The following is a 54,470-nucleotide window of genomic DNA, read 5'->3' as shown; positions in this document are numbered from 1 at the left end:
CGGTTGCAAAGGGCGCAATTAGCGAATTCTGGCCGCTGTTGCCAGTTCGCTACAGCGAAGTTTTTGGCAAGCTAATATAACATTCGTCAGCACTGGGGCGCCGGGTTGTTGGCTGGGGCAACGGGTTGTTGGGGGGCCAATCCTTGGAACCCTAGCGTAGTACGAGGGAAGATGGCCCGCTGACTTTGGTCGGCGGGTTTTTCTTTTCGTAGCGGCGAAACTAGGAAGTACCCCCCTTCCCGTCGGCCGAACCAGGACGCTTGATGGGAATTGGCCCGCGCGTTCGGTCAAGGCGCGGTGCGCCGACCAGGATGGTGACATCTGGTCTTCGGAGCGTGCGAGGGAGCACAGGCCGAGTTTGCCAAAACAGTCTCTGCGGAAAGAAGTTGTCAATCGAAAGAAAGCCCACTCGGACCTTGAGGGTAGACGGTAGCGGGCTCCAATCGTCCACAGAGGTCCGATCTACAGTTTTGCGTTCGCGCTCAACCGGCGCGATGCTGTCCGTCGGACTGGGGAGGAGCGGAACTCTTTCCATGCCTTGGCCCGGCTACTTTGGCCTTCCCCTGTGTTCGGCAGTCGGGCCGCGTCATCTCCATGACTTCAATGAGGTGAGAGTGCCGCAAAGGACAGCGACAGCACCAGAGCCGCGATGACAAGCGTTGCCAGAATCCCCGCACGGTGGCGGATGAGGCCGATCGCTGATATTGATCTGATCCACTCCATCAAGGCGCGCATATGACATCCGATTCAGAGAAGGCCGAGGCCGTCGAGCAACTGCTCGATACGCCTGACCTCGCGACCGCCCTGGAAAGCGAACAATTCAAGAAGTTCCTGGACCAGGTGCCGATCGCGATCGCCGTTTCTGATATGAACGCGGAGGAGCGGATCGTTTATGTCAATCCGGAATTTGAGAAGCTCTCGGGTTTGAAAGCCGCCAGCTTGGCACGCAAAAACTGGGCAGCGCTTTCCGGGTTTGGCCTCCATGAACAGCAGGACAGTGTGCTGGCTGACAGCATTGTAACAGAAACCGATTTCGTGGGAACTTTTCGCCTGGAGCGCGGCGTCGACGAACCGACCGTGGTTGATGCATACTCAAATGTGATCGTAGACGACAACGGCAAGGCTTGCTTTCGACTTGTTGCCCTTGTGGACGTTACGATCCATGGTGGAGCAGCGCCCACGGTTGATGAGCTTGTCCGCGAAAAGGATACTCTGCTGCGCGAGCTCCAGCATCGGGTGAAAAACAATCTTCAGATGATCACGGCACTCATCCGGCTGGAAACCCGCAACGCAGAGGAGCCTGATCAGAAACGTTTCGAGCGGCTGGCGGGGCGCGTTGATGCGCTGGCAATCCTCTATCAGACGCTATCGGCCGACGAGCAGAAGGACGAGGTCGATCTGGGTATCTATCTAAGCCAGATAGCCTCAGCAGTCATGGCCTCGCATGCCGTTGAGGGCATACGGCTAGACATGAAGGTGGACACCTATCCGGTGTCGATCAATGTAGCCATGCCAACCGGGCTGGTTGTGAACGAACTGCTGACGAACGCACTCAAACATGGCTTTAAGGGACGAGAAGGCGGAACTATAACACTTCATAGCATTGTCGATGGTGACGGTTGCCGGATAATAATCGCGGACGACGGGGTTGGTTTACCTGATGGAGAGACCTGGCCCAAGCCGGGCAAACTCGGCGCACTGATCGCGCGTTCATTGACTGAGAACGCCAAGGCCTCTTTTGACGTCGTGTCAAGTTCTACTGAAGGCACGAAAGTTACGATTATGTTCAAACGATCGGCCGCAACGGGCTAAGGAATGCCGCTACGTCCTTTAGCCATTGCATAAAGTTTGCCAGATGTAGCCACCGTCTCTTCAAGTACCACCTTGATGGACGGTCCGCGCCGGTTAAGGCGCGGGCCACTTCCAACTATTGACTGATAACAATCCGCTGTTTGTCACGATTCTGGGCATACGTGCCCTTGTCGTAAGCGGTCTGCGCTTCCAGCTGGGCCTTGGTGAAATTGGTGTAGAGATAGCGATTGCCGTCCTTGTCGGCCATGAACTTCAGCTTCTCGAGGCCCACGGCCACCTGTTTTTCTCCCATACCGAGAAAGCCGCCGACGTCGACGATCACGGCATCAACCTTCTTGTCGGTGCTTAGAACCACGTCGCCAATCTCGCCGACCTTTGCATCATCAGCGCCATAGACGGTGGTGCCGACAAAGTCATTGGTGCTGATCTTGTCCACCGGCAGCTCGGTCAGCGACGCCTTGTCGATGGCAGCTGTTGCTGTGTTGTCGGTCGTTGTAGCTGCAGGTTCGTTGTTGGCCGGCGCGGCGGCATTCGAAGCCGTCGTGTCGTAGGCCTTCAGGTCGAAGTCGGGCTGCGCGGTGAGGTCTTCCTTGCTGGTCTTGGCGACCAGCCAGCGTTCACCCTTCTTCTCGACCCATTGGGCCTTGCTGAAATCGTAAGCGACGTTCTTTTCCCCAATGCCCAGGAACCCACCGACGCCGATGACAATATATTTGGCTTTTCCGTCATTGGAGATGACGATGTCTTTCACATCCCCGATCTTCGCGGCGTCGTCAGCGGCACTGTCGTAGACGTCGGCGCCAATGATCTTGGTGACCAAGGATCCTTCCGCCGTTGTCGCAGGCGCAGCAGTTGTAGTGGTCGCTGCTGCGGGCTTTGTAGCATCTTCGGCTGTGGCTCCCGTGGCCCACACACCGGCAGTGAGGAGCGTGGCAATTGCTGTGGTAGCCAAAAGTTTGCGGAGCATGTTACGTTTCCTTCGTGCGTTAAGTGTTGATGCACGCCGCGTTCGGCTTAACTAATTGCAACCGTTGGCCGAACGCGGCACCGTTTGCCAATTCACAACGGGCTTGGTGACACACAGTTCCTTTCGCCGGCCGAATGCATTCCCATTTCGTCGGAAAGCCGCAAACTCCCCAGCATCTTAAGGAGCAGCAACCTTCTGGGAGCGGAGAATGGCGCACCCTTCCACCCTCGCCTTGATCATCGTGAGGTGCATAGTGAGGCGACCGACTCCATCGGGCGCCTAGAGGCGCTATGTTCAACCCCAGAGGCTAGGATCAACTGTTCGCAGCCATGAATGCCCTGAGGATCAATTTGTCCTGTTGATCGACGTAACCGCTAGGTTCGTCAGCTTGTTGTTGGTTGCTTTTTCCTGGTCGAGGATCTCGCTGAGCAACTTGTGCGCCTCATCATGCCCAAGATCCTTTGCCCATTCCCGCAGCGAGCCGTACCGGGATATCTCATAGTGCTCGACTGCCTGACAAGCTGCCAGCAGGCCGGAATCGAGGGCCGTTCCTGACGCTTCCTCCATCAGTCCGTCAGCTTCCTTGATGAGCCCCTCTATCGCATCGCACTTCTCGCCAGACGCCTTCTTGCCGATCGACTTAAACACCTGCTCGAGTTTCTTGATCTGTCCCTTCGTCTCCTCGAGATGGTCCTCGGCCGCTCTCTTTAGCTTGGCGTCCTTCACGGCCGCAGCCACCTTGGGCAAGGCCTTGGTAATCGCGTTCTCCGCGTAATACATGTCTTGCAGGGTATGCTCGAAAATATCGGCTAGAGTTTTCATTACAATGCTCCTTGCCCGAATTGGCTTCGGGTGAAAGAGCGGGCGAGGCTAAAGGTTCCGTGCCTTTCACGCGGCCGTGGCACGTCCTGCCCAAGTGTCACACTGGCTTATAGGGGAATTGCGACAGCTTGCTGCGTGGTCAGAGGCGAAGACCCAGCATTAATGCGGTCAGCGCTGCGCTCGCGGTGTACCGCAACCAGCACAACAACTCCACCAAGGTTAGATTCGCCCTGCGCGAGCGAGCTACAGGAGAGGGCTTCAAAAGCTGGCTCGGACAGCAGACCTGAACCCGAGGGATTGAGCGTCGAAAGAAGGTTGTGAAAGACGCGTGATCCCTAGGACCACGCGCCTCAATCACGAGTAAGAACGTGCAAGCTCGATTCAGCGTCTAATCATTCGAGCTACGGCAATCAAAATGCATGCACCGATAAAGCCGGCGACAAGATAGCCAAGCCAGCCGCTCAAAGATACGCCCAGCAGCCCGAGAAGGACGTTGGCAACGATGGCGCCAACGATCCCCAAAATGATGTTCATGAGCACTCCCATATTGCTTTTCATGAACATCTCGGCGAGCCAGCCGGCGATACCGCCGATGACGATAGCAGCTATCCAACCAACACCTGGATTTTCCATATTTTCCCCTTTCCTTGAACCTAAATTGGTTCGGCGGAAAACGTGCCATAAGCCAATAAAGTTCCGCGGGTGAATACTGAGCTACACTCAGAAAGGTCGCGTTACCGGGCAAGTGCCAGAGTCCGCCTACCTCTGGAGGTGACGACGAAGCAGTCGGATGTTGCGGTTGTTGGCCTTAAAATAGATATCGAAGATTGAACCGAGAATAGGAACGCTTCCCCTACCGTATCAAGCAGCACGTTCCCCAGCATGCGGGCGACCAACCCATTTCCAGCACCGCAGTGTCGGGCTCGCATCACGATATATGCCGAGACCAGGCCCGTCGCCACATCTCCGAGTACGGGCACCAGACCCACCAGGGCATCCAGTCCAAAACGAATTGATGTTCCTGGAATGCGCCAGCGGGCATCAAGCAACGCGGCCAACAAATCCAACTCGACAATTGCTCTTGCCACCTCAGAATCGCGATGGCCCTCCGGGCTCGTCTCAGCGGCCGGGCGTGTGCGATTTATCAAATCGCCCCGGTCCAGCGCTGTTGCTCTAGACATCGTCCTGGCCGGTTGAATTCTTAGCTTGTGGCCTATGCGTCGGCACGTCATCAAGCAGGGTCGTCTCACCCAAGTCTCGCGTCGGCTCAGCGGGCAATTTACCATCTGGCGTCATCTTGTTGACTGCTTCGGGCAAATCTCGCGTGATCCTGCTGATGAGGTCCTCGCGTGAAAGACCCGTCTGCATCGAGAGCGAAGTGAGTGTGTCTTCGTCTATGGCCGCCTCGACGTCGCTTGGCTGGAGAGGCTGGTTCGGCCCGGTGCCAACCCAAGAGTCGACCTTCGATCCTGCCCCTGCCCCTCTGAATCGGTCGAGGATGTCACCTAGGGCTGTCCCCGACACGCCTTTCGATAACTGATCCAGAATCCCGCCTTGCGGGTCGTTTGGATTACGATCTCCCGCCCCACGGATCATGTCGCCGATCTTGTCGCGATTCTGGTACGCCAGGACGCCAAGCATCGCGATCGCCAATCTTCCAAGATTTGCCATTTTGGTCTCCTCCACGCTTCAATGGAGGAAGGACTCAGCTTCACAAAAGTTCCGCGAACGACGATCTAATATTGGGTATCGTTACGTCGCTGTCCGGGCATCGTCCGACCGAGGTGAGAGAGCCGCTACGAGGCTACGCTTGCGCTAAAGCCTTGAACCCAATGCCTTGGGCCGAGTCACGGAACCTACCAGGCCGAGCCGCGTCATATAGGCAGGTCACCATCCGAGTGAATTCGATGATCAGGCTCCTTGTTGTCGCGGCAGCGTTCCTCCTAGCTTGTGGGGGAGCCGATTCATTCGGCGTGCGGCGGTTCGCCAACGCGGTACCATCTCGTTCAATGCTATCAGCTCTCGCGGGCTCGATCGGGGTCGATGCCGGTTTCCCTCGACAGGCAGAAGACACGAAAGGACTTCTCTTCAGATGAACAGGCGCAACAACCCCGATCTTTAGCCAGACGCTTGGCACGCTTCCAAGGTGCGCGTTTCCTCTGGGCAGATGCCGTGACGGGGTCGACCGATATGACCACGTCGTCTGCTGGGCCAGAGACGCTCATGATCCCTGTCCTCGGTTTGCCGCTTCTTCTTCGAGCACGATAAGCTTTTCCCGGATCTCCTCCGGCTCAGCGTGCTCCAATCCGACGACATCGTTTCTGGTTTCATTCAGTGAAACGATGATCTCATCGAGTTGGCGTGGATTGCGGCTGTGTCTCGATAGCCCTGAATAAGGACGATGCCCGTGATCACGATGGCCGCTACTGAAAGCGCATAGGTAACTACATTTGTCATGCCAAAGGGCACCAGGGCGGTGCATGCCACCATGGCTATCATGATGACGTAGAAGCCCGGTGGCCGCGAAAGAAAATCGGCAGCCGCGAAAAGGATGCGGTTCATGTCGTAGCCACGGTCAACCAGGCAATCAGGGCAGCGAGAGCGACGCACATTGGTACTGCCGCGAGCAAGCCTGCTTCCAGGAAGCGTACTTCTTTGGCTCGAAACATTAGTTCACCCCACGCTCACCAGTCAGGAAAGAGGGTTCGATCGCCACTTTCCGCTGCAGGAGAATCCTCTCAGCGCAGCAAAGGCCAAGGAGACGTTGGGATTGTCAGCCAAGGGATATTCCAATCATCAGGAACGTGATGGCCACCGCAAAAATCGGCGCGAGCAGCCAGCGCGGTTGGCCAACACTTCTATCCAAGCTTCCTCCTGCAATCTGCATCAAACAACGAGCGCAGGCAGTGGCTGTTCCGAGCAGCATTGTCCGCAAGACCATGCGCTTTGCGGTCAGACCTTAGTCATGAGCCGGCCCACCGAAGCCTGTGTCTGTGAAGGTTTGCAATCCTAGAAGTTCGGTTGGCCTAGCCGATGACGAAGTTCATATGCCGACGTTGCGAAGGAGAAAATGAAAGTAGCAACGTCCGATACCGCTACGTCGTGATCGACAACCGCACGGTTCTCGTGGATCCGCGCACCCGCAAAAATCGTCAAGGGCTACGACTGAGCACGTTGCTAATCCAGCCCGTCGCCTCCAGAAAAGGTGACTGGCGAACAGAAATCGGGTCGTTCGCTGTCAACCGCCGGTGCTATCCCGCCTTGATCTTCCGGGGCTCTGCATTGGCAACAGCGAGGAAGATGCTGTCGAGCAGATCCTTGTCGCGGAAGGGCTTGCCAAGCAACGGCACGTCCGCTGGTCGATCGGCGATGTCCTCCTGATCGGCATAGCCCGTGATGATAACCGCCGGCCAATCGGAGCGCAGGTTGCGCGCAAAGCGGATGACATCCACGCCGGTTACCAGGGGCATGGCGAAGTCGGTAACGATGACATCGAACTGATCGGGAGCCCGTTCGATCATGGCCAACGCTTCTGCTCCTCCTCCCGCGCACGTAACCTCGAACCCACGTTGGCGAAGCGACTCGGCTGTCAGCTGCCGCAACACGTTGCTGTCATCAATCAGAAGGATCGACGGGCGGTCTGTGGAGGCGTCTAGCAGCGTGTGTCCAATGTCGGCCTCGAGCGAAGGATTGGCCGGCTCTTCGACCGATCGCGGCAGCCAAAGCTGCATGGCCGTTCCACGATCTACGGCGCTCTCGATGCGCAGCGTCCCGCCCGACTGCTTCATGAAGCCGTAGACGGTGCTGAGACCGAGCCCTGTTCCCTTCCCCACCGGCTTTGTGGTGAAGAACGGTTCGATGACCTTCGCAAGGATGTCAGGCGCGATACCCGAGCCCGTGTCCTTGACCGTCAGAACGACATAGTCTCCGGCCAGCACGTCTTCCGATCGATTTTCCACTGATCGGTTTTGCGCATGGACCGTTATTGTGCCGCCAGAAGACATGGCGTCTCGCGCATTGAAAACCAGGTTCATCAAGGCAAGCTCCAGCTGTCCGGCGTCGACGTGCACGGGCCACACCGCGTCATCGACCTGCCAGTCGAAGCGTATCAGCCCTCCCAAAACCGGTGCGACCAAGCCGTTCATGGTGTCGCCAAGGGCAGCAAGGCGCATCGCTTCCGGCTTCAGGGTCTGACGCCGCGAGAAGGCGAGCATTCGCGTGACCAAGTCGGCACCTTGTTTGGCAGAACGCCGCATTAGATCGACAATCTGTCGTGCCTGATCGTCCAGTGTCCCGCGGCGTTCAAGCAATCCCAATCCGCTGAGAATGGCGGCGAGTAGATTGTTGAAATCATGGGCCAAGCCACCCGTCAGCTTGCCGATTGCGTCCAGACGCTGTGATTGGAGCAGCTGATCCTCGAGGCCGCGCCGCTCGGTAACGTCAAGCAGTGTCCCCAGTATCTCTGGTTTTTCGCCATCAGACCCGTCCGACATCACACCCTGGTCGAGAAAGATGCGATACTCCCCGTCGGCGCACAGCCAGCGGAATTCGCAGGTGTAGAAGCCGGTGTTTTTTGTTTCCAGCAGTGCTTGCTCCAGCCTTGAACGGTCTTCAGGGTGGACCCGGCTAAGGCCGAAGGCCGGATCCGAAATCAAATCGTCGGGCGAAAACCCGGTCAGACGCTCGACGCCCTTGGTCACAAAGCGAGCCGCGAAGGGCGGTTCGGCGGCCCGTGCATGGAAACATACCGGCAACGACCTCAAAATGGCGTCCTGCCGTTCCTCTGAGCTGCGCAGGGCCCGTTCCGCCTGAAGTTTGTCCTTCTGCGCCTGGAGTGCCTGCGCCAGCAATCCCTGCTCGGCCGCGGCCTTTCGCTGGATTTCCAGCCTCTTCTCGTGAAGCTCGACGAACACCGCGACTTTCGAGCGCAGCATGATCGGATCGAATGGCTTGAAAACATAATCGACCGCGCCGGCGTCATAGCCGCGCAGCATGTGGGCTTCCTCCTTGTTGATGGCGGTGAGGAAGATGATCGGCGTGCGCTTGGATTGTTCACGCTGGCGGATGAGCGCGGCCGTTTCATAGCCGTCTATTCCCGGCATAAGGACATCCAGCAGAATGACGGCGAAATCCTCCTTCAGCAGATAGCGCAGAGCCTCTTCGCCCGATTGCGCGCAGATGACATCGCCGGTTGCGGCGAGCACTTCGCTGATCGCCAACAGATTGCGCTCATCATCGTCAACGGCGAGGATGCGTGACCTTGCCGGTGCTTCGGCCGATTGCACGGCCTCAAGTTTTCTTACCCTGTTTCGCGGCGGTTTTTGCATTGGGGCCGGCCGTCAGTTCACTGCCACGAGCATCTCTTCCGGATTCTCGGCGCGTGTTCGAGAACGGCCGATCCAGACACGAAGCAACGCCAGCAGCAGATCAAGATCGACCGGCTTAGCGATATAGTCGGAAGCACCGGCGTCCAGGCATTTCTGACGATCGCCCTTCATTGCCTTGGCGGTCACCGAAATCAGTGGGATGTGAGCGATCTCGGCGGTGCCGCGAATGCGCCGCATCGTCTCGTAGCCGTCCATCTCCGGCATCATGATATCGATCAAGGCCGCGTCAACATCGGGCGTCTGTTCCAGGAGCGCGATGCCATCACGGCCTCGCTCAGCATGCAGAACCTGTATGTCGTAAGTCTCCAGGACGCTGGTGAGCGAGTAGATGTTGCGGATATCATCGTCGACGATGAGAACCTTGGCTCCCGCCAGATCCGACCTGCCGGTCTGTTCGGTTTCGGTCTCGCGCGCTTCGCGTCCTTCGCCCGGCAGCGTCGCCGAGATATGAAGCGCCAATTGAGCAAAATTCTCCGCACGCGGCGCACTCGCAAGTGCTGGATTTAGCGCCAGCACCTGCTCAAGCGCATCCGGATGGGGGGCAAAAAACAGCAGTTGCGGCAACGCTTCCCCGAACTGGCCAATGAGTTCGTCCAGCACTTGCGCGTTCTCCTTCGCTGAGCGGCCGAAGCCGAGCACGACGGCATCATAAGAGGCCATGCCGACGTCGTCGGCGTTTGCCGCAAACCGACCGACCGCTGTCACCGAGGTGACGCCGTCGCGGATCGCTTCGACGAGCGATAGCCGGCGCTCCGGATCGGGGTCGGCGACCAGAACGCGGCGTTGGGTACGCAGTTTCTTGGAATGGATGTCCTGAAACACCTGCATCAGTTCGTCGGAGGACACTGGCTTGGTGGAAATGCTGGACGCGCCCTTGCGGGCAAGGCTTCCGATATCTTCCGCACCCGAGATGACATGTATGGGAATTCCCCTTGTCTTCTGGTCGTGTCGCAACAGGTCGAAAAGCACCCAGCCATCGATGTCCGAAAGCCCGAGATCAAGCGTGATAGCGTCGGGCACCAGTTTGCGAGCCAATGCCAAAGTGCCGGACCCCGCATTCGACAAGACGCCTTTCAGCCCTGCCGAACGTGCGAGGCCGAGCAATAGCCCGCCAAATGTCGGGTCGTCCTCGACGATCAGCACGACCCGATCGGTCGGCGATATGGAATCGCGGTCGTCGATAAGCTCTGCCGAAGGCGGGCTGCCCAGCGATGGCCCAGCAACGGCGTCCGTCGGCGCAGGCATGGCGGCTGACTGCGCGGCGGCCACGCGCGGGCCGGCGAACGGGATGACCAGCGTAAATGTCGAGCCCTTTCCCGGGACACTTTCGACGCGAAGTTCACCACCAAGCAAGCGAGCAATCTCTCGGCTGATGGACAGCCCCAGCCCGGTGCCGCCATATTTGCGGCTGGTGGTGCCGTCGGCCTGCTGAAAGGCTTCAAATATCAGCTTCTGCTTGTCTTCGGGAATGCCGATGCCGGTGTCAGTGACTGCGATCGCCAGTCCCTTCGTCGGGTGTGAGGAGCCATTGCGGCGCCCGGTCTTCTCGACCCGGAAATTCAGACTGACCTCGCCTTGCGAGGTAAACTTGAAAGCATTCGAAAGCAGGTTGAGGACGATCTGCTGCAAGCGCTTCTCATCGGTGCGGACAGTCTCGGGAAGCGCGGGATCGACATTGATGGTGAAGCCAAGACCCTTGTCTGCGGCCAGCTGACGGAAGGTGCGTTCCATGTGCTGCCGCAGATGCGTGACCGGCATATCGTTGATATCGATCGAGACAGTGCCGGACTCGATCTTCGACAGGTCGAGGATATCGTTGATCAGGCTGAGAAGGTCGGTTCCGGCGGAGTTGATGGTGCGTGCGAATTCGACCTGCTTTTCGTTGAGATTGCCCTGCTGGTTGGTCGCGAGCAGGTTTGACAGAATAAGGAGCGAGTTGAGCGGCGTGCGCAACTCATGGCTCATATTGGCCAGGAACTCGGACTTGTATTTCGACGTCAGCGCAAGCTGCTCGGCTTTCTCCTCCAGCGCGCGCCGGGCCATCTCGATTTCGAGATTCTTGTTTTCCACCTGCTTCTTTTCGTTTTCGAGCAGCTGCGCCTTTTCCTGCAGCTCCTCGTTCGTCGTATGCAACTCTTCCTGTTTCTTGGTCAGTTCGGTCTGACGCGCCTGCAACTCCGACGTCAGCAACTGCGACTGCTTGAGCAGGCCCTCTGTGCGCATCGTTGCGGCAATGGTGTTCAGGACGATGCCGACAAACTCCATCAGCTGGTTGAGGAACGACTGGTGGGTGTCCCGAAACTCACTGAACGAGGCAAGCTCGATGACGGCCTTGACCTCATCCTCGAACAAGGCCGGAAGGATGATGACGTTGGCCGGCGAGGCACTGCCGAGGCCGGACGTTACACGCAGGAATTCCGGCGGCACGTTGTCCAGCATGATGGCGCGCTTGTCGGCGGCACTTTGCCCGACCAAGCCTTCCCTGAGATCGAGGCGCTGCTTGATGGAAGCCTTGCTCTCGGCGCCGTAGGACGCCGCCAGCTCGAGATAGGATTCCTCTTCGTCGCGATTGGTGACGTAGAACACTCCGTATTGCGCATTCACCAGAGGCGCGAGTTCGGACATGATGAGACGCGACACGGTGGCGAGATCGCGCTCTCCCTGCAGCATGCGCGAAAACCGGGCGAGATTAGTCTTCAACCAGTCCTGCTCGGCATTCTTCAACGTCTGATCCTTCAGATTGCGGATCATTTCGTTGATGTTGTCCTTGAGCGCCGCGACCTCGCCTGAGGCCTCGACGCTGATCGAGCGCGTCAGATCCCCCTTGGTGACTGCCGTCGAGACCTCAGCGATGGCGCGGACCTGGGTGGTCAGATTGGCGGCGAGTTGGTTGACATTGTCGGTCAGGTCGCGCCACAGGCCTGCCGCACCCGGCACACGCGCCTGTCCCCCAAGCTTGCCCTCGATGCCGACTTCGCGGGCGACATTGGTCACCTGGTCGGCAAAGGTCGCAAGCGTCTCGATCATGCCGTTGATGGTGTCGGCCAGAGAGGCGATTTCGCCCTTCGCGTCGACTGTCAGTTTGCGCTTCAGATTGCCTTGCGCGACCGCTGTCACCACGTCGGCGATGCCACGCACCTGATTGGTCAGGTTTGTCGCCATCAGGTTGACGTTATCGGTCAGATCCTTCCAGGTGCCTGCGACGCCTTCGACCCGCGCCTGACCGCCAAGTTTGCCCTCTGTGCCGACCTCGCGTGCCACGCGGGTCACCTCGCCGGCAAAGGAGTTGAGCTGGTCCACCATGGTGTTGATGGTCGATTTGAGCTCAAGGATTTCGCCCTTGACGTCAACCGTGATCTTCTTCGACAGGTCACCGCGCGCAACGGCGGTCGTCACTTCGGCGATGTTGCGCACCTGGCCGGTCAGGTTCTCGGCCATGGAGTTCACATTGTCGGTCAGGTCTTTCCAAGTGCCGGCGACGCCGCGCACCTGTGCCTGGCCGCCAAGCTTGCCTTCCGTGCCGACCTCGCGTGCCACACGCGTCACTTCCGACGCGAAGGAATTCAGCTGGTCGACCATCGTGTTGATCGTGTCCTTGAGCTCGAGGATCTCGCCGCGGACATCGACCGTGATTTTTTTCGACAGGTCGCCGAGCGCCACGGCCGTGGTCACTTCGGCGATGTTGCGCACCTGGCCGGTCAGATTGGCGGCCATGGCATTTACGTTGTCGGTCAGGTCTTTCCACGTGCCGGCGACACCACGCACCTGCGCCTGGCCGCCCAACTTGCCGTCGGAGCCGACCTCACGCGCCACGCGTGTCACTTCCGACGCGAAGGAATTCAGCTGGTCGACCATCGTGTTGATGACGTCCTTGATCTGCAAGATCTCGCCCAGGGCATCGACCGTGATCTTCTGCGTCAGGTCACCGGTCGCAATGGCCGTTGCAACCTTGGACACGTCGCGCAATTGCACCGTCAGGTTGCCCGCCATGGCGTTGACGTTGTCGGTCAAATCCTTCCACGTACCGCCGACGCCTTCGACATGAGCCTGTCCGCCAAGCTTGCCTTCCGAGCCCACTTCGCGGGCCACGCGCGTGACTTCCGAGGCGAACGAATTCAGCTGATCGACCATCGTGTTGACGGTGTCTTTGAGCTCCAGAATTTCGCCTTTGACGTCGACGGTGATCTTCTTCGACAGATCGCCGCGCGCCACGGCCGTCGTCACCTCGGCGATGTTGCGCACTTGCCCGGTCAAATTGGCGGCCATCAGATTGACGTTGTCAGTCAGATCCTTCCAGGTGCCGCCGACACCTCTCACCTCGGCCTGGCCCCCGAGCTTGCCTTCGGTGCCGACCTCGCGCGCCACGCGCGTCACTTCGGAGGCAAAGGAGTTCAGCTGATCGACCATGGTGTTGATGGTATCCTTCAGCTCAAGGATTTCGCCTTGCACGGCAACCGTAATCTTCTTTGACAGGTCGCCCGACGCGACCGCCGTCGTCACCTCGGCAATGTTGCGCACCTGCCCGGTCAGATTCTCTGCCATGGAGTTGACGTTGTCGGTGAGGTCCTTCCACGTGCCGGCGACACCGCGCACCTGCGCCTGGCCGCCGAGCTTGCCTTCCGTGCCAACCTCGCGCGCCACACGGGTCACCTCGCCGGCGAAGGAATTGAGCTGATCGACCATGGTGTTGATGGTCGATTTCAGCTCGAGAATTTCGCCCTTCACGTCGACCGTAATCTTCTTGGACAGGTCGCCCAAAGCCACTGCTGTCGTCACCTCCGCGATGTTTCGCACCTGTCCCGTGAGGTTCTCGGCCATCGAATTCACGTTGTCGGTCAAATCCTTCCATGTGCCGCCGACACCCTCGACGCGCGCCTGGCCGCCAAGCTTGCCCTCGGTGCCGACCTCGCGTGCCACGCGGGTCACTTCCGAAGCGAAGGAATTGAGCTGATCGACCATCGTGTTGATGGTGTTCTTCAGTTCGAGGATTTCGCCTTTGACGTCGACGGTGATCTTCTTCGACAGATCGCCCGACGCGACTGCCGTTGTAACCTCCGCGATGTTGCGCACCTGCCCGGTCAGGTTGGTCGCCATGGCGTTGACGTTGTCGGTCAGGTCTTTCCACGTGCCGGCAACGCCCTTCACCCGAGCCTGGCCGCCGAGCTTGCCTTCGGTGCCGACCTCGCGCGCCACGCGGGTCACTTCAGAGGCGAACGAGGCCAACTGCCCGACCATGGTGTTGACGATCTTGCCGATACGCAGGAACTCGCCGCGCAGTGGTCGGCCGTCGATCTCGACCATCATGGTTTGCGACAGGTCACCCTTGGCGACGGCGCCGATAACGCGGGCCACCTCGGCTGTCGGCTGGACCATGTCTTCAATCAGGTCGTTGACGGATCGGACACTGGATTCCCAGCTGCCGGTGGCGTTTCGAACGCGGCCGCGTTCGCCAATCCGCCCTTCCTTGCCGACAACTCTGCTCAGGCGCTCGAATTCACGCGTCACCTGAGCGTTGAGATCGACGATCTCATTGAATGTATCGGCGATCTCGGAATCGACCCCTTCGTAGATATTGTCGATACGGACGGAAAAATCACCGCGCCGAAAGGCTTTTAGAGAATTGAGAATGCTTCGACGGTCCAACTGCTTCTTGGATGCCTGCACGGTCAAAGCGCCCCTCCCACCGTAATGGAATGCTTGAAACTGCCCCTGCGGGCCGAATGGTACATTCCCCCGCAACCCCGAAACGCCGCATTTGAAATTTCGTTCCATAGGACGCTGCGCCCAGAGCAGACCCAATCAAGGAGATCAAACCTGGTTCTGAAGCAGAGCGAAGATTTACTCTGGCGCGGGTTCCGTGGCGGATCTGACCGCAGAGGGCTCTCATGCCGAATTGAGGAATATGCGCTGAAGGTTATCGGCCAACGGGCTAGCGCAAAGCCCACAATCGCCGCCATTGCGCGATTACAGCCACCGACCCCGCGCATGGCCAGCGCTCAGTCCCGCCGCAACTGCCGGTTTGCGTCAAAGCGGCGTGTTGTCATTGGCCTGCCGGGCAGCTTCGGCCTCCGCGACGTCGATCGAGCAAAGCTCGTTGCCGGCATAGTCGCACACGCGTATCAGCCATCCGGTGAGATCGTCAGCGCCGGGCTGCAGACCGACCAACATGTCGATCGCGCAATAAAAGCGTCTTTGCACATTCTCAAGGGCATGGGCTATCTGGTTTCAACGCTGAGCGTTGTTCAATCGTAAGTTGGTCGAGTGCTTCCGATAGCCCGCTGTTGGTTGCCTGCCTGCTTACGCCGCTGCATCAATCGCCGGCATGTTCTGTCGCTTGCTGACCTACGATGTCGAGAAGCGTAAGGAAGGCAAGTAGGAGGATCCTGCTTACGCTGGAGCTTACTGACGCCCTACCAATTTTCCTCCGTTGTGCGGTAGCTGACTCTCGGCGCCATAGTGGTACTGGGGTGCGGGTGCCAGTTCTGCGCGTTGATCGAGCGCCGCGGTGTGTATGCCGATCTCGTCTCCCGCGTCATACGCCAAGGCGATGGCCGAGCCGCATTTGCCGCAGAAACTCCTGACTGCGATCGGCGACGATCTATATTCCAGCGGTTTGGCTTCTCCCGTCCACAACAGGCTCTGGCGAACAACCCACGCAAGAACGGCTGCTGGCGCGCCGGTCGATTTCTGGCACATTGTGCAATGACAATAATGGACCAGACGAGGTCCGGTCAGCCGAAAACGGACTGCACCACACAGGCAATTTCCAACGATTTCTGCCATTCAAACGAACTCGCGGAAGGGCGGCAGCTGGTCATTGTCGTTGCCCGACAGGAATGCCAAGGCAACCGGCATCTGCGTTGCGGGCTCCCGTCATGCCACAGGCTAACGCACGGCGTGGCCTTCGTTGTGCTTCCTTGTAGCGGCCGCTTTTTTTGCAGAGGCGGATTTGGCGGGCGCCGAGCGCGACGCCGATGCCTTGCCGCCGAGTTCGCCGCCCCTGTGCGCTACGGGATGACCCGTGTGCTTGCCACGACCCGATCCACCCTCCTTTTTGCCGCCTCCGTCATCCTTGTTGACAGTCGCCCAGGCGCGACGCTCGGCTTCCTTTTCCGATACGCCACGTTTTAAATCAGGAACCTGTGAAAGGCAAGAGTCTCTTGCAGATTCAGTATCTTATGCGATTACAGGATTAGTGTCCTGGCACCCAAGCGGTAGGTTCGCTTCCTGCTAGCGGGCGGAGTGTCGGAGGTCTTGAGCGGCCCCGTCGCCAGTGATCTACTTCGGACCCGCACGCTATCGGTTATCCAGGAGACAGGCGAATGGACATTCGATCGACACTGACGGAGCTATGCGATGCCTTCAACGCGCACGACCTCGATCGCATCATGGCGTTCTTTGCTGACGACTGCGTCCTGGAGATGCCGAGGGGAAGCAACCCCTGGGGCTCTCGCTTCGAGGGTAAGCGCAGCGTACGTGACGCGCTGGCGACACGCTCCGAAGGCCTGCCCGATGTCCACTACGGCGACGGCGAGCATTTCGTCGATGCAGCCGCCGATACCGGCATGTCCAGATGGATCCTCACCGGCACCACCACCCGCGAGGGCGTGAAAAAGGAGCTGCGCGGTAGCGACTTTTACACGTTCCGCAACGGCAAGGTGATCCGCAAGGATTCGTATTGGAAGATCGTGGAGTAAAAGCTGGCTCTGTAGCGCCAATTCGCGAGATGGCGGCAAGACTGGCAGCCATGTTCTGAGATCGCACAGGGTGCAGGGGAAGCTCTGGCAGCAACAGTAATGAGCCCCTGCTGAAGTCGATCGAGACCATCACCGACAAGAGGGCGCCGTTCGTCCAGCCGAACGGGACCGGACCGGTAAGGCCACTAACGGGGCTAGTCCATACGGCTTAATTGCGCGATCGCTAATATGCCCGTAGGGTTCTCCGCGCGGGGACCAAACTCACCCGTAGTGGCCGGCATCACATTAGCCCGCAAGGCAACCCAACCCTGCCGGCCACTCATCTATAGCGTTTTGGGGTCGAACTCATCTTGACCGGTCATTGATCATCGGTATGGCTCGGGGCAATATCAAGGTAAGCGATGAAGTCGCCGTCACTGCAGTTGTGCGCGGTCGGGTGACACCACGCTGCTTTTGGCGCTCTCGCTCCAGCCGCTAACGGTCTATTAGACGGCCCGATCAGAACTCTTCTTCTTCCGTTCGAAAAGCGCAACTTTGGCAGGGTAACCAATCCGCACCCTTGTCTCGCACTGGGTGCAGGTGAAAGCGGAAATAACTTTAAGCCAAGAGCCCTTCTTGACGATGAGACAGCCGCAGTTTGGACATTCAAATTCCAAATCCTCGTCTCGCATGTCATCTGAAATGGGCATTGCAACTCCCCAATACCAAACAGTGCCGATGCGGAGGCTTCGGTCCGCGGTCTCATTAACTTCGGGGTCCTCGTGCGGTTCCTGGAGCACACAAAAAATCTCGCGCCTAGGATGTGGCAGCGGGCCAGTCGGGGGGTAGTTCTGTCCGCTCATACAATAAGCCCGCTGCCGGACCTTGAGGGGTTAGACGGCAGCGGGCCTCGATCGTCCACGGAGGGCGATCTGCAGTGGACAAGAAAGCCGTTCAGCCCACCGCAAGAAACCAACTACAAGAGCGCGTGGGATGTTCCAACCTGACCTAAAAAAGCCCCCGTCGAGACCCGGGCGGGCATGTCTAGCGCCTTTGTTCGAGGCATGGCATCGACAAGCGGTGGAACTCTTCAAAATGACCCGGAAAGTTCCGGGCGAGATATCGCACCACTCTGGCATTATCCATCATCCGGTCGAAAAAACGGTTGGCTACGACAAGCTCCAGGCCCACTTGGCCATGATTTTCCACGGCGCTTAGAACCTCAAGGCTCAGCGTGCCGACCTCGAACACCATCGCGCCGCGCTGCTCTTCCGCCTGTGTGGTGATCGTTGAGAGATTAAAATCTTTGGCCAGCAGGGCTTGTGGTGTCAGAGCGACGAGTAGCCTCGCGTAGGTGATCCTGACCCGGTCCATCGCCACCATCAGCCGGGCAATCTCCAATTGCCTGACTGGCAGAACCTTCTGGAGAAACCCGAAGATTTTCGTTTTCACCGGCGCGTCCCGAAGCAGGTCGATGACATCGGGGCAGATTCCGTTAACGGGTTTCCGGTTTTCGCCGTTCTCGGAAGCGGGTTTCCCGGGAGGGCAGAACATTTGCGGCTCACGGGTCGCGCCACGCAACCTACGTGCCAGTAGCCTTGGCATTGTCCCGAAGCCCTCAGACACCAACATGGTGCAAAATTCCTTGTCGCGCATCATCAGGTGGAGCGCCGCGACGATCCGGTCCAGGCTCTGTTCAGACTTTGCCGCTTCGGTGACGAAATCGCGCATGCGTTTGCATTCCGTATCGTAGGTCGCCAAAAATTCGTGCGAACGAAGCCTCTTCTTGGACCCTATTGCGCCAGCGACAATATTCCTCGCATGTCTGTCGCCACCGTTTTCCAGTGCGCGGTAGGCGGCGTCCTTCGGCAAGCGCTTGGCTACCAAGTCGCGCCCCCGACAGGCTCTCGCTCTGCCAGCCTGATAATTGGGTTGAGCGCGGGAAAAATATAGGTGTCCAGCAGTGCCCCATTGATGGCGTGCAGTTCCGATTTGCCCGCGATCTCATGCGCAGGAGCAATCAAATAGTCCCGAATGGTCAGGTCGCCGGGATTCATACGGATCAGGACGAAAATATCCGGTGGCGGCCGTTGACCGGCCTTCGAAAACCAGCGTGGATAGCCGAAGCCGGAAACCCTGCATCGTCCAATCGTGATCGCCACGGTGATCTCCTCGTTTATCCGCAGGAGGTCTGTCGCCATGTCATGGGCAGCAGCCCCGCCCTGCCTTTCCATCGCGCCCACGAGATCCCCGATAACCCGCAGCCTCATTGTTTCCAGGCGCCGGTTCACGCCGATGTAGCGGTAGTTGTTGGATGGCTGGTATCCGATCAGTTCATAGGCTTTGACAATGGTTCCAAAACGCCACTGGTAGCGTTGCGACGGCGGGCATTCGGAATCGGCGTCGATCATGGCTAACGACAAGGCGCCCCGGCGAGCCAAAAGTGCCCTAAGGGCGGCCAGCATCTCGTCATTGGTCATGTGGCGATAGATGGTCTTGAGGACGATCTGCGCCCGGTCGAACAGTTTGCGGTCGACGATAGGCTCCAGGATGTTTTCCACCCGCACCCACTGTTCCGGGGGATTGTGGACTTGATGGCTTCTAAGCCGGGCCGAATGCTTGTTGTTGAGCAGTCTTGCCATCTCCAGCTCTGTCTTGTGTGTTCTGACAAAGTGACTGAAGATCCACCTCACTGTCGCAATCTCGGCGGGCGGTCCGAGCACCAGAACTACCCGATCCGTTTGCTGGCTCTTGTATTCGTAGGATGAAAGGATGCCCTTTGAGCGGCCGTGTTGACTGACAAGCAAGCGCCGCAGGCCAAAGCCGGCCTTGCCGCCTTGCCGGAAGCCCAGCCGGACCAACCTCGCCTGGCCGATGAAGACTTTTTGCGAGAGCATTCTGCTCTGCTCGGCAGCCATGCTGCGTTTGATTGCTTTGAGTACATCTGAGCCGATGCTGCCGTCGTTTGCGAATTGCTCGGCGCAAAATTCGATCCGGACGCCGGCCATCTGGCACCGATACTCATAGACGGCGCTCTCATCGATATTCTGGAACCGTCCCCAGCGGCTGACATCGTACACCACCACCGTTTCGAAATCGGCTCTTCCGTTTTCTACATCGGCCAGCAACCGCTGAAGGCCGGGACGGCCTCCGAGGTTGAGACCGCTACGACCGGCGTCCTCGTAGGTTGCGACAATGTCGTAGCCCATGATCTCGGCGTAGTCTCGTATGGCATCTCGCTGGTTGTCTATCGAATAGGTCTGGTGGTCTGTCGACATGCGCAGATACTGGGCCGCACGCACCATGCGCCTGCCTGAGGGGGCTTTTAGGGCCGCTGCAACCTCGTCCATCGCTTGTGCTGTCCCGCCGAGATTACATGCTAGCAATTGGTGACCTGTCCTTTGGTTGATAACTCCCGTCCAGTTTGTGTCGAATGCTACCCTTCTGCGTTTGGAAACCAACGTCATCAACGACCGGGAAACCGTGACACACTTCGTGTGCCGGCACGCCGCCGTTTAGCCGCAATGCGCCAGCAACTGGCAACCATTCGCCCCGGTCCGCGTTTGGGGCTTCAAAGGAGTTCCAAGATGATCATCAGACAAGCCATTGCCGCCGTGCTCATGACTGCCGCTCTGGCAGGCTGCGCGACCCAGACCGAACAGCAGCAGAGGGCAACCACCGGCGCGCTGATCGGCGGCGGCGCCGGCGCCCTCGCCGGCCAGGCGCTGGGCGGCAACACCGAAAGCACGGTCGTCGGTGCCGCCGGCGGCGCCCTGCTTGGCGCCGTCATCGGCCAGGCCACCACGCCGCAGCGTCGCGGCGAACAGCTCTGCCGCTACCGGGATCGCTACGGCCGGATTTACACCGCGCCCTGCGACGACCGGTATTACAACGGCGATTATTGAGCGAAGTGCCTTCGCTAACACCTTCTTCCCTTGTGAGAACAGGTGTTAGCGAGGGCGACGAATGAGGGGGCCCCAAGAAAGGCCAACACCCCACTTTGCCGGTACACCCCTCATCCGTCTCGGCGCCGCTCGTCGATCCACCTTCTCCCGCAAGAGGAGAAGGAAGGAGCCACTCCTCCGCCCGCGCCGCTTTCCGGCAGCACCAGTTGCGTCTCGTCCAGCGTCAGAAATCCCATCATACACTGCACCACCTCGGCCCTCGTAAAATGCTCAAGGCACTGTGCGGCGCGAAGCCGTTGGGCGTTCTTGTCCTCGCCATCCACTCGCCATAGGACGGGCGGCGGTAGTAGCCGACGGTTGTTGTGAGATCGGTCAGCACCAGTTCGCCCTCCTCGCCTGGCGATAGTCAGCCCATGCCATTTTCCCGACTGCGGGACGATCAGGCTTTCCAGTCCCGCGGCCAGTCGGCTGAGTGTGCGCCGCAAAACTTTCTTGTGCATCGCAGCAATCAGTGCGTAGATAGGCAAAGTAAAACTGACGGAAACGGGATGACCGAGACGCGGGATTCAAGGACGGCCCACTTCGACGCGCTGCATGGACTTAGGGGCATTGCTGCTGTCCTGGTGATGCTCGGCCACTTCAGCGAATACACGGGCCGGCGATATGATCTGGCGCCTTCAGGGTTCCTCGCCGTGGACCTGTTTTTTCTGCTGAGCGGCTTCGTGATCGCCCACGCCTACGACGACAAGTTCCGAAAAGGCATGTCATTCTGGGGCTTCGCGGAGACCCGTCTTCTCAGGCTCTACCCGCTCTACTTCGCCGCACTCGGCCTGGCCATGATCGGCGTCGGTGCAACCATCGCGACACAAGGGATCGGTGCGTATTCGCGGCTGGATTTGCTTGCAACCCTTGGGTTTTCCGTTCTTTTCCTACCCACGCCGCCGGCGCTCTCGACGGCTCCCGACCTGCTTTTCCCGCTTGATGGTCCGGCATGGTCGCTGTTTTATGAACTCGTCGCCAATGCCTTTTTTGCCGCGTTGGCCACAAGGCTGGTTGCGCGTTCGCTGGCTGTCATTGTCGGCGTCGGCTTGCTGGCCCTGGTGCTGATGGCCTGGCATGGTGTCGTGCTTGGCGGCGGCGCCTACTGGGACAACACGATCGCGGCTCCCGCCCGGATCGCCTTCTCGTTCTTTCTCGGGGTCTTTCTCAACCGGTATGCGACCGGGGACAGCCGGGACGGCAATCTCTATATGCTGTTGCTGCTGGCGCTATGCGGAGCGCTGATGTGTTTCGATCCGGCCGAACATGTCCAGTTATACAGCCTGGTGGTTATCGTCCTGATCTGGCCCTGGCTCGTTCTCGTGGCGTCGCGCTTGCGGCTTTCCGGTTTCTGGCGCTGGATTGCGCTCTTCTCCGGCAACATCTCCTACGCCATCTATGTCCTTCACACGCCGCTCATCCGCCTTTCGAACGCCGCGGTCGAAGCCGTGACCGATATTTCATGGAACGAGCACGGCCTGCCGTTCATCCTGGCGACATCCACCCTGATCATCGCGGTCTCGGCATTCGCGCATTATGTCTACGACAAGAATATCCGCGCCCTGCTGCGGTATTGGCTTTCACTTCGCCGCGCACGCGAGGGCGTGACCCAGTTCTAGGGTGAACTCAGTTCGAGGAGACCGGGCTGGCTTCGCGCCCTACTCCGCCGGCGTCCTCTCCAGCGCCGCCGCGCCGCCCTTTCGGCCAAAGCGCTGGACGACGAAGCGACCGGCCTTCTGGCCGGGGACCTCGATCAGGTTGTAGGTGAACCAGGACAGCAGGGTCACGGTCGGCAGCACCACGGCAACGACGATCGCGAAGCGCAACGGCGCCGCCAGCTCGTTTCCGTATTCGCTGATGACAAACGCCGCGACGGGCTGCAGCACCAGCAGATGGATCAGGTAGATGCTGAACGAAAGCTCTCCCATCAGATGGAAGAACCGGTTGCTGAGCGTCACGGCGATGGCCCGCGCCAGCGTTCCCGCCTTTCCCGGCAGCATGCGGTAGAGAACCAGCGCAAAGAAGCCCGCCACCAGCGCTTCACGCACCAGAAGCTTGCCCAGCCCGTAGTCGCCGCCAAAGGGCAGCGCCGCCAAAAGCAGCGCCAGTGCCAGGTAGAGGATCGGCCGGGGCTGGGTCTGATGCACGATACCGGCCAGCAGCATCCCGCACAGGAAAATCTGCATCTTCAGCGCCAGAAAGGACGGCATCGGAAAATGGATGGACAGCAGCCGCATCGCAAACACAATGGCGCAGCCGACGGCCGCGACCAGGATGGCGCTCCTGATCCAGTCCAACCTGCGCACCAGCAACATGACGGCCGGGAACACCGCGTAAAACTGCATCTCCAGCCCCAGGCTCCAGTCAGGCAGCGGCGTGCGGTAGGCGAGGTTCGGCACCAGCCCGAACAGGAAGGTGAGATGGGCGACGATGTTTTTCAGGCCGCCGTCGAGGTAGCGCTCGGGCGCCTGGTGCGATCGCGACAGGAAATCGTCGATGATGATCCGGCAATCGTAGAGATAGGGGCCAAGCGCCAAAGCCGCGAAAAGCATGACGTAGAACAGCGGCGCGATCCGGAAATAGCGGCGCGTCCAGAATTTCAGCCAGGTTTCCGGCCTTTGCCAGGGCTCCTTGTCCTGGCGCAGCTGATAGTGGAACACCATCAGGAAGCCGGACAGCATGATGAACAGGTCGACGCCAAGATCCGGCTCGCCGACGACCGGAATCTGCCAGCCGGTTAAAAGCAGGCAGTGCCCGACAAGCACCCAGATCGCCGCAAGCGCGCGAAGCCCGTCCAGGCATTCGATGCGCGATGACCTGATGATGCTGGTTTCGTAGCTAGCCATGTTGCACTGCAGCATGGCGCTTGAGGCGTGATTGTCAACCCGTTTAAGATCGCCGGCGCTATTCACCCTCCCCACAAGGGGGAGGGTAAGAGGCGTCATCGCCTTCTCAGCAGCCTTGCATGCCGTCGCCAATATCACCACGCCAGCACGCGCTTTCGGCAACTGCGTTTCATCGCGGTCATGGTCATACCCCCAAAAGCACGCGGCGCTGGCCGGTGAGGTCGCCGGGCGCCAGGTCGGTTTTCACCGTGCTCAACGTGCCCTGGCGCTGTTCGACTTCAGCCCGCAAGGCTGCCTCTCGCGCCTGCACGTCCTTGTCGGCGATGGTCGGCGTCGGCGGCAGCGGCTTCAGCGCCGGCGGCTTTGAAAGAGACACATGGTTCCAGCCTTCTCTTGTCCAGTCGTAGAGGAAAAAGTCTTCGCCATTGCGGCCGTAGGCCGGCAGCAGGCAGCGTTGCGTGGCGCCGAGCCGGCCGAGCCAGCGCAGCGCCAATTCATTGCGCCCTCGCCTCGACCCGCCACGCGCCGCCACCTCCGGCCCGAGCACGGCATGAAAATGTGCGGTAATGCCAGGCACGCAGCGCTTCATACGGCGCGTGCCCCAGCTCCAGGCGATCCACAGCCCGCTGCGTTGCTCGGCGGCGCCAAAGCCAGCCTCCGGGTTGCCGTCGAGTTCGACGACAAAGGCAAAGCCCTGCAGCGCGGTGAGCGCCAGCAGTGCCGGCGACTAATGGTCAAGCTGGCAGTCGATCTCGGCCCGGTCCTGCGGACGCAGATTGGCGGCGATATAGGAGAGATCGCGCAGCGTGGCGGGGACGGCCATGAGGGCACCAGAGCGGTGGAAACCACCCAGCAAAATTGCCGGCGGTTTCAAAGGGTTGATACCGGGATGGCCTCTAGTCCGGTTGGCGCCTAGGCTTGTTCTCCTGGTGGTCGATACCTAATCGACGATGCCTTTTGCAGCGCTGCAAGCGTGTCCTCAACAGTCAGGAGGACGGTCGTCTGGACGGAACTCAGCGCTCCACCCGCGCCGATCGCGAGCGCAGTGGCCGCCATCGACACGTTATCGGGAGCCTCCCACAGATTATATCCGTCATGCTCACCAAAGGCGTACCAGAAGCCGTGCAACTTTCCGCCAACCGATTCAATGTACTGCTTCGCCGCTTCTCGGCGGTCCTCCGGGCTCTTGATGAGCTTCGCCCATGTTGCCGGCGTGTAACTGAACCGAGTCAGGTATAACGGCATGGTCTTATCCTCCCTGTTTCCCGGCTCAGTATACAGGAGTTCGAGCCCGACTGCGACGGCGGCGCCAAGGCCGGCGACTCGACCTGACAATCGGCCTCGGCGCGTGCCCAGTGCGCAGGTTGGCAGCGATGTAGCTGTCTGGCTGTTGACTGGCGCACGCATAGCCAATCCTGTCAGCATCTTCTCATACGCTCACCGAGTTTCTAAGGGGAGGAATGGCAGCGATCAGGTGTCAGCTTGTGGCCGCTAACCCCGCAGCTATCCTGCGCTCATGACGTCACGTTAGGAAACAGCAATCGATCGGGCCGCCGGCAGGCATGGCTCTGCCTGGCGGGCGCCAGTCGGTCAGCCTCCAAAGCGGCGCCGGCCTTTTCTACTCTCTGAAATAGCAAGCACGCCCTTCGGAAAGCCGGCTGGCGTGCGGCATGTCTTTAGCATTTGGCCGGACAACTATGATGGTGGCCTGCGGTTTTCAAAGATTGCCATTTTGTACGAATAAGTCAGGCGGATCTCATTCCCACAACCCTCACATGTCAGAGACTTGGAGCTTTTTATCAGGCGACCTTTGCGGATCATCATTCGCTTGCAGTTAGGGCATTGGACGACCATATCGTCTTCATCCCGATCTCGTGAAAGTATCATAGTTACCTCCTGCCAGTTCCCAGGAAGCAAGCTGCATGCCGCATTAGCGTCTCTTTTCGAAACACTGCGCACGCGAGACGGTGCGTTCACGAAATTGAGAAAGATGGCGAGCCGCTACAACCTCATCGACCATAACACCACCAGTGCCACCACGATGCCGACCAAACAGAACGCGACCCAGACGCCGGCCATGGATGGCTTACTCAGCCAAGCCGGCATCGTGGTGCCCGATGGCGTCCAGGAGAGCCTCGTTCACGCTGCCGGTTTCTTCCTCGATCTCAACGCTGGTGATGCCGATCGCTTTGGCATCGGCGAACAGCTTTTGAGTGAGCTCGACAACAGAGATGATGTCGGCGCCGGCGGTCTCGGGGACGTTGGCCGAAATCCACTTTTACAAAAAGTCGGTGCCGCGGGTGCTCGTCCAGGATTAAGCGGAGCGACTCTATTAGGTTCCGCTGATGAGCTTCCCCCGCGTCAGAATGACGTTCGTACCCTTCCTGAACGAAGTGGGAATGCGGCCGCCCGCGTAACAAATGATGCTGCGATCACCTGTTAGGGGTGTAAAGTCGCTCGTCCGCTTCCACCGGAATGTGGACGCTAGGGAGCCAACTCAGGTGCTTTCGCCCCGCAAGGATAGAAAGCCATGGTTGAAGTTAGTCCGGACCCCAGTTCCTAATTCCGTTGAGATCACCGAATGCCTTGGCGAGCGGTTTGTCCGCGTGCGAAACGGCAAGGCAAGCATCAGCAGCTTTGAGAGCGAATTCTACGCTCGCTCTTTCGCCGAGGTTCAGCGGATCGGCTTAGATCTCCAAGAAAGAAGTCCCAATGAGTAAGCCCCAAAGCCCTGCCTCAACGAACTACCTGTACGACACGGCGGATTTTGCCGAGAAGCACGGTCTTTCACTACGGCCAGCAGACGTCATTCTTTGCGCAAACGGTCCTTCGAGGGGTGGCCTGCGATGCAGCCGCCCCTGTTTCGCCGAAGCGGTGGCGCAACGAGCTGACCGAGGAACATTTCGATACGACACGGAAAGACCAATCTGTACGGCTATTTTCATATGGCTCAGGAAGCAGTGCCGCACACGAGGCCCGGTTCGCGATCACCAACACCGGTTCGGTAACCGGCATCGACGGTTCAAAACAGCTGGTGGATTATTCGATGACCAAGGGCGGCATTCATGCGTTCACGCGCGCCCTTTCAGGTAATCTCATGAGCAAGGGCATCCGGGTGAACGCCGTTGCACCAGGCCCGGTGTGGACGCCGCTCAATCCGTCGGACATGGAAGCCGACGACGTATCGAAATTCGGTGCTGACACGCCAATGAAACGGCCTGCACAAACCGGAGGAACTCGCACCCGCCTATGTGTTCCTCGCCTCGCCACAGTGCTCGAGCTACATCTCCGGCGAGATCTTGCCGGTGGTCGGCGGCTATTGACGTCAGGACAGCCGACACGGACGTACGGTGAAGGGAGTGGGAAGGATGGTCCGTCTGCTTTTCACAATGACTCTGGGATATGTGGCTTATCGCATCTGGAGGGAAGATAACGGAGTCGATCCGGCGCGCTGACGGTTCCCTCCGGCAAGAGGCGGAGCGAAAATTCACTACCCGCTCCATCGGCCGCAGGGATGTCCCCCTCGGCCGGCTAGCCAACGCGCCTGCCGACCGAAACGAATCTTCCTATTCTGCTGCATGCAGGTTGATCTTGCTTTCCGCCATTTCGGTGAGCTTGCGATCGGTCACCTGTTCTTCCTTGAGGTTCTTGGCCAGCACATTGGCGCAGTCGCTGCGGCCAAGCTGTTTGGCCCAGGCGATCAGGGTGCCATAGCGGGTCATCTCGTAGTGCTCGACCGCCTGTGCCGACGCAATCAGGGCCGCATCCAGAACCTCCTTGTCGTCGACGTCGCCGCTGACATCGTCGGCTTCCTCGAGAATGCCGTCGATCGCCGGGCAGTTCACCTCCTTGGCCTTGACGCCATGCAACTCGAACACTTGCTCGACACGTTCGATGTGGCCCTTCGTCTGGTCGAGGTGTTTTTCGAAACCAGCTTTCAGTTGCGGGTCGGTTGCCTTGTCGATCATCTTCGGCAGCGCTTTCTCGATCTGCTTTTCGGCGTAGTAGATGTCGCGCAGCGTGTGCACGAAGAGATTGTCGAGTGTCTTGATGTCCTTCGAAAAGAAGCCCATGGCCTTCCCTTTCATTGCTCTCGGGGTGAATTTCGACAGCGGTTGGCCGCCGCCAACTGCCGCCAGGACGTGTCCCGGCTTGTCTGGTCAACGTCCGGGTAGGGCAGCAGTTCCCCATCTCCGGTGCCAGGCCTGCAGCCTCGTGCGATGCCAGCCGACTTATGACGGAGCTGCTCCATTGGAGCCTTTGTCGGGGTCCTTCGTTCTAGCTGGAGCTCAATCGGCAACTTGAAAGGTCCGCGGAATGTATTTCATTGCACTGGCGAGCGACTATGACGGCACGCTTGCCCATGACGGGATCGTTTCCGGGAAGACCCTTGCTGCCCTCGAGCGGTTCAAGAAAACCGGTCGCAAGCTGATTCTCGTCACCGGCCGCGAGCTGCCAGACCTCAAGCGTGTCTTTCCCGAAGTCGCCCTGTTCGACAAGGTGGTCGCCGAAAACGGTGCGCTTATCTATACGCCGGCAAGCGAGGAAGAGCGGACGATTTCGCCGGTGCCGGATCCCAAATTCGTTTCCAGGCTGAAAAAGCAGGGCGTCAAGCCGCTGTCGGTCGGACGCTCGATCGTCGCTACCTGGGAACCTCACCAGACGGCCGTGCTCGAAGTGATCAAGAAGATGGGGTTAGGGCTGGAAATCATCTTCAACAAGGGCGCGGTGATGATCCTGCCGAGTGGCGTCAACAAGGCCACCGGACTGGGCGCCGCGCTTCAGGACCTTCGGCTGTCGCCACACAATGTCGTTGGTGTCGGTGACGCTGAAAACGACCACGCTTTCCTTAAGGTCTGCGGCTGCAGCGTCGCCGTGGACAATGCAATTCCCGCCGTCAAGGAGACCGCCGATCTGGTCATGCGCGGCGCACGCGGAAAGGGTGTCGAGCAACTGATCGACAGACTGGTCAAGCGCGATCATGGAATCGTGTCGAGGCGCCATGACGGCGTCGTTCTGGGCTCGGCCGGCGGCGATGACGTCTATCTGTCGCCGACCGACACCGTGCTTATCGCCGGCAGTTCGGGCATCGGCAAGTCCACCTTGGCCACGGCGCTCACGGAACGCTTTGTCGAAGGCCAGTTTCAGTTCTGTGTCTTCGATCCTGAAGGCGACTACGATGGCCTTGAAGGCGCCGTCAGACTGGGTGACGGCTCCAGCGCACCGACGAAGGCGCAAGTGCTGGATCTGATTGAGAAGGCGGACAGCAATGTCGTCATCAATGGGCTGGCGCTGCGTGTCAATGAGCGGCCGGATTTCTTCGCCGACCTACTACCGGGCCTCGGCAGTTTCCGCCGCCGTACGGCAAGACCGCATTGGCTGATCATCGACGAAGCGCATCATCTTCTCCCCAAACGGCGCGATGATACGCGGGCAATTCTGTCACTGGAATTGCCGGGCACCATTCTTATCACCGTTCACCCTGAGGCAATATCGACCGACGCCTTGAGGCTGGTGACGGCGATCATCGCGCTTGGGCCCAAAGCCAAGGACGTCGTCAAGGCGTTCTGCCATCAAACCGGTATCGAGCCGCCCAAGAATCTACCCACGCCCAAGGGCGCGCGGGTGCTGCTCTGGCGGCCGCATGCGGGCAAGAAACTTAAAACCGTCAAAGTCATCGAGCCACGTCAGTCGCTCAAACGACACAGCCGCAAATATGCCGAGGGCCAACTCGATGAAGCCGGCAGCTTCTATTTCCGTGGCCCCGACAATGCGATGAACCTCAGGGCGCACAATCTGATGATCTTCGCCCAGATCGCCGAAGGCATAGACGACAAGACCTGGGCGTTCCATTTGCGGGCAGGCGACTACTCGGAATGGTTTCGCCATCAGATTCGAGACAAGGATCTCGCCCGCGAAACTGCTGAGGCGGAAAAAGATAAAAAGCTTTCGGCCGAGGAGAGCCGCAAGCATGTGCTCGACGCTGTGCGCCGCCGCTATACGGCTCCCGCGACGGCGCCGGAGGAATAGCGCGCGATAGAGGTCCGCTATCGTTGATCCGGTTCGCCTCGGCTCCTTACTGTCGATCTCAACGGCGCTCGGCCAGGTGGAGTTTGCTTCTGACGTCCGGCTGGAACTCAGGCCCCGCCTTTTCGTTCAAACCCTGTCCAACAGGAGAAACGGCCATAGGAGAAACAGCCATGCCACGTGGAGAAAAATCGAAATACACCGACAAGCAGGAACGCAAAGCCGATCATATCGCCGAAGGCTATGAGAAGCGCGGGGTTTCCGAAAAGGAAGCCGAACGCCGGGCATGGGCGACCGTCAACAAGGACGATGGCGGCGGCAAGAAGGAAGGCGGCTCCGGTCGCGGCAAACATACCGGCCATCCCGCGGCGCACAAGGGCGGCAAAAGCGGCGGAAAGGCTTCGGCCTCGCGCTCTGCAGCCAGCCGGTCTGAATCGGCCAAGAAAGCTGCGGCAACCCGTAAGCGAAACGCCGAACACCATGCCCACTGACGGGCCAAACTGATGTTCGGAGGGCAGGCATGAAATCCCGGCTCGTCAACGAGGTCGGCGGTCAACGTACATTTGTCATCGTGCTCGACCCCGGCGAAGAGGCGTTTGCCACACTGATCGGTTTCGCAACCGAGCAAGGCGTCGACGGTGCTTCCTTGACTGCCATCGGCGCATTCGAAAGAGCCACCGTTGGCTGGTTCGACCTCGATGCGAAAACCTACCGCAAAATCCCGGTTCACGAACAGTGCGAGGTGCTGAGCGCGATCGGCGATGTTGCGCTGGGGGATGATGGCAAACCAAGCCTTTCTCGATGAGGAATTCTCTGAGCGCTAGCAAATGCCTGCCAGAGGTCCAACGATACTATTCCATGACATGTGGCGTGTGCCGTTTGTCCTCCAACGGGTCGACGTCGATGCGCGCCTTTTCCGGATCAAAAGCGCCATGACGGGCAATGGCCCGCGCTGCCGTATCCGGCGTCTCGTATGCCCACATAAAGTCATCAGCCGCGCCACCAACTGCATGGACACGCCAATAGGTAGCGGTTCCCTTCAGCGGTGAACTGCTGGTCGTGTTTGTCTTTTCGAAAAGCTCGAAATAGATGTCCTCGAACGGAATATAGAACACCGGCTCATGTCCCTCTTCCCTGAGTACCTTCGCGCGCTCCGTGGCCGCGACTATGGCGTCTGAGAATCGCACCGTTACCGTGCCGGCAAACGGTTCTATGGTTAATGGGCGGTGGTGTTCTGAAGTTGCGACTGAAGTTTGCATCCGAATTCTCCGTGGCTACCGATTGATCGCGACGGCGTGCCGGCTCGCCATCCATGGAGACGAAATGCGCGGCGATGCATCAGGTTCCAGCTTGTCTGATGAAGCCGAATGACTGCCGAGCCAGGCGCTTTATAGCCTGCCGTAACTGTCGAGAAAGCTCGCCAACAATCGCGAAACCTCTTGTGGGGCCTCACGTGTTGGGAAGTGCCCAACCGCATCCAGGACCACTCGTTTGTAGGGCGCGGTGAAATGCTCCTCCAGCCCTTCCGACGATGCGGTCAACACAACACGGTCATCGCCACCATGAAGCGTCAAGGTCGGCACTGTGATGATCTTGACCGATATTTGCCGGGCGGCCAGCTCCGCGTAGCGGGGATCGGGCTCCGCCTCACCCCAGCGAACCCGATAGGAATGCAATGTCACATCCGGCCAATCCGGATTTTCGAAGGATGCAGCCACTTCGTCGAAAATGGCATCGTCGAACCAGCCCAACGGGCTCCAGCTGTCCCATTGGAATCTGGCGAATTCCTTGCGGTTCTTTCGCACGAACTCGGCGCCACGCGCTGTTGCCATGAACCATTGATACCAAAATGCTTTCGCCTGCTCAGGCGCTGGCGTTGCCGGCTTGCCGGGTTGCCAGCCAAGCGATAGCGCAGCACAGCAATTGATGCGAGGGAAAACCGACGCCAGGAGGTAGGAGATCCGTGCACCCCAGTCGTGCCCGACGACCGCAAAGCGGCTGAGGCCAAGGGCATCGGCAAAATCCAGTACGTCCTGCGCCATTGCGGCAATCTCGCCTGACCGCATGGTTTCTTTCGACAGGAACGATGTCCGTCCAAAACCTCGCAGCCACGGCGAAAACGTCCGAAAGCCGGCCTCATGAAGGACCGGCGAAATACGCGCGTAAGTGGTCGCATCGTCCGGCCAACCGTGGAGCAAGACAACGGGCGGACCGTTTTCTGGCCCGGCTTCGAGATAGGCGATGCGCAGCAGTGGCGTATCGCAAGATGAGACGGGGTTCATTTGCTCTCCGGTGCTGTAACCGGCTGGTCGCCGCCAATCGTCGAGCCGCCAGTCGTCGACTTGGGTCTGGCATCCTGGTCAACCTGCGGGTTCTTGTTGATGGTGTCGGTGTTGGCTTTCGTCGGTTCGGCGCTGTTATCACAGGCGCCGAGCGCAAGAGCAGCGGCCAACACCAAAAGCGACAAGGATCTCTTCATCGAAACCTCCTCTGACTGATATTCGACAAACCTGGCTCCGCGAATTTGGTTGCCTTGCTGGATGCTCGGGCCAGCCTTCAATCCTTCGAGCTTTTTTGGCCGGCGCTGACTGTCGGGTCGGGCACGACAGGGCCGCGTTCGGGCTGGACCTTCTCCCTCGATCTCCTGCACGGTTTGATCCCAGTGCTCCTGCTCGCGTCCAGTCGGATGGCCCTTCCGTTCCCAGATTTCATAGGCTCTGGTTATCAAGCCCCGCCCGAGGAGGTGAGCAGCCGCGATTTTGGCGCCCTCACCCCACCGGAAGCATTAGCGTTCAGCGCTCTCTCCTTCGCTGTTGTCATACATCAGGCCATTAAAGCCCGCCGCTCGCCCTGAAGCGACGAGCCGAGCATTCGCGTCATGTGGCGCTAAATGCGCCCGAGCACGACCAGGATGATCACAATAAGCAGCAACAGACCGAGGCCGCCGCCACCATAATAGCCGGTGCCGTAGAATGGCCCGCCGCCAAGTCCACTAAAGCCGCCAAGCAATGCAATAATCAGAATGATGATGAGAATGGTCCCGAGACTCATGGCGTTCTCCTTTCCGCGGCTCCCCTCCGTTTCGAACGCAGCCGCGCCGCCTGCTGAGACTATGAACTCGCCACAAGCCTTCCTGTTCCCAGGCGAATTCCACTGGTTCTGACATGTTTGGTCCTTGGCAGTTTCAACATGGCTGAACAAGGTCATTCCGTAACGCCTGGATAGCCTTGGCTTTTCAACAATCCAGCGAGATGAGCGGCGTTGGAAGCAGCCATTTCGATCGTGCCAGAGACCTTCTCGGGTGTTCTCGGGTCGACATAATTGACATCCCCCATGGCTTCGCCAACCCAATACATCCCGCTATTGGCGGGAATGGTGAAGCCAACATCGTTCAGTGCTTGAAAACATTCGGCGTGGCAGTGGGCGCGCCATCCTCGTTGCCGACGATGGCCACCAAAGCCACCTTTCCTGCCGCCGGCATGCGCCCTTTGTCGTCGGTCTCCTCTAGAAACGCAGCTCCAAGCCAGATCGGAAGTCCGAGCACGAAGATGTCGCCCGCCAGTATTTTCTTCCTGAGTTTCGGCCAATCGTCGCCCTTGCCGATATCGGAAAGCAGACTTGGCTTGATTGCGATCGACCGAACGCACGATCTCGCCTTCGACACCGTATGGCACCAGCGCCGCCAGAACATCGGCAAGCAACCGGTCCGTGGAGGATCTTTCCCTGTCGTTCGAAGCTTTGAGCGAGCAATTGAGGGCAAAAGCTGTAAGTGGCATGTGAAATCTCCTGCGTTACCCCAGCCAAACCGCAATCGCCGCGACTGCCATGCGGCGGCGCGTTTATGCAACTTGTTGCGGGAATTGCTTGGCATTTAACGCCAAGGGTAAATCCTAGTTCCGAGGACGGCCACAGCAGGCCAGACCGTTAGCCGGCTGCGGAGCCACGTCCTTTCCCGTCGACCTGGTACAAGAATTCCTCTTTTTTCCATCCTTTGCGGAACCTGAAAGCAACGAGATCGGTTCTTGAGCAGCCGCTTCGCACTGGGCGGCGAGAACTGACTCCCTCCACTTCGTTACGGGCCCGCCGGCGCGGAGCCGGCGGGATTTTGAGCACCGACGCTTGATGGAAACAGGCGGCGACGTCGAGCAACACCGGCTGACGTCGCTTCCCGGGAGTTCTTGAGAATGGATAGACAATGCTCGTCCAGGGCCCAGAAGTAAGCGGCGTGCAGCTGGCGGTGTCCGTGGCCGGCGATCCGGATCGACCGGCCCTGATCCTTCTCCATGGCTGGCCCCACTCCAGAGAAATCTACGATGGAGTGCTCGAAGAACTCGGCAAGCGATACTTCACTTTGGCTTTCGACCTTCCGGAGATTGGCGGATCGCGAGGTGCCCCGCCATCGGCAGAGAAGAAAGCCCTGGCAGATATCTTGATTTCAGCCGCCGAGGCAATTGGCGCCAGGTCCATGGTGGTTGCCGGCTTTGACGTCGGCGGCATGATCGCCTTCGCCGCCGCGCGCTATTACGGTGGTCGTATCGTCGGCGCGGTGCCGATGAATACGGTCATCCCCGGCCTTCATCCCTGGGCTGACGTAATCGCAAACCCGGCCATCTGGCATTTTGCGTTCCATGCGGTGCCGGAGTTGCCGGAATTATTGGTGGCTGGCCATCAGCGTGCATATTTCGACTTCTTCTTCGATCTGCTCGCGGGCCGTCGTGGTGCCGTGACAAATGAAATGCGGCAGATCTTCACCGCGGCGTATTCGAGGCCGGAGGCACTCAAGGCCGGTTTTGACTGGTATCGCGCATTTGAAGCGGATGCCAAGGCCAACGCCCTTCCGGCAAGCATCGAGGTTCCACTTCTCTATATCCGCGGCGACGCCGACTTAAGATCGATTGACGACTATCTCGAAGGTTTGAGGCTATCGGGTGCGAAGAACCTGCAAGGCCGCGTGATCGCCAATTGCGGCGAGTTTCTGCCTATCGAGGCACCGGAGGCATTCGTCAAGGCGCTGGCGGAATTCGCACCGAGATAGCACACGCGAATGCCGCTTAGCGCGCCGCGGTGCGAAGCGCCGATATGAAAACCAGCAGCAGCGCCAAGGCATTGAGACCTGCGGCGATGGCATGCGAATATTCCCATTGGCGCCGGAGCAACTCCAGTTTTCAGGCAGAATGGTCCAATTCCGCGTTGCCCGATTGACCGGATAAGTCAGCGTCCAGAAAGCAAATTGCGTGGCGCCGATGCTGAGAAAGGCGACCACGATAAAACCAAACGATCCGCCTGATCGGTAAAGCAAAACCGCCAGGGCAGCCGTCGAGAGCAACGCCCCCAGCACCACGATGCCAAACAGGCTCCAGCCATCATAGGCGCGTTGCGCGGCGAGATAACTCGTCCCGTCGAGTTTCATCTTGTTGAACATCGCGAAGAAGTGCGCGCCCGCCGGGATGAAAGCCAATGCAACGAAAATGAAGCTGATCACCCTCAGACCATAGATCGCCATATCCAGTCTCCTCTCGAGGAGAACAGCTAGGGCAATCGACACCGTTGAAAAGATCGTTCGAATTGTGCGGCCAAGCCCGATTTACCCGCAACCCCTATGAGCATGAGCGCCGCAATCACCCAAGGCACACCGACCACCACATCATTTCCGCAGTCCGCCAGTAGGTCGTCGGCCAGCAAGGCGCTGACGAAGGGGCCGCGCGCGCCCCGAGTGAAACCTCCGGCGCCGACGATCCGGGCGTGACGAGAAGTAGCGCTGCCCTTCAGCTTGATGTAGCCGGTTTGACTGCAAGTGTTTGTCTCGCCGTCACAGTACCGGTCCAGCAACCCGGCAAATGATTTGTCATTCGCGGGGCCGCCCGCGTAGCCACGGCCCTGCGATGGCCAATGTCCTCATTACTCAAAAGAAACTGGGCCTGTTCCGACTCTAGCGCTAGGAACGGGCCATAGAGCCACAGTCACTAGCTAGAATCGCAAGACGACTGCAGGACGCCGTCTGCGATAGCACCGACGCGACGCCGGCCATGTCGCCAGTAGCTACGGCAGACCCGTCTCCAGCCGCGCCGGCGATAGTGTCGGCGGCGATGCCAGTACCGATGGTAACCTGCTGCACTTCTGCCTGTGCATCGTCGTCAAAGGCCTCGGCCTGAGGCAATCCTTCTTGACTGCACTATTCGGCATTGCCGGGGCAGCGGCCCGTCTCGAGTTCATCGAGAATGCCGGCGCCTGGAACACCGGCCATCGCGTTGACAGGGCGGAGAGTGCTTGCAACGATCCATCGTAAACCTCCCAAGGTTGCGTGAGCTAAAAAGCGCCCCCGTCTAAGCAGGTACAGCGAGCTTTGAAAAAAAGGATCGCCAGACGCCCAAGCACCTCGCGAATCCTATCAAGGCTGGAAGGGACGTAGCTGCGGCGATTCACGACATGTCATCCAAGCGCCATGGCCATCACCAGAAAGGTAACGGCTGTCGCGAAAATTGGCGCGAGCAGCCAGCGTGCTTGGCCAACGCTTTTATCCATCTGTCTTCTCCGAATTTGGGGAAATAACACCCCTGGCCCTAAGCCGTTCCGTCTAGTCCCCGCGTGGTACGACCATCGAGTTTTGGCGAGGGCAATTGGTCCGATCCGGCTTCGGACTGAAGTCCGGTGCAGGAACATTCGACCTGAGTTCGAGTTCGTTGGGCAGGCGAACAGGCGTGGTGCCGTCGCCAGGTTACCAGAGGAGAAATAGATGCGAATGCATTTCACAAGCGCCGCTGCGGCGCTCTTACTGTTGGCCGGCGTCGGCGCCGTGGCAGCACAGGATGTCGTCATCACACCGGAACAGGACACGGTCGTTCGCGAATACGTGAAGAAGCAGCCGCTCGCGTCGATTAAGCTTCCGGGTGTGGAGCTGAACGTTGGCACCGCTCTTCCTGACACGGTGGAACTTCATGAGGTTCCCGACGTCAAATACCGCTATGTCGTGGTCGACAATCGAACGGTTCTGGTCGACCCAGGCACCCGCAAAATTATCAAGGTCTACGACTGATCGAATAACTGTTGCCCGCCGCCAGTTGTGGCGGCGGGCTGCGAATTCACCACGCTAGGACGATGGAAATGAAGAATGACGTCGAGATTTCGCCAGCCCTCGAAACCCGCGTGGCTGATCTCAAAGCCAGAATGCGCGACGCCCGCATAACAGAGACAGATATGAAGGCCTTCAAAAAAGTTGCATCGATCATGGGCGACATCAGCGGCCGGATTGACTGCGATGACCTCATCGCAGCTTCGTTCCTGCTGGACGGCCAGCAACGAGATCCCTAACCCAATCCGACATCAACGAGATCACCATCTGCGATCGGTAGCCGTCCAACTTGACCTCGTGAATCCAGTCGCTCCCCTCTGGTGGTTTCTCCACAAGGTCGGCATCAATGGATCGACAAACTTCAAACGCATGAACTGACCCACGCCCGGCGGATTCAATTAGCACACGCTTAATTCAGGCGCCTCATGGACGACTGGAATCAAGCAATAGGGACACTCGAACTAAAGATACAGGTCACGCATTTCGTCTGACATGGGCATTTGGACCGGACTCGCCTGTGCTTGAGGAAATTCAGCCGATAGGGTTGGTTGCCCGTCCAGGCACAAAGCGTGGGCGAGTCAGACTTTTGCCGCTTTGCGGCGGCCTGCGCCACCTATGTCAGTGTGCAGCCTGCGATGCAGGCCCGCGACCAAAGGCAGGACGCAGGCCCCGGCCAAGTCTTGCGGACCTTGGCCAGCAGCAGTGCTGCTGCGTAGTCAACCGATGGCCTTATATGCTGTTCTGCTAACAGCCCGCCACCGTCATGCGGCAGCGGGCAATCGGTCGGGAGTAGCTGGAACGGGCCAGCGCATGTCAACGAGCGGCGAAGGGGTTTTCAGATTCCCAACGCAAACGGGGATCTCGTCGAGCGGCAGTTGAAATCACGCGGAGCTGGTGTCGGCTCGCGTTAACACAAAGCTCAATGTTCGTTCGACTTGGAGGATCAGATGAACGATCGGATGTTTCAGAACGCCGTCTTCGTCAAAAGCGGTAACGACCTTGTTCAGGAAATTGCGTGTCTCGAGGACGCTCTGGAATTTCTCTATGAATGGCCGAAGGACAGGCGCGGCCCCATTCACCAGATTGCATTGCGCGCCTGCCAGCGGGCTTTCGACAGCGACTATCCGCTGTCCGCAGCCAGAGACGCGTTCAGCGGTTTTGCCAAAGCAGCCAGAATCCGTGAGGAAGTGTCCGTGACAATGCCGTGGATGACAGGCAAGGGTCGCCAAGGCGGAGGAGTGACGGCCTGATAGGAGGTCATGATGCTATCGGAACCTTTCGAAAAGCCAGTCCGGGTGTGGGTAGGATTAGGCTTTCCGCGCCAACTCAACACGGTCGCAGACGCTTATCAATTCGCAGCGGAATGGTGTGGCAACAGCCCGGAGCAGAAAGCTGCTATTCGCGCTTGCAAAGCCGCGCTGATTGGCGATGTCGACCCGGAGACTGCACGAGGCGTCTTCATAGCGTTCGCTCGCAAGAAGGACATTCTCATGGAGGACGGCATTGAGCCCGCGCCTTCCAGGAGGTTGAGGACGCACCACGTCTAAAAATCGAGGCGGCTGCCATGACCGCGGCCGCCTTCCCAGCTAGGGCAGGAATCAGTGATCCAGAAGATGAAAGCTGCAACGAAGACGATCGCCGACAGGAAGGTGGAGTACATCGGTCGTATCTGGTGTGGATGCGTCGCCAGTCTTTGAGGCGTGCGAATATGTTCTCAATCCTGCAGCCTTCGAGTGAACCCCGCACTCCGGCCGGCGGTCTTTTTTGCGATCTGATCATGCCGGGCGACTTTCCTTACGGTCAAAGCGAACGGTTAGCCCATGCCGGATGGCGTATTTCGCAATCATATTATCAAGGGCCTCAGCCCCGATCGGCGGCGAAATAATCTGCCGGATCGCCTTGGAGGCAAACTCCGTAGACACGAAGTCATGGTTCTTTTTCCGTGCTTCGACGTACTGCTCCACGAGCATTTTCAGTCGCCGTTCCGCAATATCCCCTGCGAGCATTAAACAGGCTCCTTTTTTCGAAGGTACGCAGTCAGTTAGCGATTTCCGAGCGTGTTGCCTTCCTGCTCCAATGTCTCGCGGCTGTTGCCATGCTTCTTGATAAGTTCCGGCAATTGATCGGTTGAAAGACCCAACTTCCTGGCGAGATAGCCAACTTCACACTCCGCATCGCCATACTCCGCATCGCCGCTAACGCGAGCGCAGTCCTGATAGCCAAGCTTTTTTATCGGTCATGTCAAGGCTCCTCCGTTGACAGGTGAGTGACGACCCCAACGTCGCTCGCCGCACTTTGTTTCAAACCGGCATCGGGTTCCGGGAACTATTTCAGCGCAAGCTAATTGAATCGTGGATTTACGAGTCAGTTCATGCGTTTGAAGTTCGTGGAGCCTTCGTTGCCGACCCTTGTCGAGGATCCTCCCGAAGGCAACGAATAAATTCACGAGGTCAAGTTCGACGATCGCTCCCAGATCATTATCGATCAAACCTCCGCATTTTCACGCGCAATGGTCATGGATGGCGAAATATCGCGAATTGGCCGGCGCGGCGAAACGGCTCGGTGTCGAGAACGCCATCATCGACGTAAAATTGTGCTTAATGAAGCGGCCTTTCGACTACCAGGCGTTGGGGAAGGCAATCACCCGCCGCCAGCACGACCTCTATTCGTCGTCTTCGATTTGCTCCACCTCTCCGGCCACGAAATCAAGAGCTACATGAGGAATACGGCCTCCTCGGCGCAGAGCGAGCCGGGCAAGCCAGCCTTTGCTCTGATGGCCGATCGGAAGACCGGCAGTATGTCGGCTCCGCCTTTATCAATTCGCGCGGTGCAATCCGAGACCGCCTGTGGAAGCGCGTTCAGGAGCGCGCTAGGCCCGCGCCAAAGGCATCAGCCTGGAAGAGATCGGCGAAGAAGTCGGCAGCGTGTTCGACGTCTTCTTCGATGCGATGCAGGATCGCGAGGGTGATGACCGTGCCGAAATTGAAAAGGTTCTGGATCGCTACACACATTCTGGCAACGCCGGACATCGTTGCTCTGGTGCTGCCGTTGTCCTTTGCGGCTCTCTCAGCTCATTGACGTGAGAGCGGCCCGACTGCCGAACACCAAGGGAAGGGCAAAGCAGCCGGCCAAGGCATGGAAAGAGTTCCGCCCCTTCCCCAGCCCCACGGATAGCAGCGCGCCGGTAGAGTGCGAGCGCAAGGCGGCACCCGTGAGTCCAGACGGGACATTAGTGTTCATGCCGCTATGAAAGAAAAACCCGCCGACCAAAGTCGGCGGGCCATCTTCCCTCATACTACGCTTAGGGTTTCAAGATTGGCCCCCGCCAACAACCCGGCGCCCCAGCCAACAACCCGGCGCCCCAGCGCTGTCGAAGGTTATATTAGCTTGCCAAAAACTTCGCTGTAGCGAGCTGGCAACAGTGGCCAGAATTCGCTGATTGCGCCGTTTTGCGACCGCTTAATCGCTTCCTCCCGGGGACATGATGCGCGACAGCGAGGTTATCCAGCAACTGGAAAACGCCCCATTCTGAACGCCGGCATTGATATTGCACTGGAAGCTTTTGCCGGCTGATCCCCCGTCCTGATCGCGTACTATGATCAGGTGTAGGCTCGCCGGGCTTGAGGTCGTGGGGGTTCTTCGCTCGGCGAGTTTTAAGCTTTTTCCTTCTTCCCTGGAACATCGGTTCGAACGCGTCGTTGCTTTTCCAGGTTTCACTGGATGACGGATGCGTCCCATGTTCCTCCTTAGATCGATGCACGAACTTGCAGCGGCGCGCGGGGATGGCTTGCACCCATCTTTATTGAAGATGGCGGCCCAGCCTGAGGCTTGGGCTGATATTGAAAGCGCGCTACAATCCGCGTCGGCGGACCGGCAAATCGGCTTCCCAGACAACAATGCTCCTCTCAGGCGTTTAATGCGTTTCGAGGAGGGCTTTGATTGAGCGGCCGCGGTACCAACTTCCTCCCCAAGTGGATTTCGGCCAACGTCCCCGAGACCATCGGCGCGGATATCATTTCGGTAAGCGAATTGGCCGACAGGCTTTTTGCTGAAGCGAAAGCGATCGGCATAAGCAGTTCGAGATCGAGGAAGAAACCGGAAGCGTCTATGAAACTATCCTCGACGCGATTGAGCATCACAACGCCGCCTTGGCTGATTAAAGCCATGCCATGCAATCCATGACCAGCGTCTGGGTCGCATACTGTTTCGTCGGCATCGTGGTAGCGCTGGTGGTGATATGGTCGATGAGATTGTAGTGGCCGATGCTTGCACGGCGAAGAAGATTTGCGCAATGCCTCGCTGCAGGACTTTCGCGAGGAGACGTAACGGTTTTGTACGTTTTCGTACCATCTTTTTTTATTGAATTCCCGATTTCGGCGGCCTTATAAAAATGGACGTTTCCCATTGCTCTTGGAGGAGAATTGCAATGGACAGCGTACACCTGAATGACAACGTCCGACCTTGCGTTGAAGTGGTCGAAGCCTGCGGCGAATGGTTCGTCCGCGTGGTCGAGGAACACCAAGAACTTACCCGATCATTCGAGCTTGAATCGTTCGCACTAGCCTTTGCGGAAGGCCAGCGGATTCGCCTGAGGCTAGATAAGATCACCCGGCTATAGCGCTGGCGTGTTGCGCTACGATACACCCCAAAGAAGTCAGATTGGATCCTGAAGACTTCATTTGGGGGTCAAACATCAATTCATTGGAGTTGGTGGCGATGTTGAACAACGATAGAGACGACCATCTTTGGGCTCTTGACCTTGACGCTCTGCGCAAGGCTTTCCGTAAGTTCGCTCAGGAACACGACATCGCGGCTTCCGAGTGGAGCGAACAAGCCCAGCGGTTTCTAGAAAAACAAAGAGACCGGACGCGCGAAGCGACCGCTATCCCAACAGTAGGGAATAGCCGACCGGTGCGGGCCGGGGCTGTCATTGGGGGTGCAGGCCGCACCGGTCAATGCGGGTTGATTAAATCTCCATATTAGAAATTGCGCAACTAACCTTTTCGGCGCTACCCAGCCTTAGGACGCTGCGCCCCTGCCCGTTCGGGTGGATGAACGGCGCCCTTTTGCCGGTGATGGTCTCAATAGACTTCAACAACGGTCCGTGGACCTCACGAAGCGCTTGGTAGTGCTGGCTGTGGTACGCCAGGAGGGGACCGACGATGCTCTTGTGCAGCGCTGTCCTGCGAAAGCTGCTTGGAAGGTTTGGTTCTGGCCATTGGCGATCTCCGTGGAAGGGGTTCGCCGCAACGAGGACAATATTCCTATATCTCGGGCCGGCTGGCAAGCGCCTACCTCGGGAGCAATAGGACCATGGCGCCTAGGACGGCCATCAGGAGGCAGGCGGCGATGCCTACCAAACGCGCTGCCGGTAGCGCCAAACCGCGCTGGCGAGCATTAGGTTGGCGATCGCGGCGATGTAGATCGGAACCATCAAGCGGACCTAGGGTGCGATAGCGCGGAACACGGCCATCGCACTGCTCGTCCGTCGGAATTTCGAAGGTTCGACACCGTCTCTAAAAATACTCAATCAATCCAAGACGGCCAAGATTGCCAAGGACCGCATCCTTATCCGCGACAGGACCGTGCGGGAGGAAATGCCACGCATGCAGTCCGTCAGTTGTTAGCTGTCAGCAATCTGCGGCACCTGTGGAGTGGCTGGCGTGTTTGCCAGCATTAGAAAAATTGGCGCGCGGGCAGAAAGTTCCCCGCCGCCCACCTCGCGCATGGGAAGGCAGGGTGAGGCAACTCCGGCCGATGGAGTCCCGATTTCAATCGCCCGGATAATCACTCGCACGCCGGAACAAAGCCGACCGATGCTTGTTAGCTCGACAGCACATCCGTGCCCAAAGAAGGATACCCATTATGAAAACTCGTCTTATTCTGGCTTCACTGGCTACGGCCACAGCCCTGACCTTCGCCCTCCCGGCTTTCGCCGCCGACAGCGCGCAGGACTTCGTCGACAAGGCCGCCGTCGGCGGATTGTTCGAAGTGGATTCCAGCAAGATCTTCGAAGGCAAGGCCCAGGACCAGAGCGTCAAGGACTTCGCCCACAAGATGATCGAAGATCATGGCGCCGCCAACGCCAAGCTCGAGTCTATCGCCGGCGAGCAGAAGCAGACGGTGCCCAAGGAGCTGGATGCCAAGCACAAGGCCGATCTCGACTCCCTGCAGAATGCCAAGGACGACAAGCCGTATGTCCAGATGCAGCGCGATGCGCATTCCGAAGCGGTCACCCTGTTCGAAAGCTATGCTAAGGACGGCGATAATGCGCAGTTGAAGACCTTTGCCTCGGAGACCCTGCCGACGCTCAAGATGCATCAGGAAATGATCGAGAAGATCGTTTCCGCAACGGACAATGCTTCGTCGACCACCAGCTCGACCACCCCGGCCGTGACCACCACCGACACCGCCAATCCGGCGGCGCCGGTCCCCGGCGCCAATAGCTTCACCGAGGACCAGGCCAAGAGCCGCATTCAGGATGCCGGCTTCTCCGACGTATCCGCACTGACGAAAGACGACAAGGGCATCTGGCGCGGCCAGGCGACCAAGGGTGGCAAGACCACCAACGTGGCGCTCGACTACCAGGGCAACGTCGTTGCCGACGCCAATTGACCCACTGAAACCAGATCGAGGAGATCAGGACAATGAGAACCGTAAGTGGACTTTTCGACAATTACGATGACGCTTCCGACGCCGTTGGTGAACTGGAAGCGAGCGGCGTGCCGCATGCCGACATCAGCATCGTCGCCAACAATTCTAACGATTGGTACGAGGGCGGCGAAACCTCCAACGCCGCCGAGGATGCAGCCAGCGGCGCTGGTCTCGGGGCCGTCATTGGCGGCGCCGGCGGGCTGCTGACCGGGCTTGGCATCATGGCCATTCCGGGCGTCGGTCCGGTCGTGGCGGCAGGTTGGCTGGCCGCCACCGCGGTCGGCGCCGTGGGCGGCGCGGTCGTTGGTGGTGCTGCCGGCGGCATTGTTGGGGCGCTCACCGATTCCGGCGTCCCGGAGAGGGATGCGCATGTCTATGCCGAGGGCGTTCGCCGTGGCGGCACTTTGGTGACGGCCAGGGTCAGCGACGAACTCGCCGGTGAGGCCGAGCGTATTCTCGGCCAGGCCAACTCGGTCGATCTGGAAGACCGTCGACGCGCCTACGAAGCAGATGGCTGGACCGCCTTCGATCCCGATGCCGAGCCCTATGGTGATATCGAGAACGAGCGCGACAGAGTGCGCAATGCCAGCCCGATCAGATGATCGTTCCCCGCCGCCGAAAAAGGCGGCGGGCATTCGATACTTATTAGTCAATTGAATGGCCTTACATGATCAAGACAGCGCGGGTCGCGACCATCGCGGACGTCTCCCGCGCTGTACGCGATTGGCTCATCGCAAACGCCGTTCTACTGTGCCTACGCGGTCGATAATAGAGTTGGGTTAGGAGTTGCGCGGGGCCTAACCCCGCATTGGCCGGCGCTGCCCACCATTAACCCCACCCACGGCGCCGGCCATGCCCCGCTTGGCCGCGCTCGCGTTGCACTCCGATGATGACCATCTGTTTTTCCTCGAAGCATTTGATTTTTGCGCCAGGCGATCGTTTTCCAACTTTGATAAGCACTGCCCTTGAGCTTCGAGACCATGCCCTCGAGCCCGCTTGGTCGACCAGGTGGCAAACAGCGTCACCAGTGCCGGAGCATGGCTCCGCTGAATTGGATGTTCCCGCCGGTCGAAATCATTTTCTGAAGGATCTCGCGGCGGTCTTCCAGAGGCATCCGGCGCAGATCATGGCCGGAGAAATAGAAGGTCGAACGATACCAGGTAGAATTTTGGCGATGGCCCGCGAAGGCCTATTATGGCTTGCAGTGCGTGGAAGTCTGAAAGGCCTCATTGATCATTATGGTTTCACCTTCGAGGATGACGTTTTTCGGCGTCGATCGCCGCGGCCTCTGCAGGCGATAGCCGAGACGTTGGTGCGTATCGTGACGCCGGATATGAAACTCTCAAGCAGCTGATGAAATTTGTCCAGAGCGTCCACCCAAAAGCCTCGCCGGAGAATGGACTGCACCGCTAGTTGGATTGATTATTTACCTTTACGTGACCGGTCATCCGAACTTTCGGCTTCCGCATTATGCGTTGTTCGGCCAGGCAACACACGCGGTTTGACGCTCATCACACCATCGTTTTCGCGACCCTGGCCGCGCCGGATATATTGCCCCTTGGCATCCTCTTCGACGTCCTTGCGCCGCGCGTCCTTCGCCTTCGCCATGATTGTCACCATCGTGTGCTTCCAGATCCAACAATTCTTTCCTTCAGGAAGGAATGTTCAAGCCAAAATGTTGCCTATAGCTTTACGCTCGTTTCTCGTGCCCACAACCGCAGTTTGCGGCACGCCTCGATATACTTTCCGATGGCCTTGCGATCGGTCAGAGGAACGAGACCTTCGTCGGCCGCGGGGTCGACGCCCGCCTTTGTCAGGAGAGGAACCGTCCCAGGCGTAAAACTGATGAATTTGCAGTGCGCATAAGCGTCTGCCACAAAATCGCGGGCCGCAGCCTCGCGTGCCAGAAGTTCCGCAGCTTCTTCTGTGAGCAGGAGGGCTACCGCGTCAAATAGGACCGACGGGCCGCCGTCAATCATGTGCTTGGCAATGATCTTCGTACCATCGTCGGCTTGCACCCCGCCAACTTTCAGCGCAATCACCTCCATTGTCGCTCCCTCATCTTCGATGGCGGTTTGAAGGGCTTTAAATAGAGCGGCCTCGGTTCCATTACCGACGAGCACGCCGACCTTGCGGCCCTCGAAACGTTCAGGCCCGTTCTCGAGAATGCTCAAGGCAGGAGAGGTAGCCAAATCCTTTCGCGGTGGTACGGCTGCGTCTGCGGGCTTCGGTAAATCGACAATGCCGAGCTTGTCAGCAACCGTCTCGGCCAGCCCTTCGTCGACGTTGAGGAGATGAGCGATCATTCGCTCGCGAATGACAGGTGTTTCAACCTTGCTCAACTCAAACGTCAATGCCATGGCGATATGGCGCTGCTCGGTTTCCGTCTGGCTCTTGAAAAACTGGCTTGCCTGACTGTAATGGTCAGCGAAGCTCTCCGGGCGCAGCCTTACTTTCTGATCATTCTCTCCTTCAGCGAACGAGCGAAAGCCGCGTTGCAGAGACTCCCTTGGTCCTGCCCCAAATGAATTCGGCTGGTAGTTGGCGCGTCCCGCTGGATTGTGCATCGCCATGTGCCCATCCTGCTGGAAATGGTGGAACGGGCACTTTGGCGCATTAATCGGCAGATGGGAAAAATTGGGGCTGCCAAGACGCTTCAACTGGGTGTCAAGATAGGAGAAATTCCTTCCCTGCAGCAGCGGATCGTTGCTGAAGTCGATGCCAGGGGGCACGTTTTGCGTCATGAACGCCACCTGTTCGGTCTCAGCGAAGAAGTTGTCGGGCATACGGTCGAGGACCAGCCGGCCCACCGGGATCGGGGGTAGCAGCTCTTCCGGAATTAGCTTGGTGGGATCGAGCACATCGAAATCGAAACCATCGGCGAATTCCTGGTCGAAAAGCTGTAGGCATAGCTCCCATTCCGGGAAAGCGCCCGACTGGATTGCGTTCCATAGATCCCGGCGATGAAAGTCGGGATCGGCGCCATTGATTTTGACGGCCTCGTTCCAGACTACCGACTGCATGCCTAGTTTCGGCTTCCAGATGAACTTGACGAATGTAGATTCGTCAGCGGCGTTAAGCATTCGGAAGGTGTGCACCCCGAACCCCTGCATGAAACGGAATGAACGCGGGATCGCGCGGTCCGACATTACCCACATGATCATGTGCATGGATTCTGGCGTCAGGCTGATGAAATCCCAGAACGTGTCGTGCGCAGATTGAGCTTGGGGAAAATCGCGATCGGGCTCAGGTTTCACGGAGTGGACGACGTCGGGAAATTTGATGGCATCCTGGATGAAGAAAACCGGGATATTGTTGCCCACAATGTCCCAGTTGCCTTCCTGGGTATAGAGCTTGACCGCGAACCCACGCACGTCGCGCGCCAGATCGAACGAGCCCTTGCTGCCTGCAACGGTCGAGAAACGAACAAAGGCTGGTGTCTTCTCACCTGCACGTTGGAAGATGTCGGCGCGGGTATACTTGGCCAGCGATTCATACGTCTCGAAAAAGCCATGAGCGCCGTAACCGCGTGCATGGACGACGCGCTCAGGAATGCGCTCGTGGTCGAAGTGGAAAATCTTTTCGCGAAAGTGGAAGTCTTCAATCAGGGTCGGCCCTCGCGGCCCGATCTTAAGGCTGTTCTGGTCATCAGCGACCGGGCCGCCCTGGGCGGTGGTCAGAATGTCGGTTTTGCCATCCGACACCTGATGCAGCTCTCCACCCTCCCCCCGTACAAGGGTCTGGTCGTGTATCCTAGCGACGCTGGGATCGGTTGCTACCTTGCGCGCCATGCGGCTCTCCTTTCGGGCTTGTTTTGGAATAAGATGATCAGCAACCTGCGGGGCAGCTACTTGTTCCCGCGCCCGATGAAAACCGGCTGTCTTCTTTGATAGAAGTTCACACCGGATTGAGCGCGGTAATGTCGCAACGACACAGAAATTGGCCGACCGCCCCGACGGGCGGCACGCTCCGAATAAGGAGGATTGTGGCCGCTCCGCGTCAAGCAATGCGCTGGCTAAATGAAGGTTGCTAAAGGCGGCCCGCGCCACCCCGCGCGGGCCCGATCAGCTTGCGGCCGGTCGGCAGCGGGAACCCAAACGCTGCAATTACTCAACCTCGCGGTTTGGGCCAAGTTCCTCGCACAAATGAAAAACCTGGTCGCCGTCTTCCTACCCCCGCCGAGGCGGCTCTTGGCGGCCTTGCTGTGGTCCGCAGCAAGCGTTCCGCAAACTCTGCCCGATAACGCTCAAGTGCCTGTTGTCGCACTGGCTCGCGCTCAAGAGGGTACTCTTCCGGCATAGTCATGCCATCGATCTTCGGGAGCATCTCTTCAAGGACCGCTTTATGGAATGCACTAGTAGGATTTCCCCTCGGCAGCTTCCGCCGCCGCGCGGCTGTGCGCCGCCGCTATACGGCTCCCGCGACGGCGCCGGAGGAATAGCGCGCGATAGAGGTCCGCTATCGTTGATCCGGTTCGCCTCGGCTCCTTCCTGTCGATCTCAACGGCGCTCGGCCAGGTGGAGTTTGCTTTCTGACGTCCGGTTGGAACTCAGGCCCCGCCTTTTCGTTCAAACCCTGTCCAACAGGAGAAACGGCCACAGGAGAAACAGCCATGCCACGTGGAGAAAAATCGAAATACACCGACAAGCAGGAACGCAAAGCCGATCATATCGCCGAAGGCTATGAGAAGCGCGGGGTTTCCGAAAAGGAAGCCGAACGCCGGGCATGGGCGACCGTCAACAAGGACGATGGCGGCGGCAAGAAGGAAGGCGGCTCCGGTCGCGGCAAACATACCGGCCATCCCGCGGCGCACAAGGGCGGCAAAAGCGGCGGAAAGGCTTCGGCCTCGCGCTCTGCAGCCAGCCGGTCTGAATCGGCCAAGAAAGCTGCGGCAACCCGTAAGCGAAACGCCGAACACCATGCCCACTGAGGGGCCAAACTGATGTTCGGAGGACAGGCATGAAATCCCGGCTCGTCAACGAGGTCGGCGGTCAACGCACATTTGTCATCGTGCTCGACCCCGGCGAAGAGGCGTTTGCCACACTGATCGGTTTCGCAACCGAGCAAGGCGTCGACGGTGCTTCCTTGACTGCCATCGGCGCATTCGAAAGAGCCACCGTTGGCTGGTTCGACCTCGATGCGAAAACCTACCGCAAAATCCCGGTTCACGAACAGTGCGAGGTGCTGAGCGCGATCGGCGATGTTGCGCTGGGGGATGATGGCAAACCAAGCCTTCACGTCCACGCGGTGCTCGGCCTGAGCGACGGCACCACCCGAGGCGGGCATTTGCTCGAAGCGATCGTTCGCCCGACGCTCGAAATCACATTGGTGGAAGCTCCCGGTCACTTGCGCCGCCGCAAACGCCCCGAAATCGGCGCCGCCTTGATCGACCTGGGCGTCTGATCGTCCAGATCAGATCGGTCGGATTTTCAAGTCCAGTTCAAGAGAACCACCTCCATCTCGACCGTCTCGACCTGCTGGGCAAATCGCTGGTGATATACGGTCAGCAGCGCGTCATGCGTCGCGTCGGAAGAACTGCACAGCGCGTCCGTGACGAGGACCACGCGATAACCGAAATCGATTGCTCCGAGCACCGTGGCCAGAACGCATAAGTCGGTTTCGCCGCCAGTGATGACCAGCGTATCGATGTCGCGCTCCGCCAGAAAAGCCCTGAGCCGGCCCTCAAACCAGGGCGAGTAGATGTGTTTGTCGATGACTGCCGCCGGCGGGCAGTAAGCGGCCAATGCCGGCAACAGGTCGACCATTTCGTCGCCGATACTTTCGATCGTCATCGTGGCCCAATGCTCATAATAGCGCTTCCATGTGCCGACACCCTGCCCCGGCTTCTGGGCAGGCAGGAAGCGCGTGAAGACCGTCTGTTGCGCCTTCCTTTCGACCAGGCTTTCGATGCGAGGGAGCACGCGAGTGATCCATGGAGTGGCCCACTGCGACGGCTCGGCAAACAGCCGCTGCATGTCAACACAGACATGCATGCAGCGGTCGCCCAGAGGCCCGTATGCCAAACCCCGCATCGACATCAGGAAGTCCGTACCCGGTCGGAATTTTTCACGAGCTTTTCCTCGCCGTCGAAGGCATGGATCAGAACGTCCCGTGCCGGCACTCGTTCCTTGTCGCTTCAGGAACCGACACCAGCCATCGACGTTTCCGCCTCATGGATCCGATGCCATCCGCTGATAGAGCGCATCGGTAAAGCGAAGGACGATCCGAGGAAATCGTTGAGGCAAGGAACAAGGCCACGGCAGTGACTTGGAGATGAACTCACAAGAAGTTCCTATGTCTGCAATTTATCAGCATTTCGACAAGCGGCCGGGACAGCGACGATGAGCATTTTCTATCGAGCGGCCAAGATTGCGGAAGAGGTTCACGCAGCGCAGCGCGACAAGACCGGGCGGCCCTATATCGAGCATTGCCGTCGTGTCGTCGATGCTGTCGAGACGATGGATCAGAAGGTCGTAGCCTATCTGCATGATGTCCTGGAAAAAGGCGAAGGCTGGTCACGAGCCAAGCTGGAAGCGACCGGGTTTGGACCGTCGATTGCTTCCGCGGTCGATGCCATGTCGCGCAGAGACGGCGAGGACTATTTCACGTTCGTGCGGCGGGCTGCATCGAATCCGCTGGCGCTGCCGGTAAAACGCGCTGACCTCGAAGACAACATCTGGCAGTCACGGCAAATTGGAGCCTCGACAGCCAGATACGAAGAAGCCTTGCGCATTCTCGATGAGGAATTCTCCGGGCGCTAGCAAATGCCTGCCAGAAGTCCAACGATACTATTCCGTTACATGTGGCGTGTGCCGTTTGTCCTCCAACGGGTCAATATCGATGCGCGCCTTTTCCGGATCGAAAGCGCCATGGCGCCGCGCGCCGTCGCCATGAACCATTGATACCAACATGCTTTCGCCTGCTCAGGCGCTGGCGTTGCCGGCTTGCCAGCCAATCGATAGCGCAGCACCGCAATTGGCGATCGGAAAAAATCAGCGGACTATCGTTGAGCGAACATCAGATGAATTTGGCGTCTGCTCAAGCGCGGGCATCTGTCTGCCTTATGAATGGAGCTGCATTTCCGGATTGCCGGCCGTTCCTGCGTCGAAAGCGACCGGCACGCCGTGAGCAATGCATGTTTCCGCCAGCAATTCCTCCAACTCGTGGTCGGTGGCTTTGCATTTCGGGATCAACGTACGAATGGCGCGGATCGCCTGCTCGATGGACAGAAACCGGGCCTTGCCTCTGGAACGAACATAGGCTTCAGCCGCCCTCTCGACCGTGAGAGCGTGAAACGCGTGGGTCATCGAGATTCCTCCCTGAACCTGATGCGAGAATTTAGACGGGGATTCCTGCAGCCTTCAAGGCTTCGTATGATTCCGAACATTCGGCGGTGAACAGCACCGAGGGGGAATTCCATTGGTCTTCCGGGACAGTCAGGCTGATCCCAGAGCCTCCGGGATCACCTCATCGAATGGCATCGCCAGGACGACTCTCCCGCTCTCGTCGGTGACCTCGAAACTGCAGTCGAACCAGCTGCGGATTGTGTCCATGCGGGTGCGGAAGATCAGGTCGCTAGCTGTGGCGAGCGCGTGACCGCGCACGGCCTCCTCGTTTGGAAGTTCATCGCCTTCATAGTCGGGTATCAGCCGACCGCGGTAGCGCATGTTCATGAAGTAGCGCAAGGCCACCCTCATCCGCCCCGCTTGATCGGGAACTGGAACACGTTGGAGTATTCTTTCTCGGCAAAGCCATAGGACTGTCCAGCGAGCTGTTCCAGCTTCTCGCGATCCCTCAGCGTGATGTGACCACGCGTGGCCCTGATCGCACCGACGCCCTCCAGCATCTGCACCGCAAGGGTCACACCGGGGCGACGCGTGCCCAGCATAACCCCCATGAATTCGTGCGTGATGGGCATGTCGTCCCGCTCCAATCGGTCATGCGTCATCAGCAGCCAGCGCGCCAGTCGCTCCTCGATGGAATAGCCGGCGTTGGCATAGGCCGTCTGGCTGACCTGCACGATGAAGGTGTGCACGAAGCGCAGAAGCAGCGCGCGCAGCGTGGGACTGTGGTCCATCGCAGCTTGTAGCTCGCCGGCTCCAATGCGGAATGCTTCGCCCGTAGCCTGTATCAGGCAGGTATGCGGCGACCGGTCCACGCCGAGCACGATAGGGACGCCCACCAGACCCTCCGATCCGACCATGCCGACCTCGAATCGTCCTTCCGCCGTATCGGCAACGATCGAGGCAATCCCGGATTCGGGGAAGGTCACATGCGCGATCTTTTGATCAGCTTTGAACAGATGATGGCGCACCTCCAACGACACCGCCTCCAGATACGGCTGCACCAGCGCAAAGTCATCAAGCGACAGAGACGCCAGCAGACGGTTGCGAACGATCGATTGCTGAAGCTGAGCCATGCTCCTAAGCCTCCGTTTAGGGGCAAGAGCACATGCATCTCTCAGCCACTTGCGCCCGAACAGTCAGCAAGCGATCGACCTTTATCCCCCCAAGCCCAGTCCCAGGCAACGGCGAATGTGACTTCGTTGGGTCGAATAGGGAATTGGGTACGAATTCGTACGCACCTTCGCATCGGAGCCAGTCAGCTTCCTGGAGTGCACAATTGGTCCTCGCTTTTGCGCGAAGCGCGTATGCTAAAGAAGTCCTAAAGGCGCACAGCCTTATCGAGATGCAGGTGAATGCGCTGGCTTTCCGTAAAGACCAAGGCATACCATTCTCGGGCAAAATGAGCGGGTAAGTTCCTGGTCTTCCTCAACCGCGCGGACAAACCATTCGCCGCAGCTTCGATCAATTCAATGCAGGGTGTGACCTTGCCGGTCGGCGCCATCCATTGGTACGGAATCGGACGAAACGGCGATGGGGGGAACGCGAATGCAAATCGGATGTTTTTTGACTTGTGTTGTTAACTGGGAGGTTAGCATGCAAATCCGAGTTAGGCTTGCGAAACGGGAAAGCTCATCTTGCACAATTTTTCATCGATCGCTATTGGCCGAAGACGTTAGGCCGGGGAAAGCGGAGGCTTGTGTCGTTTTGTCGATTGATACAAGCGGGATTTACCCCGACCGCTCCGCCTATAAATACGAGCTTGAGTTCACAGCCGAAGAACTCCGAACGCTTATCGACGTTGCAACCGGTCACGTGCCTTCTACAGGCATTGAAATCGGCAGCAGCCGTTCCGTCACGCATACCGAGAGCGGCGAAACTGCGTCTCCAATCTTACGATGACTTCTGCTCACTTGGCACCTCCCGAGGTTGGACGCCTTACCGGTCAATCGGTGTTGTTGCACCAGTCATGACCGTGGCGCGTGAAAATGCGCACGTCGATCGGATGCCGTCGCCCTTCGCCGGCAATAGCGGCGAGCTTCGGGTTGACACGTGGTCCACGCGGACGGACTAGGAGACACCGTGTTGCGTCTTCTTCGGTAAAAGGTCGGGAGGTTCCTTTGCAAGCTGGCCACTCGCAGTCGCACCTCTAGCCTGCAGTGACGAAGACTAACAGCCAAGCGCGCTAGCAGGAAGCGTTAGCGTGCGGTGAGGGCCGAGTTGCCCTTCGCATGGATACGAAGCGCAGCTGCTTGCAATCTCGTCCGCACTGTTGGGCCCCTGACGCGCGTTGACGGAACCAATGGAAAACCAAGCCGTTTTCGAGTTGCAACATTGTTGAAGAGGGCACCTTGCGTAGCGATGACGCGTCTCCAATTTCGTCCGGGGTCCAAGGGCTCGATTTTGTCCTTCGAGGAGGATACGCGAAATATCGATCTCATCTGATCGAGGGCAGACCAGGTTCCGGTAAAACCACTTTGGGGCTGCAGTTTCTAGTAGCCGGCGCGGCTGGGGGCGAAAAGTGCCTTTATATCACCCTGTCTGAGAGCAAGCGGGAACTGCTATCCGTTGCGGCGAGACATGGTATCGCGTTGGACGGGATCCATATCCTCGAGCTTGTTCCTCCCGAACTTAGCCTAGATCCAGCCCAGTTGCAGACGCTCGTGCATTCCTCTGATCTGGAGCTGGGTGAGACGGTTCAGTCCGCTCTAGCCGAAATGGAACGTTTGAAACCCGAGCGGGTGGTGTTCGACTCCCTATCGGAAATACGCTTGCTGTCGCAGGGGTCGCTGCGTTACCGCCGGCAAGTTCTAGCACTGAAGAGCTTTTTTCTGCTGAACAACGCAACTGTCCTGCTGCTTGATGACCTTACTGCCGAACATGACGACCTCAACCTGCATTCGATAAGCCACGGCGTGATCAGAATGGAGCAATTGGCTCCGACTTATGGGGGCGAGCGGCGCCGTTTGCGTGTCATAAAAATGCGCGGCGTTCAAATTCGCGGCGGTTTTCATGACTTCGTCATTAGGCCCGGTGGTGTGACGGTTTTTCCCCGCCTGGTTGCCGGCGATCATGAACCGGGTGAGCCTAGCGGCGGGCCTGCGCTGAGTGGAAGTGCTGTCGACATTCTCTTGGGTGGCGGGTTGTCGCGCGGCACCAGTACGTTGCTGATCGGGCCCTCCGGGGTTGGGAAGTCGACAATGGCGTCGACCTTTTGCCGGGCTGCACTCCTGCGTGGCGAAAGTGTGCTGGTTCTGCTGTTCGACGAGACGAAACGGATTTTTCTGACTCGTGCTGCCGGTTTGGGGCTCGAGTTGCAACCCTTCTTGGATGAGGGCCTCCTGATTGTTGAAAAGGTCGAGCCTGCAGAACTTTCGCCCGGCGAGCTGTCCTCGCGGATACAGGCGGCCGTAGACAAATCCAACGCTCGAATGGTTGTCGTCGACAGCCTGACCGGATATCTGAACACCCTGTCCGAAGAACAGCACCTCGTGCTTCAGATGCATGAAATACTGACCTATCTGAACCAGAAAGGTGTGGTTACCATTCTTCTACTGGCCAATCATGGTCTTATCGGACAGATGTCGGTCCCGGTCGACATGACATACCTCTGCGACTGCGTCATGTTGCTGCGGTTCTTCGAAAGCGGCGGTCGTCTGCGAAGAGCAATTTCCGTGGTGAAGCGGAGGGTAGGCCCCCACGAAGACACGATTCGAGAATTCCAAATTGCTTCGTCAGGGCTGGTCGTGGGTGAACCACTGGACGGGTTTCAGGGCATCCTCACGGGCATCCCCTCGTACGTGGGTAAGCAAACCGACCTTCTTGACGATAACTCTCAGTGATGCAGCCCCCCTCGGAAGTTCTCATTCTGGCGCCGACCGGGCGTGATGCGAAGGTTGCCGCATCGATCTTGATCTCTGGCG

At 58.8% G+C, this 54,470-nt stretch carries 57 protein-coding genes and 7 pseudogenes (1 of these 64 running past the window's edge); 27 read left to right on the top strand and 37 right to left on the bottom strand.

The window, feature by feature from the left end; all coding sequences use genetic code 11:
• Positions 1-600: 600 nt before the first annotated feature.
• Entirely contained in the window at positions 601-735 is a 135-nt protein-coding gene (locus ACYHH6_RS13015) for a hypothetical protein (RefSeq protein WP_488500436.1), read from the bottom strand.
• On the opposite strand from ACYHH6_RS13015, the gene ACYHH6_RS13010 reads away from it, so the two are divergent.
• Positions 736-1,812, top strand: coding sequence for a sensor histidine kinase (locus ACYHH6_RS13010; RefSeq protein ID WP_352591628.1), 1,077 nt, complete (start codon positions 736-738; stop codon positions 1,810-1,812).
• Positions 1,813-1,927: 115 nt separating this feature from the next.
• Here ACYHH6_RS13010 and ACYHH6_RS13005 read toward each other — a convergent pair whose 3' ends face one another.
• From ACYHH6_RS13005 to ACYHH6_RS12975, 7 genes and pseudogenes are all read right to left on the bottom strand, one after another.
• Positions 1,928-2,779, bottom strand: a complete 852-nt coding sequence (locus tag ACYHH6_RS13005) for a PRC-barrel domain-containing protein (protein ID WP_352591631.1) — start codon at positions 2,777-2,779, stop codon at positions 1,928-1,930.
• A gap of 345 nt (positions 2,780-3,124) precedes the next feature.
• Complete coding sequence (locus ACYHH6_RS13000) at positions 3,125-3,601, bottom strand: YciE/YciF ferroxidase family protein (protein WP_352591634.1); 477 nt, start codon at positions 3,599-3,601, stop codon at positions 3,125-3,127.
• Positions 3,602-3,982: 381 nt separating this feature from the next.
• Entirely contained in the window at positions 3,983-4,234 is a 252-nt protein-coding gene (locus ACYHH6_RS12995; protein WP_352591637.1) for a GlsB/YeaQ/YmgE family stress response membrane protein, read from the bottom strand.
• 126 nt (positions 4,235-4,360) lie between these two features.
• Positions 4,361-4,420, bottom strand: coding sequence for a hypothetical protein (locus ACYHH6_RS12990; RefSeq protein ID WP_488500512.1), 60 nt, complete (start codon positions 4,418-4,420; stop codon positions 4,361-4,363).
• A gap of 95 nt (positions 4,421-4,515) precedes the next feature.
• Positions 4,516-4,782: pseudogene (locus ACYHH6_RS12985) on the bottom strand (DUF4112 domain-containing protein); the annotation flags it as partial.
• Positions 4,775-5,272, bottom strand: a complete 498-nt coding sequence (locus ACYHH6_RS12980) for a YidB family protein (RefSeq protein ID WP_352591640.1) — start codon at positions 5,270-5,272, stop codon at positions 4,775-4,777. The pseudogene ACYHH6_RS12985 and the gene ACYHH6_RS12980, both read right to left, overlap by 8 nt.
• 550 nt (positions 5,273-5,822) lie before the next feature.
• A pseudogene (locus tag ACYHH6_RS12975) lies at positions 5,823-6,163 on the bottom strand (low affinity iron permease family protein).
• A gap of 510 nt (positions 6,164-6,673) precedes the next feature.
• On the opposite strand from ACYHH6_RS12975, the pseudogene ACYHH6_RS12970 reads away from it, so the two are divergent.
• Positions 6,674-6,770: pseudogene (locus ACYHH6_RS12970) on the top strand (DUF1236 domain-containing protein); the annotation flags it as partial.
• Between the two features lie 82 nt (positions 6,771-6,852).
• Here ACYHH6_RS12970 and ACYHH6_RS12965 read toward each other — a convergent pair.
• From ACYHH6_RS12965 to ACYHH6_RS12945, 5 genes and pseudogenes are all read right to left on the bottom strand, one after another.
• Complete coding sequence (locus ACYHH6_RS12965) at positions 6,853-8,928, bottom strand: response regulator (protein WP_352591643.1); 2,076 nt, start codon at positions 8,926-8,928, stop codon at positions 6,853-6,855.
• Between the two features lie 12 nt (positions 8,929-8,940).
• Positions 8,941-14,652 (bottom strand): HAMP domain-containing protein, encoded by a 5,712-nt coding sequence (locus ACYHH6_RS12960; protein ID WP_488500511.1) that lies wholly within the window; start codon positions 14,650-14,652, stop codon positions 8,941-8,943.
• Positions 14,653-15,012: 360 nt separating this feature from the next.
• The gene (locus tag ACYHH6_RS12955; protein WP_352591646.1) at positions 15,013-15,156 is read right to left on the bottom strand and encodes a hypothetical protein; all 144 of its coding nucleotides are present in this window, start codon (positions 15,154-15,156) and stop codon (positions 15,013-15,015) included.
• A 231-nt stretch (positions 15,157-15,387) separates the two neighbouring features.
• Positions 15,388-15,771: a GFA family protein gene (locus tag ACYHH6_RS12950; RefSeq protein ID WP_352591649.1), complete on the bottom strand. Its 384-nt coding sequence runs from the start codon at positions 15,769-15,771 to the stop codon at positions 15,388-15,390.
• 102 nt (positions 15,772-15,873) lie between these two features.
• Positions 15,874-16,113: pseudogene (locus ACYHH6_RS12945) on the bottom strand (plasmid stabilization protein); the annotation flags it as partial.
• 197 nt (positions 16,114-16,310) lie between these two features.
• Between ACYHH6_RS12945 and ACYHH6_RS12940 the strand changes: the two are divergent.
• Positions 16,311-16,685, top strand: a complete 375-nt coding sequence (locus ACYHH6_RS12940; RefSeq protein WP_352591651.1) for a nuclear transport factor 2 family protein — start codon at positions 16,311-16,313, stop codon at positions 16,683-16,685.
• Positions 16,686-17,708: 1,023 nt separating this feature from the next.
• Here ACYHH6_RS12940 and ACYHH6_RS12935 read toward each other — a convergent pair.
• Complete coding sequence (locus tag ACYHH6_RS12935) at positions 17,709-18,551, bottom strand: plasmid partitioning protein RepB C-terminal domain-containing protein (protein WP_352591654.1); 843 nt, start codon at positions 18,549-18,551, stop codon at positions 17,709-17,711.
• Positions 18,545-20,014: a recombinase family protein gene (locus ACYHH6_RS12930; protein WP_352591657.1), complete on the bottom strand. Its 1,470-nt coding sequence runs from the start codon at positions 20,012-20,014 to the stop codon at positions 18,545-18,547. Before ACYHH6_RS12930 ends, ACYHH6_RS12935 begins: the two co-directional genes overlap by 7 nt.
• A gap of 237 nt (positions 20,015-20,251) precedes the next feature.
• Here ACYHH6_RS12930 and ACYHH6_RS12925 point away from each other — a divergent pair, with 237 nt between their 5' ends.
• Together ACYHH6_RS12925 and ACYHH6_RS12920 are read left to right on the top strand one after the other, a co-directional pair.
• On the top strand, positions 20,252-20,569 hold the full coding sequence (locus ACYHH6_RS12925) for a YMGG-like glycine zipper-containing protein (RefSeq protein ID WP_352591660.1): 318 nt from the start codon (positions 20,252-20,254) through the stop codon (positions 20,567-20,569).
• Positions 20,570-21,117: 548 nt separating this feature from the next.
• Positions 21,118-22,227, top strand: coding sequence for an acyltransferase family protein (locus tag ACYHH6_RS12920; RefSeq protein WP_352591663.1), 1,110 nt, complete (start codon positions 21,118-21,120; stop codon positions 22,225-22,227).
• 39 nt (positions 22,228-22,266) lie between these two features.
• On the opposite strand, the gene ACYHH6_RS12915 is transcribed toward ACYHH6_RS12920, so the two are convergent.
• The 3 genes from ACYHH6_RS12915 to ACYHH6_RS12905 form a co-directional block, all read right to left on the bottom strand.
• The gene (locus ACYHH6_RS12915; protein WP_352591666.1) at positions 22,267-23,454 is read right to left on the bottom strand and encodes an acyltransferase family protein; all 1,188 of its coding nucleotides are present in this window, start codon (positions 23,452-23,454) and stop codon (positions 22,267-22,269) included.
• Positions 23,455-23,638: 184 nt separating this feature from the next.
• On the bottom strand, positions 23,639-24,031 hold the full coding sequence (locus ACYHH6_RS12910; RefSeq protein ID WP_352591668.1) for a hypothetical protein: 393 nt from the start codon (positions 24,029-24,031) through the stop codon (positions 23,639-23,641).
• Between the two features lie 335 nt (positions 24,032-24,366).
• Positions 24,367-24,699, bottom strand: a complete 333-nt coding sequence (locus ACYHH6_RS12905; RefSeq protein ID WP_112566958.1) for a GYD domain-containing protein — start codon at positions 24,697-24,699, stop codon at positions 24,367-24,369.
• A 745-nt stretch (positions 24,700-25,444) separates the two neighbouring features.
• On the opposite strand from ACYHH6_RS12905, the gene ACYHH6_RS12900 reads away from it, so the two are divergent.
• Both ACYHH6_RS12900 and ACYHH6_RS12895 read left to right on the top strand, forming a co-directional pair.
• Positions 25,445-25,897 carry a hypothetical protein gene (locus ACYHH6_RS12900; protein WP_435053441.1) on the top strand — a complete coding sequence of 151 codons (453 nt, stop codon included), beginning with the start codon at positions 25,445-25,447 and terminating at the stop codon, positions 25,895-25,897.
• A gap of 441 nt (positions 25,898-26,338) precedes the next feature.
• Positions 26,339-26,777: pseudogene (locus ACYHH6_RS12895) on the top strand (SDR family oxidoreductase); the annotation flags it as partial.
• 243 nt (positions 26,778-27,020) lie between these two features.
• Here the strand turns inward: ACYHH6_RS12895 and ACYHH6_RS12890 are convergent.
• Positions 27,021-27,527, bottom strand: coding sequence for a YciE/YciF ferroxidase family protein (locus tag ACYHH6_RS12890; protein ID WP_352591672.1), 507 nt, complete (start codon positions 27,525-27,527; stop codon positions 27,021-27,023).
• A gap of 244 nt (positions 27,528-27,771) precedes the next feature.
• Between ACYHH6_RS12890 and ACYHH6_RS12885 the strand changes: the two genes are divergently transcribed.
• From ACYHH6_RS12885 to ACYHH6_RS12875, 3 genes are all read left to right on the top strand, one after another.
• Positions 27,772-29,484 (top strand): HAD family hydrolase, encoded by a 1,713-nt coding sequence (locus ACYHH6_RS12885; protein WP_352591675.1) that lies wholly within the window; start codon positions 27,772-27,774, stop codon positions 29,482-29,484.
• Between the two features lie 170 nt (positions 29,485-29,654).
• Positions 29,655-29,972: a plasmid stabilization protein gene (locus ACYHH6_RS12880; RefSeq protein ID WP_352590651.1), complete on the top strand. Its 318-nt coding sequence runs from the start codon at positions 29,655-29,657 to the stop codon at positions 29,970-29,972.
• Positions 29,973-30,001: 29 nt separating this feature from the next.
• Complete coding sequence (locus ACYHH6_RS12875) at positions 30,002-30,286, top strand: PPC domain-containing DNA-binding protein (protein ID WP_352590712.1); 285 nt, start codon at positions 30,002-30,004, stop codon at positions 30,284-30,286.
• A gap of 46 nt (positions 30,287-30,332) precedes the next feature.
• On the opposite strand, the gene ACYHH6_RS12870 is transcribed toward ACYHH6_RS12875, so the two are convergent.
• The 6 genes and pseudogenes from ACYHH6_RS12870 to ACYHH6_RS12845 form a co-directional block, all read right to left on the bottom strand.
• Positions 30,333-30,740 (bottom strand): DUF427 domain-containing protein, encoded by a 408-nt coding sequence (locus ACYHH6_RS12870; protein WP_352590709.1) that lies wholly within the window; start codon positions 30,738-30,740, stop codon positions 30,333-30,335.
• A 129-nt stretch (positions 30,741-30,869) separates the two neighbouring features.
• Positions 30,870-31,763 carry an alpha/beta fold hydrolase gene (locus ACYHH6_RS12865; protein ID WP_352590706.1) on the bottom strand — a complete coding sequence of 298 codons (894 nt, stop codon included), beginning with the start codon at positions 31,761-31,763 and terminating at the stop codon, positions 30,870-30,872.
• Positions 31,760-31,960: a hypothetical protein gene (locus ACYHH6_RS12860; protein WP_352590731.1), complete on the bottom strand. Its 201-nt coding sequence runs from the start codon at positions 31,958-31,960 to the stop codon at positions 31,760-31,762. Before ACYHH6_RS12860 ends, ACYHH6_RS12865 begins: the two co-directional genes overlap by 4 nt.
• A gap of 195 nt (positions 31,961-32,155) precedes the next feature.
• Positions 32,156-32,209, bottom strand: a pseudogene (locus tag ACYHH6_RS12855) (DUF2934 domain-containing protein); the annotation flags it as partial.
• Positions 32,210-32,367: 158 nt separating this feature from the next.
• Positions 32,368-32,532 carry a DUF3309 family protein gene (locus tag ACYHH6_RS12850; RefSeq protein WP_352590728.1) on the bottom strand — a complete coding sequence of 55 codons (165 nt, stop codon included), beginning with the start codon at positions 32,530-32,532 and terminating at the stop codon, positions 32,368-32,370.
• Between the two features lie 152 nt (positions 32,533-32,684).
• A pseudogene (locus ACYHH6_RS12845) lies at positions 32,685-33,257 on the bottom strand (flavodoxin family protein).
• Positions 33,258-33,676: 419 nt separating this feature from the next.
• Between ACYHH6_RS12845 and ACYHH6_RS12840 the strand changes: the two are divergent.
• Positions 33,677-34,516, top strand: a complete 840-nt coding sequence (locus ACYHH6_RS12840; RefSeq protein ID WP_352590703.1) for an alpha/beta fold hydrolase — start codon at positions 33,677-33,679, stop codon at positions 34,514-34,516.
• Here ACYHH6_RS12840 and ACYHH6_RS12835 read toward each other — a convergent pair.
• Positions 34,403-34,984, bottom strand: coding sequence for a hypothetical protein (locus ACYHH6_RS12835; protein ID WP_352590700.1), 582 nt, complete (start codon positions 34,982-34,984; stop codon positions 34,403-34,405). The two genes, ACYHH6_RS12840 and ACYHH6_RS12835, sit on opposite strands and share 114 nt — an antisense overlap.
• Before the next feature lie 660 nt (positions 34,985-35,644).
• On the opposite strand from ACYHH6_RS12835, the gene ACYHH6_RS12830 reads away from it, so the two are divergent.
• The 5 genes from ACYHH6_RS12830 (at position 35,645) to ACYHH6_RS12810 (ending at position 38,097) form a co-directional block, all read left to right on the top strand.
• On the top strand, positions 35,645-35,767 hold the full coding sequence (locus tag ACYHH6_RS12830; protein WP_352590697.1) for a hypothetical protein: 123 nt from the start codon (positions 35,645-35,647) through the stop codon (positions 35,765-35,767).
• 447 nt (positions 35,768-36,214) lie between these two features.
• Entirely contained in the window at positions 36,215-36,514 is a 300-nt protein-coding gene (locus ACYHH6_RS12825; RefSeq protein WP_352590694.1) for a DUF1236 domain-containing protein, read from the top strand.
• A gap of 68 nt (positions 36,515-36,582) precedes the next feature.
• Entirely contained in the window at positions 36,583-36,789 is a 207-nt protein-coding gene (locus ACYHH6_RS12820; RefSeq protein ID WP_352590691.1) for a hypothetical protein, read from the top strand.
• A 708-nt stretch (positions 36,790-37,497) separates the two neighbouring features.
• Positions 37,498-37,800 (top strand): DUF982 domain-containing protein, encoded by a 303-nt coding sequence (locus ACYHH6_RS12815; protein ID WP_352590689.1) that lies wholly within the window; start codon positions 37,498-37,500, stop codon positions 37,798-37,800.
• A gap of 9 nt (positions 37,801-37,809) precedes the next feature.
• A complete protein-coding gene (locus tag ACYHH6_RS12810) occupies positions 37,810-38,097 on the top strand; it encodes a DUF982 domain-containing protein (protein ID WP_352590686.1) in 288 nt (95 codons plus the stop codon).
• Between the two features lie 228 nt (positions 38,098-38,325).
• On the opposite strand, the gene ACYHH6_RS12805 is transcribed toward ACYHH6_RS12810, so the two are convergent.
• Positions 38,326-38,556 carry a hypothetical protein gene (locus ACYHH6_RS12805; protein ID WP_352590683.1) on the bottom strand — a complete coding sequence of 77 codons (231 nt, stop codon included), beginning with the start codon at positions 38,554-38,556 and terminating at the stop codon, positions 38,326-38,328.
• Positions 38,557-38,591: 35 nt separating this feature from the next.
• Positions 38,592-38,783, bottom strand: coding sequence for a DUF3606 domain-containing protein (locus ACYHH6_RS12800; protein WP_352590725.1), 192 nt, complete (start codon positions 38,781-38,783; stop codon positions 38,592-38,594).
• Between the two features lie 286 nt (positions 38,784-39,069).
• Between ACYHH6_RS12800 and ACYHH6_RS12795 the strand changes: the two genes are divergently transcribed.
• Complete coding sequence (locus ACYHH6_RS12795) at positions 39,070-39,270, top strand: hypothetical protein (protein ID WP_352590680.1); 201 nt, start codon at positions 39,070-39,072, stop codon at positions 39,268-39,270.
• A gap of 138 nt (positions 39,271-39,408) precedes the next feature.
• Here the strand turns inward: ACYHH6_RS12795 and ACYHH6_RS12790 are convergent, their stop codons facing one another.
• Positions 39,409-39,579: a hypothetical protein gene (locus ACYHH6_RS12790; protein ID WP_352590677.1), complete on the bottom strand. Its 171-nt coding sequence runs from the start codon at positions 39,577-39,579 to the stop codon at positions 39,409-39,411.
• A gap of 876 nt (positions 39,580-40,455) precedes the next feature.
• Entirely contained in the window at positions 40,456-40,716 is a 261-nt protein-coding gene (locus ACYHH6_RS12785; protein WP_352590674.1) for a hypothetical protein, read from the bottom strand.
• A 260-nt stretch (positions 40,717-40,976) separates the two neighbouring features.
• Here ACYHH6_RS12785 and ACYHH6_RS12780 point away from each other — a divergent pair, with 260 nt between their 5' ends.
• The 5 genes from ACYHH6_RS12780 (at position 40,977) to ACYHH6_RS12760 (ending at position 44,558) form a co-directional block, all read left to right on the top strand.
• On the top strand, positions 40,977-41,168 hold the full coding sequence (locus ACYHH6_RS12780; protein ID WP_352590671.1) for a hypothetical protein: 192 nt from the start codon (positions 40,977-40,979) through the stop codon (positions 41,166-41,168).
• A 41-nt stretch (positions 41,169-41,209) separates the two neighbouring features.
• Positions 41,210-41,533: a hypothetical protein gene (locus ACYHH6_RS12775; RefSeq protein ID WP_352590668.1), complete on the top strand. Its 324-nt coding sequence runs from the start codon at positions 41,210-41,212 to the stop codon at positions 41,531-41,533.
• 882 nt (positions 41,534-42,415) lie between these two features.
• The gene (locus ACYHH6_RS12770) at positions 42,416-43,165 is read left to right on the top strand and encodes a DUF4142 domain-containing protein (RefSeq protein ID WP_352590665.1); all 750 of its coding nucleotides are present in this window, start codon (positions 42,416-42,418) and stop codon (positions 43,163-43,165) included.
• Positions 43,166-43,197: 32 nt separating this feature from the next.
• Positions 43,198-43,806: a hypothetical protein gene (locus tag ACYHH6_RS12765; protein WP_352590662.1), complete on the top strand. Its 609-nt coding sequence runs from the start codon at positions 43,198-43,200 to the stop codon at positions 43,804-43,806.
• A gap of 284 nt (positions 43,807-44,090) precedes the next feature.
• Entirely contained in the window at positions 44,091-44,558 is a 468-nt protein-coding gene (locus ACYHH6_RS12760) for a hypothetical protein (RefSeq protein WP_352590659.1), read from the top strand.
• Positions 44,559-44,626: 68 nt separating this feature from the next.
• Here the strand turns inward: ACYHH6_RS12760 and ACYHH6_RS12755 are convergent, their stop codons facing one another.
• Positions 44,627-44,812 carry a hypothetical protein gene (locus tag ACYHH6_RS12755; protein WP_352590657.1) on the bottom strand — a complete coding sequence of 62 codons (186 nt, stop codon included), beginning with the start codon at positions 44,810-44,812 and terminating at the stop codon, positions 44,627-44,629.
• Between the two features lie 74 nt (positions 44,813-44,886).
• The gene (gene katE, locus ACYHH6_RS12750) at positions 44,887-46,995 is read right to left on the bottom strand and encodes a catalase (RefSeq protein WP_352590654.1); all 2,109 of its coding nucleotides are present in this window, start codon (positions 46,993-46,995) and stop codon (positions 44,887-44,889) included.
• An 821-nt stretch (positions 46,996-47,816) separates the two neighbouring features.
• Here katE and ACYHH6_RS12745 point away from each other — a divergent pair.
• Together ACYHH6_RS12745 and ACYHH6_RS12740 are read left to right on the top strand one after the other, a co-directional pair.
• Positions 47,817-48,134, top strand: coding sequence for a plasmid stabilization protein (locus ACYHH6_RS12745; protein ID WP_352590651.1), 318 nt, complete (start codon positions 47,817-47,819; stop codon positions 48,132-48,134).
• A 29-nt stretch (positions 48,135-48,163) separates the two neighbouring features.
• Entirely contained in the window at positions 48,164-48,607 is a 444-nt protein-coding gene (locus ACYHH6_RS12740) for a PPC domain-containing DNA-binding protein (protein ID WP_352590648.1), read from the top strand.
• Positions 48,608-48,633: 26 nt separating this feature from the next.
• Here the strand turns inward: ACYHH6_RS12740 and ACYHH6_RS12735 are convergent, their stop codons facing one another.
• Complete coding sequence (locus ACYHH6_RS12735; protein ID WP_352590645.1) at positions 48,634-49,242, bottom strand: cysteine hydrolase family protein; 609 nt, start codon at positions 49,240-49,242, stop codon at positions 48,634-48,636.
• Positions 49,243-49,545: 303 nt separating this feature from the next.
• Here ACYHH6_RS12735 and ACYHH6_RS12730 point away from each other — a divergent pair, with 303 nt between their 5' ends.
• Complete coding sequence (locus ACYHH6_RS12730; RefSeq protein ID WP_352590642.1) at positions 49,546-49,965, top strand: HD domain-containing protein; 420 nt, start codon at positions 49,546-49,548, stop codon at positions 49,963-49,965.
• Positions 49,966-49,992: 27 nt separating this feature from the next.
• Here ACYHH6_RS12730 and ACYHH6_RS12725 read toward each other — a convergent pair whose 3' ends face one another.
• The 4 genes from ACYHH6_RS12725 to ACYHH6_RS12710 all read right to left on the bottom strand — a co-directional run bounded on the left by ACYHH6_RS12725 (position 49,993) and on the right by ACYHH6_RS12710 (position 51,623).
• A complete protein-coding gene (locus ACYHH6_RS12725; RefSeq protein WP_352590640.1) occupies positions 49,993-50,115 on the bottom strand; it encodes a hypothetical protein in 123 nt (40 codons plus the stop codon).
• Positions 50,116-50,265: 150 nt separating this feature from the next.
• A complete protein-coding gene (locus ACYHH6_RS12720) occupies positions 50,266-50,511 on the bottom strand; it encodes a hypothetical protein (RefSeq protein ID WP_352590637.1) in 246 nt (81 codons plus the stop codon).
• Positions 50,512-50,640: 129 nt separating this feature from the next.
• Entirely contained in the window at positions 50,641-50,901 is a 261-nt protein-coding gene (locus ACYHH6_RS12715; protein ID WP_352590634.1) for a DUF6894 family protein, read from the bottom strand.
• Positions 50,898-51,623: a Crp/Fnr family transcriptional regulator gene (locus ACYHH6_RS12710; protein ID WP_352590631.1), complete on the bottom strand. Its 726-nt coding sequence runs from the start codon at positions 51,621-51,623 to the stop codon at positions 50,898-50,900. Before ACYHH6_RS12710 ends, ACYHH6_RS12715 begins: the two co-directional genes overlap by 4 nt.
• Positions 51,624-52,898: 1,275 nt before the next feature.
• Here ACYHH6_RS12710 and ACYHH6_RS12705 point away from each other — a divergent pair.
• Complete coding sequence (locus tag ACYHH6_RS12705; protein ID WP_352590628.1) at positions 52,899-54,389, top strand: ATPase domain-containing protein; 1,491 nt, start codon at positions 52,899-52,901, stop codon at positions 54,387-54,389.
• Positions 54,389-54,470, top strand: partial view of a sensor histidine kinase gene (locus tag ACYHH6_RS12700; protein ID WP_352590722.1) — the 5' portion only. 959 nt of this gene lie beyond the right edge of the window; the window shows 82 of its 1,041 coding nt (coding positions 1-82); its start codon is at positions 54,389-54,391; its stop codon lies beyond the right edge, outside the window. The genes ACYHH6_RS12705 and ACYHH6_RS12700 overlap by 1 nt, the downstream gene beginning before the upstream one ends.

It is taken from the genome of Mesorhizobium sp. P171375 (assembly GCF_057786075.1).
This window is presented reverse-complemented; position numbering and strand designations above follow the sequence as displayed.

Coding starts and splice junctions, on each gene's coding strand:
- ACYHH6_RS13015 (WP_488500436.1), bottom strand. CDS start 735: ATGCGCGCCTTGATGGAGTGGATCAGATCAATATCAGCGATCGGCCTC.
- ACYHH6_RS13010 (WP_352591628.1), top strand. CDS start 736: ATGACATCCGATTCAGAGAAGGCCGAGGCCGTCGAGCAACTGCTCGAT.
- ACYHH6_RS13005 (WP_352591631.1), bottom strand. CDS start 2,779: ATGCTCCGCAAACTTTTGGCTACCACAGCAATTGCCACGCTCCTCACT.
- ACYHH6_RS13000 (WP_352591634.1), bottom strand. CDS start 3,601: ATGAAAACTCTAGCCGATATTTTCGAGCATACCCTGCAAGACATGTAT.
- ACYHH6_RS12995 (WP_352591637.1), bottom strand. CDS start 4,234: ATGGAAAATCCAGGTGTTGGTTGGATAGCTGCTATCGTCATCGGCGGT.
- ACYHH6_RS12980 (WP_352591640.1), bottom strand. CDS start 5,272: ATGGCAAATCTTGGAAGATTGGCGATCGCGATGCTTGGCGTCCTGGCG.
- ACYHH6_RS12965 (WP_352591643.1), bottom strand. CDS start 8,928: ATGCAAAAACCGCCGCGAAACAGGGTAAGAAAACTTGAGGCCGTGCAA.
- ACYHH6_RS12955 (WP_352591646.1), bottom strand. CDS start 15,156: ATGTTGGTCGGTCTGCAGCCCGGCGCTGACGATCTCACCGGATGGCTG.
- ACYHH6_RS12950 (WP_352591649.1), bottom strand. CDS start 15,771: ATGGCAGAAATCGTTGGAAATTGCCTGTGTGGTGCAGTCCGTTTTCGG.
- ACYHH6_RS12940 (WP_352591651.1), top strand. CDS start 16,311: ATGGACATTCGATCGACACTGACGGAGCTATGCGATGCCTTCAACGCG.
- ACYHH6_RS12930 (WP_352591657.1), bottom strand. CDS start 20,014: ATGGACGAGGTTGCAGCGGCCCTAAAAGCCCCCTCAGGCAGGCGCATG.
- ACYHH6_RS12925 (WP_352591660.1), top strand. CDS start 20,252: ATGATCATCAGACAAGCCATTGCCGCCGTGCTCATGACTGCCGCTCTG.
- ACYHH6_RS12920 (WP_352591663.1), top strand. CDS start 21,118: ATGACCGAGACGCGGGATTCAAGGACGGCCCACTTCGACGCGCTGCAT.
- ACYHH6_RS12915 (WP_352591666.1), bottom strand. CDS start 23,454: ATGGCTAGCTACGAAACCAGCATCATCAGGTCATCGCGCATCGAATGC.
- ACYHH6_RS12905 (WP_112566958.1), bottom strand. CDS start 24,699: ATGCCGTTATACCTGACTCGGTTCAGTTACACGCCGGCAACATGGGCG.
- ACYHH6_RS12900 (WP_435053441.1), top strand. CDS start 25,445: ATGGCGAGCCGCTACAACCTCATCGACCATAACACCACCAGTGCCACC.
- ACYHH6_RS12890 (WP_352591672.1), bottom strand. CDS start 27,527: ATGGGCTTCTTTTCGAAGGACATCAAGACACTCGACAATCTCTTCGTG.
- ACYHH6_RS12885 (WP_352591675.1), top strand. CDS start 27,772: ATGTATTTCATTGCACTGGCGAGCGACTATGACGGCACGCTTGCCCAT.
- ACYHH6_RS12880 (WP_352590651.1), top strand. CDS start 29,655: ATGCCACGTGGAGAAAAATCGAAATACACCGACAAGCAGGAACGCAAA.
- ACYHH6_RS12875 (WP_352590712.1), top strand. CDS start 30,002: ATGAAATCCCGGCTCGTCAACGAGGTCGGCGGTCAACGTACATTTGTC.
- ACYHH6_RS12870 (WP_352590709.1), bottom strand. CDS start 30,740: ATGCAAACTTCAGTCGCAACTTCAGAACACCACCGCCCATTAACCATA.
- ACYHH6_RS12865 (WP_352590706.1), bottom strand. CDS start 31,763: ATGAACCCCGTCTCATCTTGCGATACGCCACTGCTGCGCATCGCCTAT.
- ACYHH6_RS12860 (WP_352590731.1), bottom strand. CDS start 31,960: ATGAAGAGATCCTTGTCGCTTTTGGTGTTGGCCGCTGCTCTTGCGCTC.
- ACYHH6_RS12850 (WP_352590728.1), bottom strand. CDS start 32,532: ATGAGTCTCGGGACCATTCTCATCATCATTCTGATTATTGCATTGCTT.
- ACYHH6_RS12840 (WP_352590703.1), top strand. CDS start 33,677: ATGCTCGTCCAGGGCCCAGAAGTAAGCGGCGTGCAGCTGGCGGTGTCC.
- ACYHH6_RS12835 (WP_352590700.1), bottom strand. CDS start 34,984: ATGGCGATCTATGGTCTGAGGGTGATCAGCTTCATTTTCGTTGCATTG.
- ACYHH6_RS12825 (WP_352590694.1), top strand. CDS start 36,215: ATGCGAATGCATTTCACAAGCGCCGCTGCGGCGCTCTTACTGTTGGCC.
- ACYHH6_RS12820 (WP_352590691.1), top strand. CDS start 36,583: ATGAAGAATGACGTCGAGATTTCGCCAGCCCTCGAAACCCGCGTGGCT.
- ACYHH6_RS12815 (WP_352590689.1), top strand. CDS start 37,498: ATGAACGATCGGATGTTTCAGAACGCCGTCTTCGTCAAAAGCGGTAAC.
- ACYHH6_RS12810 (WP_352590686.1), top strand. CDS start 37,810: ATGATGCTATCGGAACCTTTCGAAAAGCCAGTCCGGGTGTGGGTAGGA.
- ACYHH6_RS12805 (WP_352590683.1), bottom strand. CDS start 38,556: ATGCTCGCAGGGGATATTGCGGAACGGCGACTGAAAATGCTCGTGGAG.
- ACYHH6_RS12795 (WP_352590680.1), top strand. CDS start 39,070: ATGGCGAAATATCGCGAATTGGCCGGCGCGGCGAAACGGCTCGGTGTC.
- ACYHH6_RS12790 (WP_352590677.1), bottom strand. CDS start 39,579: ATGTCCGGCGTTGCCAGAATGTGTGTAGCGATCCAGAACCTTTTCAAT.
- ACYHH6_RS12785 (WP_352590674.1), bottom strand. CDS start 40,716: ATGGCTTTAATCAGCCAAGGCGGCGTTGTGATGCTCAATCGCGTCGAG.
- ACYHH6_RS12780 (WP_352590671.1), top strand. CDS start 40,977: ATGGACAGCGTACACCTGAATGACAACGTCCGACCTTGCGTTGAAGTG.
- ACYHH6_RS12770 (WP_352590665.1), top strand. CDS start 42,416: ATGAAAACTCGTCTTATTCTGGCTTCACTGGCTACGGCCACAGCCCTG.
- ACYHH6_RS12765 (WP_352590662.1), top strand. CDS start 43,198: ATGAGAACCGTAAGTGGACTTTTCGACAATTACGATGACGCTTCCGAC.
- ACYHH6_RS12760 (WP_352590659.1), top strand. CDS start 44,091: ATGATGACCATCTGTTTTTCCTCGAAGCATTTGATTTTTGCGCCAGGC.
- ACYHH6_RS12755 (WP_352590657.1), bottom strand. CDS start 44,812: ATGGCGAAGGCGAAGGACGCGCGGCGCAAGGACGTCGAAGAGGATGCC.
- katE (WP_352590654.1), bottom strand. CDS start 46,995: ATGGCGCGCAAGGTAGCAACCGATCCCAGCGTCGCTAGGATACACGAC.
- ACYHH6_RS12745 (WP_352590651.1), top strand. CDS start 47,817: ATGCCACGTGGAGAAAAATCGAAATACACCGACAAGCAGGAACGCAAA.
- ACYHH6_RS12740 (WP_352590648.1), top strand. CDS start 48,164: ATGAAATCCCGGCTCGTCAACGAGGTCGGCGGTCAACGCACATTTGTC.
- ACYHH6_RS12735 (WP_352590645.1), bottom strand. CDS start 49,242: ATGTCGATGCGGGGTTTGGCATACGGGCCTCTGGGCGACCGCTGCATG.
- ACYHH6_RS12730 (WP_352590642.1), top strand. CDS start 49,546: ATGAGCATTTTCTATCGAGCGGCCAAGATTGCGGAAGAGGTTCACGCA.
- ACYHH6_RS12725 (WP_352590640.1), bottom strand. CDS start 50,115: ATGTTGGTATCAATGGTTCATGGCGACGGCGCGCGGCGCCATGGCGCT.
- ACYHH6_RS12720 (WP_352590637.1), bottom strand. CDS start 50,511: ATGACCCACGCGTTTCACGCTCTCACGGTCGAGAGGGCGGCTGAAGCC.
- ACYHH6_RS12715 (WP_352590634.1), bottom strand. CDS start 50,901: ATGAGGGTGGCCTTGCGCTACTTCATGAACATGCGCTACCGCGGTCGG.
- ACYHH6_RS12710 (WP_352590631.1), bottom strand. CDS start 51,623: ATGGCTCAGCTTCAGCAATCGATCGTTCGCAACCGTCTGCTGGCGTCT.